The organism is Nocardioides sp. Z13_37, assembly GCF_058355585.1.
Genome location: NZ_JBZGDV010000002.1, coordinates 223,251 through 276,994, shown reverse-complemented (window position 1 = coordinate 276,994; position 53,744 = coordinate 223,251). Strand labels below are relative to the sequence as shown.

Here is a 53,744-nt window from a genome sequence, read left to right as displayed (position 1 = left end):
GCGGCCGGCTCCCTGTGGGCCAGGGCCTTGCGGAGCATGGTGCGGCCGCGGTGGATGCGCGAGCGGACCGTGCCGAGCTTGGCGTCCATGATCTCGGCGATCTCCTCGTAGCTGAGGCCCTCGACGTCGCAGAGCACCACGGCGGCGCGGAAGTCGGGGGGCAGCGTGGCGAGTGCGGTCTCGATGTCGTCGTCGAACGTCCGGTCGGCCACCGCCAGCTCCGGCGCGGGCGCGGTGCTGGTCAGGCGGGCGGCGCGTTCGTCGGAGAGCGCGTCGAAGCGGATGCGCTGCTTGCGGCGGGCCCCGTCGAGGAACAGGTTGGTGGTGATCCGGTGCAGCCACCCCTCGAAGGTGCCGGGGGTGTAGCCGTCGAGCGAGCGGAAGACTCGGACGAAGACCTCCTGGGTGAGGTCCTCGGCGTCGGGGCGGTTGCCGGTGAGGCGGTAGGCCAGCCGGAAGACGCGGTCGGAGTGCTGCTCCACGACCTCGTCCCAGGTGGGTACGTCGACCGCGTCGACGTCGGGTGTGGCGTCGACGTGATCACCCACGGGGGCTCCCTTGTTCGTCTTTCTCGACCGCAGCTGCAACGGTTCGCTGTCCTTCCTGACGCTAGGCATCCCGTCTGAGAGTTACCTGTGAGCCACATGCGCTCCGGCCAAGAAACCTGAGGGCGACCGTCCGGATCACAGCGTCCAACGACCGGAGGCCCGCGTGTGTTCCCGGCCACGCCCGGCGGCCGGTGCGCGATAGGGTCGCCGGGTGCCGAACCACACCCCGCCGATCAAGCCCGCGAGCTGGTCCTACGCCGAGTCGTTCGTGGCCGAGGACGAGGTCCTCGCCGCCGCCCGCAGTCGCGCGGAGGAGGTGGGCGTGGCCCCTGTCGGCTCCGGGGTCGGAGCCGCGCTGCGCTTCCTCGCCTCCGTCCTCGACGCGCGCGCCGTGGTCGAGATCGGCACGGGCACCGGCGTCTCTGGACTGTGGCTGCTGCGCGGCATGCGCGCGGACGGCGTCCTCACCACGGTCGACATCGAGGCCGAGCACCAGCGCCTGGCCAAGGAGACGTTCACCGAGGCCGGGATCCCGGGCAACCGGGCCCGCACCATCGCCGGCGCCGGTCTCGACGTGCTGCCCCGCCTCACCGACGGCCACTACGACCTGGTGTTCTGCGACGGCGACAAGCGGGAGTACGCCGCGTACCTCAAGGAGGCGCTGCGCCTGCTCCGCCCCGGGGGGATCGTGGCCTTCGACAACGCCCTGTGGCACGACCGGGTCGCCGATCCCGCCCAGCGCGACGAGGAGACCGTGACGATCCGCGACCTCGGCCGAGCGGTCCTCGAGCACGAGGCGCTGGTGCCGGTGCTGCTGCCCGTCGGCGACGGCCTGCTGGCCGCCAAGAAGGAGTGGGCGCCCGAGACCTGAGCCCGCCCGCTGCTTCATCAAGGTATGCAGACGAACCCGCACTTCCCTGCGTGAACTGATCGAGGGAAGCGCGGGTTCGGCTGCATACCTTGATGAACCGTCCGGGCGCGAGGCCGAGGGAGGGCGTACGTCAGAGGCGGGGGGCGGCGGTGAAGCCGTCCCAGCCCTCGGCGACGGCGACGACGTCGCACGCCTCGACGAGCACCGGCGGGCTGCCGACGATCTGCGAGCCCGGCGCCTCGGCGGCGCCCGCGACGAAGGCGCGCTGGAAGTCCTCGCGCGCCTGGCTGCTGGCGAAGACGTAGCAGCCCTCGAACCACTCCCCCGGCACCTGGCGCCAGGTCTTGAAGCGCAGGCCGTCCATGCCGGTGAACCGCGCGTGGGACGTCTCGGCGACGTACGCCGCCAGCCGGTCCTCGACGCCCTCGGGCGCGCGAGCCAGCGACCACCGCACGGTGAGCCCGAGCATCAGGCGATCCCGGCCAGCGGGTCGTCGGAGCCCAGCCAGGCCAGCAGCAGGCGCGGACCCCAGCCGCTCGGGCCGGCGGTCCACTCGTGGCGGTCGACGGGCGACTCGGCGGCCGAGGCGAAGTCGATGTGGGCCCAGGGCACGTCGCCGGCGAAGTGCTGCAGGAAGAGCGCGGCCGTGATCGCACCGGCGCCGCCCGCGGCGTTGTCGCCGTCGGCGATGTCGGAGCTGATCTTGTCCTCGTAGTCGGCGACCAGCGGCATCCGCCACGCGTTCTCGCCGGACGCGGCCGCGGCGCTCGCGACGTTCTCGGCGAGGCCCTCGTGGTTGGCGAAGTAGCCGCCGGTCCACTGCCCGAGCGAGACCTTCATCGCGCCGGTGAGCGTGGCGATGTCGACCAGCGCCGCCGGGTCGAGCTCGCTGACGGCGTACGCCATCGCGTCGGCCAGCACGAGGCGGCCCTCGGCGTCGGTGTTGTTGACCTCGGAGGTGCGCCCGCCGTAGTGGGTGACGACGTCGCCGGGGCGCATCGCGGAGCCGCTGACGGAGTTCTCGGCCGCCGGCACCAGGCCGACGACGCGGACCGGGCAGTCGACGTCGGCGAGAGCGGCCATCGTCGCGATGACCGCACCGCCGCCGCTCATGTCGCGCTTCATCGTCAGCATGCCCTCGCTGGGCTTGATGTCGAGGCCGCCGGAGTCGAAGGTGATGCCCTTGCCGACCAGCACGACCGTGGGCACGCGCTTGGTCGCACCGCGAGGGGTGTAGTCCATGCGGATGAGCCGCGGCTCGTTGACCGAGCCGCCGCCGACGGCACGGATGCCGCCGAAGCCCTCGGCCTCCAGGCGCGCGTCGTCCCAGACCTCGACCTCGAGGCCGGCAGCCGCACCCATCGCGACGGCCTGGTCGGCCAGCCAGGCGGGCGTCTTGAGGTTGGCCGGGACGGTCGCCAGCACGCGCGAGCGCCAGCCCGCACCACCGAGGGCCAGCGCCCGGGCGAGCGCCTCGTCGGCGCCGTCGTCGCTGACGCCGGCCAGCACGATGCGGGCCACCGGCCGCTCCTTGGGCCCGGTCGAGCGCCAGTGGAAGGCGAACGAGGCCAGCATGGCGCCGACGACGAAGGCGCCGAGGCCGTCGGCGGGCGCGATCGTCGGCAGCGACGTGATCACGCTGGAGCGGTCCTTGGTCGCGCGGGCCAGGGCGGCGCCGGCGCGGCGGAGGTCGGTCGCGGTGGCCTCGCCCACACCGACGAGGAGCACCGTGCCCAGGCTGTCGGTCGCCCCCTCGGGATCGGACGCAGCGGCGACCGGGACCGTCGTCACCTCGCCCGTGCGGCCCGTGGCCCGCGAGGACTCGAGCGCGGCGAGGAGGTCGACGCCGAGGGCCTGCGCGGCCTCGTCGGCGCCCGGGCCCAGCAGCGGGGCGTCGTCGCCGGGGAGGACCGGGAACGCCCACACCTCCGCGCCGCCGATCTGGTGCGGCAGCGCGGGGCTCAGGGCGAACTCGGGCGGCGAGACCTGGGTCGGCAGTGCGGTGATGGGCACGATCAGCCGACGACGTCCTTGAGGGCGTCCCCGAGAGCCGCGGCCTCCTCGGCGTTGAGCTCGACCACGAGCCGCCCACCGCCCTCGAGCGGGACGCGCATCACGATGCCGCGCCCTTCCTTGGTGACCTCGAGCGGTCCGTCGCCCGTACGGGGCTTCATGGCGGCCATCGGCGCACCTCTTCCTTGTTCAGCCATCACTGGATGCGGCTCTTCACATGCGAAACGAGGCGGCTGAGCGTGCTGGCCGCCTCGATCGGCGTCGTACGGCGCCCATTATCCCTCATGACGCGCGTGATCGGCACCACAGGGCCGCAACACCTCGTCCACGTCGGGCAGACTTCGCCCATGACGACCTCCGAACCCGACCGCGCCGCCGACGCCGACCCCGTGCTGCTCCACGTCGAGGACGCCGTCGCGACGATCACGCTCAACCGGCCCGAGGCGATGAACGGGCTCGACGTCGCCACCAAGGAGCTGCTGCGCGACACCGTCCACCGGGTCGCCGCGGACCCGGAGGTGCGGTGCGTGGTGCTGACCGGCAGCGGACGGGCCTTCTGCGTGGGCCAGGACCTCAAGGAGCACCTGGCCGGCCTCAAGGGCGAGGCGGACGTGCCCCTGTCGGAGACCGTCACGATGCACTACAACCCGATCGTGCTGGCCCTGGCGACGATGCCGAAGCCGGTGATCGCCGCGGTCAACGGCGTCGCGGCGGGCGCCGGCGCCAGCCTGGCCTTCGCCGCCGACTTCCGGATCGTCGTCGACACCGCGGGGTTCAACACCTCCTTCGCGGGCGTCGCGCTCTCCTGCGACACCGGGTCGAGCTGGACGCTGCCCCGCCTCGTCGGGCAGGCCAAGGCGATGGAGCTGCTCTACTTCCCGCGCACCGTGACCGCGCAGGAGGCCCTCGACCTCGGCCTGGCCACCCAGGTCGTCACCGCCGAGGAGCTCCCGCAGGCCGTGGGCGAGCTGGCCGCCCGGCTCGCCGCCGGCCCGACGGTCGCCCTGGGCTCCATCCGGCGGGCGGTCGCGTACGCCGCCGCACACCCGCTGGAGGAGTCGCTGGCCTTCGAGGCCGACAAGATGGCGCTCACCGGCGGCACCGACGACCACCTCGCCGCGGTCGACGCGTTCATGTCCAAGCAGGAGCCGGTCTTCCGCGGGCGCTGACCCCGAGCCGCGGGCGCGGGCGTCACACCGCGGCGGTGAGGTAGGCGTAGGTGAAGACCAGCACGCCGAGCGCCATGCCGAGGTGGGCCAGCAACGAGAGTCCCGGCCCGTCGCTCCAGGAGTCGCCCGCCGCCGCCGGGGCGTGGCGGCCCCTGGTCGGCAGCCAGCGGGTGAGGATGAGGAGCCCGCAGATGGCGGTGACCCACCAGAAGGCGATCGCGAGGATCCCGATCAGGGGCCCGTTGACGAGCGTGTCGTCCGGCGCCACGAGCACGCCCAGCCAGAGGACGAGCGCCACGACGCCCGACCCGAAGTGCACCAGCGGGACCCGCCTGCTGATGGACAGCCGGCCCGCCGCGCTCGCGCCGCGGAGGCGGAGCCGGGTCAGCACGATCACCACGGCGGCCAGGGCCGTGAGGATCCAGACGACGATCGGGAACGACATGACGCGGGAGTCTGCCCTAGTCGCTCGGCGCCTCGCCAGACGAGGTCCCGGGCTCCGGCTCGCGGCCCTGCCGCTCCTCCATCTCGGTGGCCAGCCGGGCCAGCAGGGCGTCGACCTCGGACATCCGGTAGCCGCGCAGCGCGAGCGGGAACCGCACCCGGCGCAGGTCGTCGGCCCCGACCGGCCGGCCCTCGGGCAGGTCGAGGTCGGGACGGTCGTCGTAGGCCGGGGGCATCGAGCCGCCGCGACCGGAGGCGACCATCGCGACCCCGCCCATGGCGAGGACGATGAGGACGGCGAAGAACCACGTCATCATTCGGGCCGCTCCGGGGCCGGGGTGGGCCAGCGGTCCCCCCGCGCGGCGACCATCAGCTCGACCGCCTCGTCGACGTCGTCGGTGACGACCATCATGTCGAGGTCGGCGGCGTTGATCTTGCCCTCGGCGAGCACCGTCTCGCGCAGCCAGTCGATCAGGCCCGACCAGTAGGACGTGCCGATCAGCACGATGGGGAACGAGGTGACCTTGCGGGTCTGCACCAGGGTCAGCGCCTCGAAGAGCTCGTCGAGGGTGCCGACGCCGCCGGGCAGCACGACGAACCCCTGGGAGTACTTCACGAACATCGTCTTGCGGGCGAAGAAGTAGCGGAAGTTGATGCCCTTGTCGACCCACTGGTTGAGCCCGGACTCGAAGGGCAGCTCGATGCCCAGCCCGACGCTGATCCCGCCGGCCTCGCACGCGCCCTTGTTGGCCGCCTCCATCGCTCCGGGGCCACCGCCGGTGACGACCGCGAAGCCGGCGCCGACGAGCCGCCGGCCGACCTCCTCGGCGAGCGCGTACGCCGGGCCGTCGACCGCGGTCCGGGCGGAGCCGAACACCGCGATGGCCGGGCCGAGCTCGGCGAGCGCACCGAAGCCCTCGACGAACTCGGCCTGGATGCGGAGAACACGCCATGGATCGGTGTGCACCCAGTCGGTGGGGCCGCGGGAGTCGAGGAGGCGCTGGTCGGTCGTGCTGCCCTCGTGGACCTGGCCGCGTCGCTCGATGACCGGGCCTGCCACGCGGTCCGTGTGGCGCTCGGCGGTCGGGTCGGTCTGCTCGGTCATGCCAGCCACTCCTTGAGGATGCGCTCGCACCGCTCGATGTGCTCGGTGGGGACGTGCTCGTCCTGCTTGTGGGCGAACATCGGGTCGCCCGGGCCGAAGTTGACCGCCGGGACGCCCAGCCTGGTGAACTGCGCGACGTCGGTCCAGCCGAACTTGGGAGCGACGTCGCCGCCCACCGCGTCGACGAACGCCTGTGCGGCGGGCCGGTCGAGGCCGGGCATCGCACCCGCGGCCATGTCGGTGACGGTGACGTCGTAGCCCTCGAAGAAGTCGCGGACGAAGGCCTCCGCCTCGGCCTCGCTGCGGTCGGGGGCGAAGCGGAAGTTGACCTCGACGACGCACTCGTCCGGGATCACGTTGCCGGCCACGCCACCGCGGATGCCGGTCGCGTTGAGTCCCTCGTGGTAGGTCAGGCCATCGATCTCCGGCTGCCGGGCAACGTAGCCGTCGAGCCGGGCGAGCACCGGCGCGACGAGGTGGATGGCGTTGACGCCCTTCCAGCTGCGCGCGCTGTGCGCCCGCTCGCCGGTGGTGCGCAGGTCGATGCGCAGGGTGCCCTGGCACCCGGCCTCGACCGCGGCGTTGCTGGGCTCCATGAGGATCGCGAAGTCGGCCCGCACGAGGTCGGGGTCGCTCTCGGTGAGCTTGCGCAGCCCGTTGTGCACCGAGTCGACCTCCTCGGCCTCGTAGAAGATGAACGTCAGGTCGCGGTTGGGCTCGGTGAGGTCGGCGGCGAGCTTGAGTATCACCGCGTCGCCACCCTTCATGTCGCAGCTGCCGAGGCCGTGGAGGATCCCGTCCTCGAGGCGACCGGGCAGGTTGTCGTTGCGCGGCACGGTGTCGAGGTGCCCGGCGATGACGACGCGCTCGTCGCGGCCGAGGTCGGTGCGGGCCACGACCGTGTGGCCGCGGCGGGTCACCGTGAGGTGCGGCAGCGTGGTCAGCGCCGCCTCGACGGCGTCGGCGATCTCCTGCTCCTCGTGGCTGACGGAGGGGATGTCGACGAGCTGCCGGGTCAGGGTGACGACGTCGGCGGAGAGATCGAGGTGGGGCATGGCGACGATTCAACCATCGATGCGAGGCGCCGTCGGGCTAGCGGTCGGCGAGGTGTGCGAGCAGCCCGTCGACGATGCGGGCCAGGCCGAACTCCAGCTCGCGCCCCGGGTCGCTGGCCGCCTGGTAGGCCTCCCCGGCGGCCGTGCCGACACGGCCGGCGATCGGGAAGTCGCAGCCTGCCATGACCTCGCCCAGCGCCTCGTAGTTGGCCTCCCACCACACCGCGTCGCTCATTCCGGTCTCCCGCTCGGCCTGTCGCACGGCCTGCTCGGCGCGCGCGATGCTGGTGCCGAAGGAGGCGAGGAGGGTGATCGTCTGGTCCATCTCGATGTCGTCGAGGCCGATCCCCTCGACCGCGCCCAGCTGCCACTCGTAGCGCGCCGCCATGTGCGGTCCGAGCCAGGCGCGCACGCCCGTGACCTCCAGCAGCCACGGGTGCGCGCGGTGGTCCTCGTACTGGACACGGGCCACGAGCTCGAGCCGGGCACGCAGGTCCTCGGGGTGCTCGGGCAAGGTGGTGCGGCCCAGCACCTGGTCGACCATGAGCACCACCAGGTCGGCGCGGTTGGCGACATAGGTGTAGAGGGTCATCGCACCGAGGCCCAGGTGCTGGGCGAGCCCACGCATCGAGAGGGCGGCCAGGCCGTCGCGGTCGGCGAGGTCGATCGCCGCGTCGACGACGTCGTCGACGCTGACCTTCTGCTTCGGACCGCGTCGCGGCGACGCCCCCTCGGGGCTCGGCCGACTGTGCCGCCACAGGAGCGGAAGCACGGGATCGGAGTCGGGCACCTGCCCACCCTAACTTCTTCGTACGGCGTACGAATAAATGCTAGCGTTCGTCCGTTGAACTCCGTACACCGTACGATCAAAGGAGCACCCATGGCCCTCGCGCCACCCCTCCAGCCCTCCCTCGACGCGCCCCTCCGGGCGCGCGGGCTGCGCAAGCGCTACGGCGACACCCACGCGCTCGACGGCTTCGACCTGACGGTCGACGCCGGGTCGGTGCACGCCCTGCTCGGACCCAACGGGGCCGGCAAGAGCACGGCGGTCCACACCCTGGCGACGCTGACCAGGATCGACGAGGGCGAGGCCAGCGTCGCCGGCTTCGACGTACGCACCCAGCACGCGCAGGTGCGCTCGGCGATCGGGCTCGTGGGCCAGTCGGCCGCACTCGACGAGGTCCTGCACGGGCGCGAGAACCTCGTCATGTTCGCCCGGCTGCACGGGATGTCGACCGCGCAGGCGCGAGCGCGGGCGGCCGAGCTGCTGACGACGTTCGACCTCGACGACGCCGCGGACCGCAAGGTCTCGACCTACTCCGGCGGCATGCGGCGCCGCCTCGACATCGCCGCCGGCCTCGTGACCCGCCCGGCCGTGCTGTTCCTCGACGAGCCGACGACCGGCCTCGACCCGCGTGGGCGCGCCGACGTCTGGCGGGCCGTACGACGCGTGGTGGCCCTGGGCACGACCGTGCTGCTCACGACGCAGTACCTCGACGAGGCCGACCAGCTCGCCGACCGGATCACCGTCGTGGACGCCGGGCGCGTGGTCGCCGAGGGCACGCCCGCGGGGCTGAAGTCCCGGCTCGGGGGCGACCGCGTGCTCGTCGGCCTGGCGCCCGACGCGGAGGGTGAGTCGGTCCGCCGGGTCGTCGCCGGCGCCACCGCGCTCGACGTACGGCTCGTCGAGGGGACGGACGCGTCGGGCGAGCTCGTGATCGAGGCCGGTCCCGCAGGAGGCACCGCCGCCCTCCTCGCCGTGGTCCGGGCCCTCGACGCCGCCTCGGTGAGCCCCACCCACGTCCAGCTGCGGGAGCCGACGCTCGACGAGGTGTTCCTCCACCTCACCGACCACCCCGACCCCCGACCGGCCACGCCCGCTCCTGCCCACCTCGACGGAGGCCCCCGATGAGCACGACCACCACCCTGCGCCAGAGCTGGATCATCGTCCAGCGAGACCTCAAGCACTGGCAGCGCGAGCCCTGGGCGCCGCTGTTCGGGATCGCCTTCACGATCATGCTGGTGCTCGTCTTCGGCTACCTCTTCGGTGGCTCGATCGAGCTGCCCGGTGGCGGCGACTACCTGGCGTACCTCATGCCCGGGATGTTCGCGCTCGCCATGATGTTCGGGCTCGAGGGGACGATGAGCGCGATCGCCAACGACTCCAAGAAGGGCGTCACCCACCGCTTCCGCTCCCTGCCGATCAGCAGCGTCGCGGTCCCGCTCGGGCGCGCCGGGGCGGACCTGGTCAACTCGTCGGTCGAGCTCGCCGTGCTCATGGCAGGCGGCCTGCTCATCGGGTGGGGTGCGGGCGGGACCTGGCCCGAGACGCTGCTGGCCGTCGGCCTGCTGCTGTGGCTGCGGTTCGCGCTGCTCTGGCTGGGCATCTTCCTCGGCCTCACCCTCCGCGCCGAGGGTGGGGTGATGGCCGTGCAGATCCTGGTGTGGCCGATCGGGTTTCTCTCCAACGTCTTCGTCTCGCCCCAGGACATGCCGGCGTGGCTGGGCGTCCTCGCCCAGTGGAACCCGGTCTCCGCCACCGCCGCCGCGTGCCGGGAGCTGTTCGGCAACCCGTCGGGCATCACCGAGGGCATGCTGGCCGACAACGCCGTCGCCGTCGCGCTCGTCTGGCCGCTGGTCCTGGCGGCGGTGTTCGTGCCGCTGTCGGCCCGCGCCTACCGGCGCCTGTCCGTCTGAGCGCACTCAGCGGCGGCGCAGTGCTCCGAGCAGGTCCGTGTCGAGCGTGCCGTAGCCGGTGCGGCTCCACGCGCCGAGGTCGAGGCGGTAGTAGTGCACGGTGCGGTCGCCCTGGATGAAGTCGAGGACGTCACGCGGCTCGCTGCCGGTCCGGACGTCGTCCGCGCACTCGGCGCAGGCGGGGACGTCGACCTCCCGGGTCTCGCCGCGCCACTCCACGACCGTGGTGGGCCCGGTGTGCAGGGGGTTGAACCAGCAGCCCGCCGGCGGCTCCCACGCGGTGGATCCGCGCTCCTCCGCGCTCGCCCGGGCGTCCTCCCCGCGGCGCGCGAGCACGAGGGCACCCACGACGTCGGCGGGAGCGGCGTCCTGGGCGAGGATCGAACGGGCGGCGGCGTAGTGGTCGAGCGCCTGCTGCCACGCCTCGAGCGCGGCGGCGGTGCCGCCGGAATCACCGCGCCCGATGGCCTCGCCCAGCGCCAGCACCTCGGCCTCGGCCTGCTGGCGCAGGCGCCGGTCCTCCGCGGAGCGGACGGTGTGCAGGACGGTGGCCGGGAGGGTGAACCCCGACGGGCGGAGGCGCCGACGCCTGCGCCAGACCACCAGCGCTCGCCCGACGGCGACCAGCGCGGCGACCACGCCGATGCCGACGACGACCTCCGAGGCCTGGAGGCCCTCGTCGGCGGTCCAGGAGTACCTCTCGTCGCTGGGGACGTCGTGCCAGAGCTCCTCGGCGTTGCCGTCGTCGAGGAGCTCGGCGACGCGCACGACCTGGTCGACCAACGCGTCGGGGTGCTCGTGGTTGGCCACGTTGGCGACGTAGATGGCCTCGGGTTGCTCGCCGTACTCCTGCACGCTGAGGTTCGGCTCGTTCCACCTCTCCCACCCGACGTAGGTCGCGTCGGGCTCGCCGGCGCTGTCCTGCAGCCAGGCGCTCAGGCTGGTGAAGCTGCCCTGGAATCGCTCGTCGTCGATGTCGACCTCGATGAGGACGACCTTGAGGTCGCTGTCCTGCGCCGCAGCCACGGCATCCTCGATGCGCGCCTCGTCGTCGGCGGAGATGTCGTGGCTGCGGGCGAAGGCGGGGTCGATCCAGACCCCGTCACCGGCGAGCTCCCGCTCGATCTCGGCGATCGTGGCGTCACTGATCTGCTTGCTGCTCATGTCCTCACGCGACCTTCCGTCGTCGGGTCCCGACCCACCAGCGCAGCACGCCGAACGCGGGCAGCACGCCGAACACCCCGAACAGCACGGCCGCGAGGAGGCCGCCCCACAGGCCCCCCCAGTAGTCGAAGTCGCTCGGCGGGGCGGGCTCGGTCGGGAGGGGCTGGGCCTCCCAGGTGGCCATCTCCTCGGCGAGCCGCACGAGGGCCGGGCCGGGCTGGCCCTTGGTGCGGGACTCGACGTAGTGCTCCTCGAGCCCGACGGCGCCGGGGTCGGTGCTGCCGGTGTCCCACAGCACGACGTAGTGGCCCTCCTCGCCGACGGCCGTCCACCACTGCGGCCCCACGCCCGACGCGGTGTAGCCGACGTCGTTGGTGTCGGGATAGGGCAGGTAGGCGATCCGGGCCGGCACCCGCGAGCCGGCCAGCACCGCCTCGGCCTCGGCCAGGTCGTCCGGGGGGATGCGGCCGCTGAGCATCGGGTCGACGGCCACCCGGGTGTCCTGCCGCAGCAGCTCCTGGACGGTGTCCACCGGTCCGGGCACGGCGTCCTGGCGACCGAAGACCGCCGCGCGGAGGGCGACGTCGTCCTCCTCGCGGGACTCCTGCCACGCCTGCGTCCAGAGCCCGAGGGCGGTGCCTGCGACGACGCCCACGAGCGCGCCGATCGCCCAGCCGAAGCGCCGGATCACCGCTCACCCACTCGATCGGCCAGCACGTCGCCGGCCAGGTCGTCGGTGATGGCACCGAAGCCGGTGCGCGCCCACACATCACCGCGCTCCCAGTAGGGCACCGTGCCGCGGCGGTGGGGCAGGCGGAGGTGGCGGGGCGTCGCGTCCTGGCCCACCGAGGTGGCGCACGCGAGGCAGCACGGCACCTCGACCATGCCGTCGCCCAGGCGCCACGAGACGGTGGCGGTGCCGTCGGGGTGGCGTGGGTCGAAGAAGCACGGCACCAGCGCCGCGCCGCTCCCGCGGCGGCCCCGTCCGAGGTCGTGCGCGCCCATCTGCGCGATCATGCGGGCGCCGATCACGTCGCCGACGTCGCCGGAGGCCAGCAGCGGCTCGACGGCGTCGCGCGCCGTGAGGGCGCGGGCCGCCACCTCGCGGTCGCGCACCGTGTCCCAGTCGGTCTTCTCCAGCGACCGCGTCAGGGCGTCGGCGAGGCGGGCGGCGCGCTTGCGCTCGTCCTCGAGGTCCGGGGGCGCCACGGCGTACGTCGCCGCCGTCGGCGCGTCGGCGCGACGCGGGACGCCCCGACGCGGCCACCCCCGCAGTGACTGGCCCACGAGCAGCGCCACGACCAGTCCCCCGAGACCTCCGACGAGCGCGGAGCGGCCCGACGACGCCGTGCGGATCGAGACGTACTCCTCGGACGTGGGGCGCCAGTCCGCGGTGGCCGAAACCCGCACCGCGTAACGGGCCAGGTCCTCGACCTCCGCCTCGCCCAGGGTCACCGGGTAGTCGCCGTCGGACGGCTCGCGGGCCATCTCGACCAGGTCCTCGGCGGCCAGCACCTGCGCCTCCGCCTCGGCGACCGCCGGCGGGTAGAGGTAGTCCTGGGTGCCGATCCGGTAGCGGCCGACCTCCTGCATCGCCTCGTCGAGCGCGTCGGCGTTGCGCCCGGCACCGAGGCTCAGGCGGGAGGGATTGGTGTCCAGGCCGAAGGCGAAGACCTGCTGGATGCCCTTCGTGGTGTCGAGGACGTAGAGGCCGTCGCCGAGGCGGCGGTTGAGCAGGCCGGCGAGCGCCTCGGTCGCACCGATGGCGTCGTCCGGCAGACCCTTCGGCTGCTCCACGAGCGCGACGTAGACCGGGAACGGCGTCTCGCGGACCAGCTCGGCGATCCGGTCGTGCGACTCCTGCGCCGCCCCCGATCCCATCACCCGGTCGACGACGACTCCGTCCTGGCGCAGCGCCTCGGCGAGCGAGTCGACATCGGTCGGTCCATCCATGCAGCTTCTCCCCCGTCAGTGCAGGCGCGTGTGCGCCGGCTCCCCTCTTTCCCCGCAACCGGTGGTTCACACCCGAGCGACCTGTACGCCCACCTCCGCTGCGTCCGCGTAGGACACCGACGTGGCCAGGGTCTCCTCGGCGATGAGTCCCTCGTGGGTCCGGGCCGCGGCAAGGGTGGCCTCGGGGCCGCTGATCGTCACGCCGATCCGGTCGCTCACCTGCAGGCCGGCGTCCTTGCGGGCCTGCTGGACGGCGCGCACCAGGTCGCGGGCGGTGCCCTCGGCCTCGAGGTCGGGCGTCACCGCGGTGTCGAGGACGACGAAACCGCCGCGCGGCAGCATGCCGATCGCCGTGTCGTCGTCCGTGGTCCCGGCCACCGTCTCGAGGGCGTACTCCCCCTCGACCAGCGCGAGCCCGCCGGCGGTGACGGTGCCGTCGTCGGCGACCGACCAGTCGCCGGACTTGGAGCCCTTGATGGCGAGCTGGACGTCCTTGCCCAGCCGCGGGCCGGCCGCGCGGGCGTTGACGGTGAGCCGCTGCGAGACGCCGTAGGCCGCGGCATCGGGCGCATCGGCCGCCAGCACGTCGACCGCCTTGAGGTTGAGCTCGTCGGCGACCAGCTGCTCGAAGCCGGCCAGGTCGCCCTCGGTGACGACGGTGAGCCGGGCGAGCGGGAGCCGGTTGCGGAGGTTGGCGGCCTTGCGCAGCGCCGATCCTGCCGAGCAGACGTCGCGGACGGTGTCCATCGAGGACACGAGCGCGTCGTCGGCGGGCAGGGTGTCGGCGGACGGCCAGTCGGTGAGGTGCACCGACCGCTCGCCGGTCAGGCCGCGCCAGACCTCCTCGGTCGTGAGCGGCATGAGCGGCGCCGTGACCCGGCAGACGACCTCGAGCACGGTGTAGAGCGTGTCGAAGGCGTCGGCGTCCTCGTCCCAGAAGCGCTCGCGCGAGCGGCGGATGTACCAGTTGGTCAGCACGTCGAGGAAGCCGCGCGTGGAGTCGCACGCCGCCGCCACCTCGTAGTTGTCGAGCTGGTCGGTCATCGCGGCGACGTAGTCGCGCAGCTTGGCCAGGATGTAGCGGTCCATCGGGTGCGCGCTGTCGGTGCGCCAGATGGCGTCGCGGCCCTTGCCGCCGTCTGCGGCGTTGGCGTAGAGGCTGAAGAAGGACCAGCTGTTCCACAGCGGGATCAGCACCTGCCGCACCGAGTCGCGGATGCCCTGCTCGGTGACGACGAGGTTGCCGCCGCGCAGGATCGGGCTCGACATGAGGAACCAGCGCATCGCGTCGGCGCCGTCGCGGTCGAAGACCTCGCGCACGTCGGGGTAGTTGCGCAGGGACTTCGACATCTTCTGGCCGTCGTTGCCCAGCACGATGCCGTGGCTCAGGCACGTCGAGAACGCGGGGCGGTCGAAGATCGCGCCGGCGAGGACGTGCATCGTGTAGAACCAGCCGCGCGTCTGGCCGATGTACTCGACGATGAAGTCGCCGGGGAAGTGGTGCTCGAACCAGTCCTTGTTCTCGAACGGGTAGTGCACCTGGGCGAACGACATCGAGCCGGAGTCGAACCACACGTCGAGGACGTCGGTGACGCGCCGCATCGTCGACCGGCCGGTCGGGTCGTCGGGATTGGGCCGCGTCAGCTCGTCGACGTACGGCCGGTGCAGGTCGGGGTTGCCGTCCTTGTCGCGCGGCAGCGTGCCGAAGTCGCGCTCGATCTCCTCGAAGGAGCCGTAGACGTCGATGCGCGGGTAGTGCTCGTCGTCCGACTTCCACACCGGGACCGGTGAGCCCCAGAAGCGGTTGCGGGTGATCGACCAGTCGCGGGCGTTCTCCAGCCACTTGCCGAACTGGCCGTCCTTGATGTGCTCGGGCACCCAGCGGATGTCCTGGTTGAGCGCGATCAGGCGCTCCTTGACCTTGGTCACCTCGACGAACCACGACGAGACGCCCTTGTAGATCAGCGGCTGCCGGCACCGCCAGCAGTGGGGGTAGGAGTGGTCGTAGGTCTCGCGGCGCACCAGGACGGTGCCGGGCGTGACCGAGCCCGCGGGCTCGCCCTTCGTCGCCGCCTTGAGGTGGTCGATGATCTGCAGGTTGGCGTCGAAGACCTGCATGCCCTCGTAGTCGGTGACGGGGAACGTGAAGCGGCCGTCCTTGCCGACCGGCATCACCGCCTCGATGCCCTCGCGGTCGGTGACGACCTTGTCGTCCTCACCGAAGGCGCCGGCGGTGTGCACCAGCCCGGTGCCGTCGGTGGTGGTGACGAACTCGGCGGGCACGAGGCGGAAGGCGCGCTCGTGGCCGGCGTAGTAGGAGAACGGCGGGGCGTACTCCAGGCCGAGCAGCTCGGTGCCCTTGCCGCGCCAGGTGACCTCGGGCTCGCTCTGCCCATCACGAGGGGCGAGCTCGCGGGCGTACGACGCGAGGCGGGCCTCGGCGAGCAGGTAGCGCTCCGGGCTGCCGGTGGGGCCGTCGGAGGTGACGACGACGTAGTCGATGTCCTCGCCGACCATCACGGCGAGGTTGGACGGCAGGGTCCACGGGGTCGTCGTCCAGACGAGGACCTTGACGCCCTCGAACGGGCCGTCGGTGGTGACGTCGTAGCCGACGGTGACCGCCGGGTCCTGGCGCATCTGGTAGACGTCGTCGTCCATGCGCAGCTCGTGGTTGGACAGGGGCGTCTCGTCCTGCCAGCAGTAGGGCAGGACGCGGAAGCCCTCGTAGACCAGGCCCTTCTCGTGCAACTGCTTGAAGGCCCAGATCACCGACTCCATGTAGTCGGGGTTCATCGTGCGGTAGTCGTGGTCGAAGTCGACCCAGCGCGCCTGGCGGGTGACGTAGTCGCGCCACTCGCCGGTGTACTTCATCACCGACGCACGGCAGGCCTCGTTGAACTTCTCGATGCCCAGCTCGACGATCTCGTCGGTGGTCTTGATGCCGTTGAGGCGCATCGCCTCCAGCTCGGCCGGCAGGCCGTGGGTGTCCCACCCGAAGCGGCGCTCGACCTTGTGCCCGCGCATCGTCTGGTAGCGCGGGATGAGGTCCTTGACGTAGCCGGTGAGCAGGTGGCCGTAGTGCGGGAGGCCGTTGGCGAAGGGCGGGCCGTCGTAGAAGACGAACTCGTTGGCCCCGTCCTTGCCGGCGTCGCGCTGCTCGACGCTCGCGCGGAAGGTGTCGTCGGACTCCCAGTAGGCGAGCACCGCCTCCTCGATCTGCGGGAAGCGCGGGCTGCTGGGGACCGTGGTCGCATCGGTGTGCGACACCTTCGGGTAGGTCATGGGCGGCACTCCTGCGGTGGCGTCGTACGTCTCGGTCTGCTGACACGAGGACGACAGGGCTGCCGCGGTACCACCTCGTTTGCTCCCCACGGTCGGGGAACCACTCGTTCGTCGGCTGTGTCGGGCCGCACCCGTCAGGTTCTAGTGAGGTGACGGCCGGCTCGCCGCACCCGTTCTTCCCGAGGCTCGCCGCTGATGACGGCTCAGACGCCTGCGGCGATCGTACGGCCGGCCCGGCCGGCCGCGCCAATCGGTTCCACGGAAGGTGTCAAAGAAACTTGACATGCGGCCGAGGGTGCGGCATCGTCACTGGTGTCAAAGAACTCTAACACCTGACGAGGAGCGACCCCGATGACCACGACCGCACGCACCCCGCTGTCCCCCTGGCTGAAGGCCGCCGTCCCCGCGGTCGTCGCGGCACTGGCCGTCGGCGCCGGCGCCGCAGCAGTGCGCACCGACGCGCCCGACGGCCTCACCTTCGCCGTGTTCGCCGCGATGACGTTCCCGTTCGTCCTCGCGCTAGGCGCCCTCCTGCTCGACCGGAGCGAGCATCCCGAGCAGCACGAGGACTCCGTCGAGAGGCAGTGGACGACCCGCGCCAGCAGCGGCGCCTTCTTCGACACCGTGACCGCCATGGGACTGACCGTCTTCGCCACCGCGGTGCTCGACACCCGCGGCGCGCCGCTGTGGATCTTCGTGATCCTCGCGCTGGCCGACTTCACCGCCCGTCTCGCCGTCCTCCGTCGCCGGGAGTCCTGATGCACAACACGCTCAGGTCGCTGCGCGAGGGGGCAGGCATGTCGCAGGGCGAGTGCGCCACCGCGCTCGGCGTCTCGCGCCAGACGGTGATCTCCATCGAGAAGGGTCACTTCGACCCGCGCCTCTCGCTGGCCTTCCGGATCAGCCGGCTCTTCGGGGTCCGCGTCGACGAGGTCTTCGTCCCCGACCCCGAGTGACGCGGCCGGCCGGGATCCGCTCGTCCCGGCTTTACCTGCCGTTGAGGAACGGTTGGCGCGCCATTAGCCCCTCGCGGCGCACCGTGGAGACGTACCGTCCACCGACTCGAGGAGACGCTTCCCCATGAACGTCCGACGCACCGCGCTCGCCGCCCTCGCCCTTCCCGTCTCCCTCACGCTCGCCGCGTGCGGGGACGACAGCGCCGACGACCCGTCCGACGACTCGTCGGCCTCGTCGAGCCCCGCCAGCCCGTCCGACTCCGCGAGCACCACGGAGACCGAGGCCCCGGCCGGCGACGACACCGCCGTCCTCGCGGCGCTGCTGACAGCCGTCGAGGCCGTCCCGGGCGGCACGCTCTTCAGCCTCGACCAGCAGGCCGACGGCTGGGAGGCCGAGGTCGTCGATGCCGACGCGAAGGCGTTCGACCTCATGGTCTCCGCCGACGGCGGCAGCGTGACGCGCGACCCGGTCGAGGACCGCGACGCCGATGGCGACGACCGCGCCGAGCGCGAGCGGCTGCTGGCCGACGTCGACCTCGACCCCGAGGAGGCGATCACGGCCGCGCGGGGCACCGTGTCGTCCGGGACGATCACCGGGCTCGACCTCGACGTGGACGGCGGCACGCCGGTCTGGGAGGTCCAGCTCGACGAGGACGCGGCCACCGAGCAGACCGTGGTCGTCGACGCCGCCACCGGCGACGTGCTGCGGACCACGAAGGACGACTGAAGCACTCCTTATCCCGTTGGACGACCGGGAGCGGGGTGCGATTGGGTGGGGGAATGGCACACCCCGGATACGACGGCATGTGGCTCCCCACCGACCAGGACCCCCGGATGCAGGCGGGGCCGACGAGGGGTGAGCGCGACTGCCTCGTCGGCTACCTCGAGCACTACCGCCAGACACTGGCGCTGAAGTGCGACGGCCTCACCGCCGAGCAGCTCGCCACCAAGGCGGTGCCGCCCTCCAACGTCTCGCTGCTGGGTCTCGTGCGCCACATGGCGCGCGTCGAGCAGAGCTGGTTCCGCCGGGTGCTCGAGGCCCGGATGGACATCCCGCGGCTGTTCTCCGGCGAGGACGAGGACGCCGGCTTCGACTTCCCGCAGGTCGACGACGAGCTGGTGCGCGCCAGCCACGAGCTGTGGCAGTCGGAGATCGCCTACGCCCGCGAGGTGCTCGAGCGCACCGACCTCGACGCCGTCGTGGACGTCCACGGCGACCCGGTCGAGGTGCGCGACATCGTGGTCCACATGATCGAGGAGTACGCCCGCCACTGTGGCCACGCCGACCTGGTGCGCGAGTGCATCGACGGCCGCGCCGGGCAGTAGGCCTCCGCGCCCGGGTCAGCGCCTGAGCCTGGCGGTGAACCCCTCGATGGCGGTGCACCGTGCCGGGCCGTAGTAGGAGAACGTCCCGACCGCCTTCGTGCGGCTGACGAACTCCAGATCCAGGTAGGCCGCGTAGGCGGCGCTGCCCTCCTGGTCATTGCGCTCCGTGCCGACCACCTCGTTGTTGCGCGGGATCGTGGTGGTGACGAAGCTGTAGGTGTTGTTGGTCGTCGTGGGCATGTCGGGGTAGCCGCCGCAGGTCGTCCGGGCGTTGATCCGGAAGCCCCGCACCTTGCCGCCGCGGACCGTGAAGGTCACTCCGCCGGCCGACCAGCTGCCCGCCTTGGGAGGCGCCGGAGCGGGGCGTCTCCGGAGCTTCACCGTCGCCCGACCGAGCGCCTGGCCCTTCTCGCTGACGGTGAGCCGCAACGTGCCCTTCGGCCGCGTCAGCCGGGCCCAGACATAGCCGTCGACGTCGTCCTGCCCCTCCAGCGAACCCAGCGCGAGCGGTCGCACCTTGACGCCCTTGCCGGCGCCGGTGATCGCGACGTCGCGGGCGCCGATCCCCTCCGGCGAGGCGTTGGACACCGTGACCGGGATCCGGGTCCACACGCCCTTCACGAGCCGGTCCTTCCTCGGCGCCCGCACCGCGAGCTCGGGCGTGGCCGCGACGACGTCGAGGACGCTGACGAAAGCGTCGTAGGGCGGTGTGCCGGGCCCGGAGTCCACGAGCAGCACCGCGCAGTCCCACCCGGCAGCGCTCGCGAGGTCGGGAGTCTCCTTGTCGTCGTAGAGCAGGACGTCGGGGATGTAGCGGTAGAGCCAGGCGACGCTCACCTCTTCGACGGTGCAGCTGGTGCCCTGGCGGCTGCCGAAGCCGAGCACCGTCCGGGTGCTGGCGTCGGGATCTCCGGCCCCCATCGCGGTGTCGAGGCTGTAGTCGTAGATCAGGGAGTCGTCTTGCCAGTGGTAGCCGTAGTCCACCGTCACGGAGAGGCTTCCGCCGGGCATCACGAACTGGTGGTGCGGAGCGGTGCTGGTGGGCATGCCGGCCACCCGGTTGGCGGCGCTGAAGGTCGCCGTCGCGCTGATCAGCTGCTCGCCGGCGCCGGCTCGTCGCTGCCGAGGATCCTTGTCCCCGATCTCGAACGGCTGGCCGACGAGCGCGCCGCCAGGGGCGCTCGGCTCGGTCCCGCCTGCCGGCGCTGTCACGCCGACCAGCAGCCCTCCGCCCAGTCCGATGGCGGTCGCGATCGAGATCGTCCTGCGCATGCGTCTTCCTCCCCCGTGGCACCGACCCCCGTCGGCTGCGGTCAGTCTGCCCGGGTCACCTGGGTCTGGAAACCTTTCCTCGGCATCCGATCAGCCCGTCCGACCCGCAGTGGGGCTACATCCGTACGCTTGGGCGCGTGACTGCTGCCTCCGGCTACGGCCTGCTGACCCTGCACGGCGAGACCGTGCTCGACGCCTGGTTCCCCTCCCCCGCGCTCGGTGCGACCGAGGGCGACGCGCCGCCGGAGCTGGCCGCGCTCGAGGGCGACGACGAGGTCCGGGGCGTACGGCGCGAGGTGCGGCTGGTGGAGATCGCCGACCTCGACGAGGCGCCGTCGTCGACCGAGGACGTCTGGCTGCGGCTGCACCTGCTCTCCACCCGGCTGGTCCGTCCGCACGGCACGTCGTTGGAGGGCGTGTTCGGCCTGCTGACCAACGTCGTGTGGACCTCGGCCGGCCCCTGCGCCGTCGAGGGCTTCGAGGCTACCCGCGCCCGGCTGCGCGCCGGCGGCCAGCACGTCACCGTCCTCGGGGTCGACAAGTTCCCCCGCCTCGTCGACTACGTGATGCCCAGCGGCGTACGCATCGCCGACGCCGACCGGGTACGCCTGGGGGCGCACCTCGCCGAGGGCACCACGGTCATGCACGAGGGCTTCGTCAACTACAACGCCGGCACGCTCGGGGCGTCGATGGTCGAGGGTCGCATCTCTGCGGGCGTCGTCGTCGGCGACGGCTCCGACGTGGGCGGCGGCGCCTCGATCATGGGCACGCTGTCGGGCGGCGGCAAGGAGGTCATCTCGGTGGGCGAGCGCTGCCTGATCGGCGCCAACGCCGGTATCGGCATCTCCCTCGGCGACGACTGCGTCGTGGAGGCCGGCTGCTACGTCACCTCCGGCACCAAGGTCACCGTCAGCGACATCGACGGCAAGCCGCAGGTCGTCAAGGCCGCGAGCCTCTCGGGCGTCGACAACATCCTGTTCCGCCGCAACTCGGTCAGCGGCGCCGTCGAGGCCGTGCCGTGGAAGGGCGACGGCGTCGCCCTCAACGCGGCACTGCACGCCAACTAGCCCTCCGCCCGTGCCCGCCTCCCTCCGCACGGCCGTCGTCGGCGTGGTGGTGGCCGTCGGCGCCGTCGCGACCGCCGTGGTGCTCCTGGACCGCGGCGCGGTGCCCCCTCTCCTCGAGTCGAGCGGGTGCACCGCCGAGGTCGACGGCCACACCGTCGAGGTCGACCTCGAGCAGGCCGAGAACGCCGCCCTGATCACGGCCGTCTCCATCGAGCGCGGCATGCCCGCGCGGGCCGCGAGCATCGCGCTGGCCACGGCCTACCAGGAGTCCAAGCTCTACAACATCGACTACGGCGACCGCGACTCCGTCGGGCTGTTCCAGCAGCGCCCGTCGCAGGGCTGGGGCAGCGTCGCCCAGCTGACCGACCCGGTCTACGCCACCAACGCCTTCTACGACGCCCTGCAGAAGGTCGAGGGCTACGACACGATGGAGATCACCGTCGCCGCGCAGGAGGTGCAGCGCTCGGGCTTCCCCGACGCCTACGCCGACCACGAGAAGGACGGCCGGGCCCTGGCCTCCGCGCTGACCGGCAACTCGCCCGGCGCCCTGTGGTGCGACGTCCCCGGGGACGCCGAGGAGGTCGACGACGCGCTCGACGAGTCCGGGCTCGTCTCGCGCGCGACGTCCGTGCGCCGGTCGCTGGAGGCACGCTTCGGGACGCTGTCGCTGGGCGGGTTCGAGCCCGGTGGGGTCTCCAGCGGCCACATGGAGGGCTCGGCCCACTACGAGGGTCGGGCGATCGACGTCTTCTTCCGCCCCGTCAACGCCGACAACACCAAGCGCGGCTGGGCGGTGGCGTCCTACCTCGTCGCCAACGCCGACCGCCTCGACATCAAGACCGTCATCTTCGACGGCCGCATCTGGCGCGCCGGGTCGGGCGACGGGTGGCGTGACTACCGCGTGCCCTCCGCCTCCCGCGGCGACCGGGCGATCCTCGAGCACCGCGACCACGTGCACGTCGACGTCTTCGACTGACGTACCTGCGGCAGCCGGCTCTCCTGCTGTCGGAGTCCCCGCTCGAGCGGGGACTCCGACACCTGGAGGCCGTTGCAACCCCCTCCGAGTGTCGGACTACGCCGACAGGTCGGGCTCAGCCGGCGAGGCGAGCCACGGCGGCGGCGACCCGCTCGTCCGTGGCGGTGAACGCGACGCGTACGTGCTCGCGCCCCGACGGGCCGTAGAACTCCCCGGGCGCCACGAGGATGCCCTGCTCGGCGAGGTCGGCGACGGTCCGCCAGCAGTCCTCGCCACGGGTCGCCCAGAGGTAGAGCGAGGCCTCGGAGTGGTCGATGTGGAAGCCCGCGCCTTCGAGCGCCCCGCGCAGCGCCGCACGCCGAGCGGCGTAGCGGGCGTGCTGCTCCTCCACGTGGGCGTCGTCGTCGAGCGCCGCGATCATCGCGTGCTGCTGCGGGCCGGGCATCTGCAGGCCGAGGTTCTTGCGGACGGCGAGCAGCTCGCCGACGAGGGCGGGGTCGCCGGCGACGAAGGCGCACCGGTAGCCGGCGAGGTTCGAGCGCTTGGACAGCGAGTGGACCGCGAGGACGCCGTCGAGCGAGCCACCGTTGACCTGCGGGTCGAGGATCGAGAGGGGCTTGTCGCCCTCCCACGCGCACTCGATGTAGCACTCGTCGGAGACGAGCACGGTGCCGCGCTCGCGGCACCAGTCGACGACCTTGCGCAGGTGCTCGAGGGGCAGCACGCGGCCGCTCGGGTTGGCCGGGCTGTTGAGCCACAGCAGGCTCGGGACCCGCGGGCCGAACGCAGTCAGCGAATCGGTCGCCAGGCTCTCCGCACCGGCCAGGGCCGCGCCGACCTCGTAGGTCGGGTAGGCCAGCGCCGGGTAGCCGACGAGGTCGCCCGGCCCGATGCCCAGGTGCAGGGCGAGGTCGGCGATCAGCTCCTTGGAGCCGGTCACCGGCAGTACGCCGTCGAGCCCGAGGCCGCTGACCCCGTGACGCCGGGAGAGCCAGTCGATCGCCGCCCGGCGGGTGTCCTCGAGGCCGATCGTCGTCGGGTAGCCCGGTGAGTCGGCCGCGGCCCGCAGCGCGTCCTGGACGACGGCAGGCGTCGGGTCGACGGGCGTACCGACCGAGAGGTCGCAGATGCCGCCGGGATGGGCGTTGGCCGTCGCGGCGTACCCCGTCAGCCTGTCCCAGGGGAAGTCCGGGAGGCGCGCGGACACGCGAGGTCGGTGCGTGTGCACCTCAGCCACCGAGGGGGCAGGTCACTCGTCGTGCTCCTGCGGGGGCAGCGCCGCGACGAGCTCGTGGTCCTTGTCGATGACGCCCATCTTGGCCGCGCCGCCGGGCGAGCCGAGGTCGTCGAAGAAGTGGACGTTGGCGTCGTAGTAGCCCTTCCACTCCTCCGGGGTGTCGTCCTCGTAGAAGATCGCCTCGACCGGGCAGACCGGCTCGCAGGCGCCGCAGTCGACGCACTCGTCGGGGTGGATGTAGAGCATCCGCTTGCCTTCGTAGATGCAGTCGACGGGGCACTCGTCGACGCACGCGCGGTCCTTGAGGTCGACGCACGGCTGGGCGATGACGTAGGTCACCTGGTCCTCCTGAAGGCGGGTGTGCTCGGGGTGGGGGAACGTGTCGGTTCACTCTAGTATCCGGCGAGTGCCCGACACGTCAGAACCCCGTGCCGACGAGACGACCACCGGCCGGCACGCCCTCGGCCCGCACGTCGTGGGCCAGCGCGTCGTCGTACGCCACCTCCTGCCCGACGGCCGGGCCACCGACGTGCTCGGCACCTGCACGTCGTGGGACGCCGCCTCGATGACCGTCGATCGGGAGGGGCACGGTCCGGTGGTGATCGCCCTCGCCGACGTCGTCACCGGCAAGCCCGTGCCACCCCGCGCGTCGGTGCGCGCCCGGGTGTCCGCCCAGGAGGTCGAGGAGCACGTCTCGGCGCTCTGGGACGCGATCACCACCGAGCCGCTCGGTCGCTGGCTGCTGCGGGCCTCGCCGCCGCACGGCGGTCGGCTGCGCCGCCGCGGCAACTCCGCGCTGGCGATGGCCGAGCCGGGCATCGGCTGGGCCGACGCGGCGTTCGGCGTACGCCGGTTCTACGAGGCGCTCGACCAGACGCCGATCGTGCAGGTGCAGCGCGGGTCGGACGTCGAGCGGACGCTCGCCCCGCTGGGCTTCCGGCCGATGGGCGACGGCGACGCGCACGCCCAGATCGCGTCGGTGGCCCGCGCCCTGCGCTCGGCGCGGTCGGCGGCCCCGGACGTCGACGCGACGTTCGACGAGCGGCCCGGGTCGGTGGTGGTGTCGCTCGAGACCGGCGCCGCGACCGGACGCGGCGTCCTGTCGGGCGACTGGCTGCTGGTCGAGTCGCTCGCCGTCGACCCGGCCCACCGCCGCCGCGGCCTCGCGACCGCCGTCCTGGCGGAGGTCCTTGACTGGGGCGCGTCGTCGGGCGCGACCACCGCGCTGCTGCACGTGGAGACCGACAACGAGGCCGCGATCGCGCTCTACGAGCGGCACGGCTTCCTCACCCACCACACCAACCGCTACCTCGTCGCGTAGGCCGGGGGCTCACCTGCCGTCCTGTTGGATGAACAGGTGACCACCATCGACCGCACCACCGCACCCGCCCCGACCGGAGCAGATCGCGGACGCCAGGTCGGCGTCACGGTCGCCGAGGTCCTCTGCCTGTACGGCACCCTGGTCGGGGCCGGCGTCGTCGGCACCAGCGTGGAGAGCTCCGCCGGCGGCGCACTCTCTGCCGAAGCCACGCTGCTCGCCCCGCTGGGACCTGCCTTCTCGATCTGGTCGGTGATCTACGCCGGCCTGGCGGCCTACACGATCTGGCAGTGGCTGCCGGGCTCGGCCACCGACCCGCGTGCCCGGCGCACCGGCTGGCTGGCCGCGGCGTCGATGGTGCTCAACGCCGGCTGGCTGCTCGTCACCCAGCAGGGCTGGCTGTGGGCGAGCGTCGTCGTGATCCTCGCCCTCGTGGTCGTTCTCGGGCTGCTGGTGCAGCGCCTCGCCGACCTCGACCCCGCACCGTCGCTGCTGCAGCGGATCGTGGTCGACGGCACCTTCGGGCTCTACCTGGGCTGGGTCTCGGTGGCCACCTGCGCCAACATCGCCGCGACCCTGGTGGCCGAGGGCGTCGACTCGTCGACCCTGGTGGGCGAGCTGCTGGCCGCGCTGGTCATCGCGGTGGTGGTCGGCGTCGCCGCCGTGGTCGTGGCCCGCACCGGGCCGCGCTGGGGCTTCGCCCTAGCCGCCGCCTGGGGCCTGGCCTGGATCGCCGTCGGGCGGCTCACCGACGAGCCCGCCTCGACGCTGGTCGGCATCGTCGCCGCGGTCGCCGCCGCCGCGGTGCTCGCGCTGACCGCCCGCGCTGCCGTCCGCGACTGACGGGCCTGCGACCGCCCCGTCGGGGTCGCACCCTGGGCCGCGGCCGTCGCAAAAAGGGTCGCAGCCGCGGCAGGTCGCATCCTAGGCTCGCCTCGACGAGCGTGGGGCCTGACGAACCCCCTGCCTGCGGGCAGCGACGCGTTCGTCCGCGCGTCCGGCGTACCGACGAGAGGCCGGCACCCCACGGGGCCGCCGGCGAAGGTGTGGTGGCACCGCGACCTTGCCCCCGCCCACACCTCCAGGGCCGACACCGACTGGAGGACATCATGAGATCGCTCTGTTCATCACTCCCGGCCGCCGAGCCCGGCTCGACCGTGACCCTCGAGGGGTGGGTGCACCGTCGACGCGAGCTGTCGCGCGTGACCTTCCTCGTGCTGCGCGACCGCAGCGGTCTTGCCCAGGTGGTGCTACCACCGGGAGTGAGCGTGCCTCCTGAGGAGACGACCGTCCGGGTCACCGGCACCGCGACCCGCACGCCCCAGGCCCCGGGCGGGGTCGAGGTCACCGACGCCCGGGTCGAGGCGCTCACCTCGGACGCGGACACCCCACCCGCGGAGCTGTGGCGCCCCGCGCTCGACGTGTCGCTGCCGACGCTGCTCGACCACGCGCCCGTGCTCTGGCGCCACCCTGGCCAGCGGGCGCGCTGGCAGCTCGCCGCCGCCTCGCTGCGGGGCTTCCGCTCGACCCTGGACGCGAGGGGCTTCACGGAGGTCGCCACCCCCAAGCTGGTGGCATCGGCGACCGAGTCCGGCGCGTCCGTCTTCGAGGTGGACTACTTCGGACGCCCCGCCTACCTCGCCCAGAGCCCGCAGTTCCACAAGCAGCAGCTCGTCGGCGTCTTCGAGCGGGTCTACGAGGTCGGCCCGGTGTTCCGTGCCGAGCCGCACGACACTGTGCGCCACCTCGCGGAGTACCGCTCCCTTGACGTCGAGCTCGGCTTCGTGCGCGACCACCGTGACGTGCTGGCGGTGCTGCGCGACGTGCTGGCCGGGATGGTCGAGGCGCTGGAGCACGAGCGCGGCGCGCTCGACCTCACCGGCGCACGCCTGCCCGTCGTGCCAGCGCAGATCCCAGTCGTGCACTTCGCCGACGCGCTCACGATCGTGGGCGCACCGGCCGACGAATCGGACCTGTCACCGGAGCACGAGCGGGCGCTGAGCGCGTGGGCGCTGGCCGAGCACGGCTCCGAGCTGCTCGCCGTGGAGGGCTACCCCATGGCGAAGCGGCCGTTCTACACCCACCCCCAGCCCGGGGACGAGCGGTGGTCCAACAGCTTCGACCTGCTCTTCCGTGGCCTCGAGCTGGTCACGGGCGGCCAGCGGCTGCACCGGCCAGCGGACTACGAGCGGGCCATCCGGGAGCGGGGCGAGGACCCTGCGGCGTACGACGCCTACCTGCAGGCGTTCCGTCACGGGATGCCGCCGCACGGCGGGTTCGCCATCGGGCTCGAGCGGTGGGTGGCGCGCCTGGTCGAGACGGCCAACGTCCGCGAGGTCACGCTCTTCCCGAGGGACCTGCACCGGCTGGCTCCCTAGGTGCGGACCGGCTACTCGTCGACGGCGTCGGGGTTGGTGCAGATCACCGTGTCGCTGGGGATGTAGGTGGTGCTGAAGACCTCGTCCTCGCGCGTCTCGGTGTTGTCGCCGACCGGCTCGAAGTAGCGCACGACGTCGATGTCGAAGCCGCCGAAGCCCTGGTTGGCGTGGCAGGTCAGGGAGTCGATGCGACGGGTCTCGGGCGCGGTGAGGTTGTGGCGCTTGCCCGTGGTCGACGTGATCTTCCAGTGCTTGGTGGAGTACATCGTCACGGTCACCGCGCCCGACGACGACGGCGTCGAGCTGGTGAACGAGGTGTCGATCAGCACGCCGTAGGGGGTGTCGTTGCGGAAGCGCAGGTCGACGGCGCCCCAGGCCACGGTCGCCTCGCGGCCCACCGGGTAGCGGTCGATGTAGAACGAGTGCGGCTTGTGCTCGACGTCCTCGAGACCGGCGAAGAACATCGCGTTGAAGAGCGTGGTGGCCATCTGCGACACCCCGCCGCCGAGGTCCTGCACGAGGATGCCGTCGTTGATCACGTAGCCCTTGGTGAAGCCGTTGGCCTCGGTGCGCTCGCCGACGGTGTCGTTGAGCGAGAACGTCTCCCCCGGCTTGAGCAGGGTGCCGTCGATGAGCTCGGCGGCGCGGCCGATGTTGACGTTGCGGTACTCCGCGTAGGGGAAGTAGGTCGTGAAGGTCGAGACCCGCTCGCGGACGCGCAGCGCGCGGGCGTCCTTGGTCGTGAACTCGGGCTTGGCGACCTTGGCGGTGAGCGCCAGGGTGCGCTCGCCCTGCGGCTTCGCGACGACGTCGAGGAAGCCCGCCTCGAGCTCGGCGGGGTCGAACGTGACGCCGGGCTTGGCCGGAACGACGCGCGGCTTGCCGCCGACCAGGGTGACGGTGGCGTCGACGGGCGCGCCCTGGGTCACCTTGCCGGCGACCACCTCCGACAGCGCCGCGGCGTCGAGGGTGGGCACCAGCTCGCCGTCGGTCGGCACGAGCGAGAGGGCGCTGGTGTAGTCGGCGGGGAGCACCTTCACGTCGGAGCCCTCGAAGCGCAGCGTGACGGGCGCGGCCACCGCCGGCGAGGCGAACCCGTCGAGTGCCTCCTGCACGTCGGAGGCGTCGATGTCGGGCTGCACCTCGACCATCTCGAGCGCGACCTCTTCGGGGTCCTCCTCCAGGAAGGCGGACGTCAGCGCCGCCAGCGTGTCGCTGGGGTCGAGCGCGCGACCGGCGCGGGCGTCGGTGGTCTCGAGCCGGTTGCCGGCGAAGGCGACCGCCCCGTCGCGCGGGGCGGCGCCGTGCTGCTGGTCGAGCTCGGCGAGGAGGGCGTTGTAGGCGGCCTCGTCGACCTCGACCACCGCCTCGGAGGCGTCGCCGCCGGTGAAGTAGTTCCAGAGCCGGACCGGGTCCCAGCTCCGCTCGCCACCGGACTCGGCGACGGAGGCCTCGTAGTCGACCGACAGCCCGGCCCGGGCGGGGTCGACCGCGACCTGCTCACCCTCGACGGTCGTCGCGATGTCGCGGGCGACGCGGTCGGCGAGTCCGGCACGGAGCCGCTCAGCGGCCTCGTCCTGCGGGTGCCCGCCAATGCGCACGCCGGCGACGGTCGTGTTGCGCGGCACCTTGTCGCCGGCGACGTAGTGCGCGGCGGCGTAGAGCCCGCCGAACACCACCACGAGCCCGACGAGGAGCCACAGCACGACGGACGCGCCGGCCTTCTCCTTGGGCTGCGCGGCACTGGTCTGGTTCTTCGGCACGCGGCGAGTCTAGGAGGGCAGCCCGCGAACCCCCGGATCGTCGGCGCGAGCCGCGGGCGCACCACGATCCGCCCCGACGGTGGCGAGTGCGGCGCCGAGGAGCACTGCCGATCCGGCGAGGAACGACCACCCCGCCGCGTCCGCGGAGATCAGGTGACCGCCGCCGGGCCCTTCGAGGGCACCTCGCGCGACCGGCACGCACCAGCCCAGCGCGAAGGCCACCCGGGGGGCGCCCGCCGGCAGCCAGCCGAGGACGGCCACAGCCGTCGCCAGCGCCAGCAGCAGACCCCACCAGCGCTGGTGCACGAGCGTTCCCGCGGCGCCCGAGACCAGGCCGACGACGAGGGCGACCGGGACGAGGAGCGCCCTCACAGTCCCGCGAACAGGTCCTCCTCGAAGCCGTCCGGGCCCGGGGCGCCGGGCGTGCCCTTGGCGATGCGGTAGTACTCGGTGGACCACCACGCGTGCCCACTCTCGGCGCCGGCGAAGAACCCACCGTCCTGCTGCACCTGCGTGCGGTGCTGGGCCAGCGCGTCCATCTTGCGCTGCACCGTGGCCGAGCCGTCGACGCGAGCGCTGATCAGCTCGTCCGGTGTCACGAAGGGCGGCAGCTTGCCGTCAGGCTCCATCCCGGCGAACGTCTCCGTGTCGCCGGACTCGCGCAGCTGGCGCAGGCTCGCCCGCATGTCGGACTCGCTCATCGCCGTCCAGTAGATCTTGGCGATGTCGTGCGGCTCGCCGAGCTCGAGCTTGTAGGACGGGACGGCCGCCAGCTGGGCGCCGTACATCGCGACGCGGTGGGCCTGGATGTGGTCGGGGTGGCCGTAGCCGCCGAACTGGTCGTAGGTGACGAGCACCTGCGGGCGCACCTCGCGGATCACCCTCACCAGCTCGTCGGCGGCCTCGTTGAGGTCGGCGTTCCAGAACGCGTTGTCGGGGACGAACTCGGCGGCGATCGCGTGGCCCTCCTCGTGCCACGCCATGCCGGAGTCGTGGAAGCGGCCGAAGCCGCCGAGGAAGCGGTGGTCGGTGACGCCGAGCACCTTCATCGCCTCGTCGAGCTCGCCGCGACGGTGCTCGCCGAGCCCGCCCTGCTCCTCGTAGGCGAGGTGGGAGAGCTCGGGCACGAGCACCTCGCCCATCTCGCCGGCGGTGCAGGTGACGAGGGTGACGCCGACGCCCTCGTCGACGTAGCGCGCCATGGTCGCGCCGTTGTTGATGCACTCGTCGTCGGGGTGGGCGTGGACGAGCAGCATGCGTCGGTCGGTCATGCCTCAGAGCCTAGGTCGGGACGCTTGATCCGGCGGGGAGCGGTGGGCAGGTCGAGTGCCTGCGGCGGTGCGGACGCCGGGGCGTCGTGGCCGTCCTCCTCGTCGAGCCAGCCGTCGTGGGCGTCGACGAGGAGCTCGAGCATGAACGCCGGGGCGTCGGTCAGCACCGCCCATGGATGGTCCTCGTCGTCGTCCTCGCCCGCCAGCCGCTCCCGCTCCACGTGTGCCTCGAAGCCATCCGCGCGCAGCCGGGTCACGACCGCCTGCGCGTCGTCCTCGTCGAAGAAGATCGCCCTCACGAGAGCATTGTCCACCGCCCGCGGCTGGCTAGTGTCGGAGGATGACCACCGCCTCGGAGCCGCCCGACGTCGTGGGGGTGCACCTGCGGCGCACCGACGAGAACGTCCGCGAGATCGCGGCCCTCGCCGAGGTGCTGGGCGAGCCGGCCGGGCTCGACGGGCTGCTCGACGACCTGAAGTGGGACCTGCGCCGGTCCCGGGCGCCGCGCCTGCTCGGCCGGGCGGTGCGCGAGGCGTACCGCTGGGACGCCTACGACGAGCGCGACGTGCAGTGGTACCCCCAGGGCATCTCGACCAGTGCCGACGCCTCCGACACCGAGGACATCGCCGGGCGCCGGGTGCTGGTGACGACCTGGTACTCCACCGGCCGGGACGGCGTGAAGCGCGGCTCGCGGGTCAGCGTGGTCGACCTCGACTCCGGTCGCTACCGCCACGTGCTGCTCGTGGTGCCGGTCCTCGACGAGTCCGGCGCCCTCACGCTGCGCCCGATGAGCATCCACGCCGGCGGCATCGTCTGGGCCGGGCCCTACCTCCACGTCGCCGCGACCGCCCGGGGCTTCGTCACCGCCCGCGTCGACGACATCATGCGGGTGCCCGGCGACGACGACCACCCGGACCGGTTGGGCGTCGAGGGCACGTCGTTCCACTCCTACGGCCACCGCTACGTGCTGCCGGTGCGCTTCACCTACCAGGCCTTCGCCGACGAGGGCCACGAGAAGCTGCGCTACTCCTTCCTGTCGCTGGACCGACGCTCCGACCCGCCGGCACTCATCGCCGGCGAGTACGCGCTGCGCCGCGACGCCACGAGGAGGCTGGCCCGCTACGAGCTCGACCCGGCGACGTGGCAGCTCGCCACCGGCGAGGACGGCTTGTCCCGGCCGCTCGCGATCGATGACGGCGGGGTGCGGCAGATGCAGGGCGCGGTGATGGCGGCCGGGCGCTACCACGTCTCGGTCTCGCGGGGTCGGCTGACGCCCGGCAGCGTGTGGTCCGGGCGTCCCGGCTCGATGCGGGAGCGGCGCTGGGCGCTCCCGATGGGCCCCGAGGACCTGTCCTACTGGCCCTCGACCGACCGGATCTGGTCGGTCACCGAGCATCCCCGCCGCCGCTGGATCGTGGCGATGGACCGGCGGTGGCTCGACCGCTGACCGGCGTGTCGGTGCCCGGGGCGTACCGCCGGGGCGTACCGCCGGGGTGCTGATGGTTCATCAAGGTATGCAGGGAAACCTGCACTTCCCACGGTGAGCTCACCGTGGGAAGTGCAGGTCCAGCGACATACCTTGATGAACCGTCGGGGGGCGGGGGCACGGTGAGTCGCTGGGCGACTCAGCGGCCAGTGCAGGTCAGCGGCGCGGCTGCAGGGCCAGCTGGCGGCTCTGGGCGACGAGCCGGCCGGCGGAGTCCCAGACCTCGCAGTCCTCCTCGAACATCCCGCCTGCCACGTTGCGGGTGCGGTGGGAGACCTTCAGCCAGCCGGGCGCCGGGATGCCCCGGACGTGCACGCTGAGCTCGAGCGTCGGGGCCCAGCCGGGGCGGCCGAGGTCGAAGGTGACCGGCGGCAGGGCGTCGCACACCATCAGCAGGCCGACCGGATCGACGTCGTGGCCGTCGGCCATCGTGAACCACGCTTGGATGTGCCCGTTGCCGCTGGGCTCGCCCATCGCCCAGCCGATGCAGGCCGGGTCGAAGCGCATGTCGAAGCGCTCCATGACGGGCGCCATGCGCCGTACGTCCTCGGGGGCGAGCGAGGCCGCGACGCACTCCTCCCGCGGCGGGAGCACCGGCTCCTCGGCCGTGGTGTCCACGTCGTCGGGCATCGCGCGCAGGTCGCCGTAGGTGGCCAGCACCGAGATGCGGGTGGTGCCCTCCTGGCCGAGCTCGGCGGCCACCGTCGCGACAGAGCCGCCCTCGCGGAGCACGCGGGTCGACACCTGCGCGGGGCCGGGCCGCGAGGCGGACAGGTAGTAGGCGCTCACCGCCAGCGGGTGCGGCTTGGCGGGCACCGTCTCGGCGATGGCGCGGCCCACCACCCCGAGGAGGTAGCCGCCGTTGACCCCTCCCCCGACGAGCCAGCCCGGGTCGAGCTCGGCGCCGAACAGGCCGTCGCCGGCCGCGGTCAGGGCGGTGTGCGTGTCCCACTCGGAGGCCATCCCCGGAGCCTAGGGCGGGCTCGGTCAGCGGGCGCGGAGCCAGGAGGTGACCTGCGGCACACCGTCGGCCCAGCCCAGCCGGGCGGCGTACAGCGCCCGCCGGCCGCGCTGGCCGGGCTTGTGGTCCCACTTGCCCCTCCCGACGCACGGGAGCGCGGTGCCCCGGCACGTCCAGCCGTGCAGGAACGCGATGAGGCTGCCGCCGCGGCCCTCGACGAGGTCCGCGCCACCCGGACCGCAGAGGCCGGTGGTCGTGGTGTCCAGGAACACCCCGCCCGTGGCGGCCGACCAGTCCAGCAGCGCGGGCGAGCGCCGCCAGGTCGTCCGGTAGCCGCAGCGCGTCCAGTCGCCCTCGGAGGCGAGCAGCACGTAGCCCTCGGGCCGAAGCGTGAGGACGGGGTTCTCCAGGACCCCCTCGGAGCGCAGCAGCTCGCGGCTCGTCGCTCCGCTCCGGACCGACTGCCCATCGCGGGTGAGCGCGACGATGCGGACGGTGGAGGGGATCCGGTCCGTCTTGTAGAGCAGGTACGACGTTCCGTCGACGTCGCGGAACCACGACGGGTCGATCACCCCGGCCCGCGGCAGGGTCGGGTCGCGCGGCAGGAGCGGGTCCTGGGCGAGCGGCGTCCCGGCGTACGACGGGCACACGAGCGGCGCGCTGCCGACGGGGCGGAACGGCCCGCGGGCCGACCGGGACCGGGCCACGCCGATGCAGCGGCCGTGCTCGCCCATTCCCTTCACCGGCGTCGCGTAGTAGAGCAGCCACCTCCCGCGCACCTTCGCCACGTCGACCGCCCACACGCCGCCGGCGCGCGACCACGACGGCTTGTGCGTCAGCAGGCTGGGCCCGCGCCGCCATGGTCCGTCGGGCTGCCGCGACCACGCGTGCGGCACGAGGTCACCGGTGGCGTAGGCGACCAGCCCGCCGGGGGTGGTGACCACCGCGGGGTCGGGGAAGTCGAGGTTGAGCACCGGACGCGGCACCCACTCCTCGGAAGCGGAAGCGGAAGCGGAAGCGGAGGCGGCGGTGGCGGTGGCCGGACCGGACGCCACCGGGCCGGCGACGGACAGCACGGTCGCGGCGAGCAGCAGCACGAGCAGGCGGGCTGCTCCTCGGTTCGGCACCGGGGGAACCTATCCCGCCGACGGCCTGGTCAGGGGCGCAACGTGGCCGGGAGCCGCTCGAAGCCGCGCAGGATGCGGGTCTCCCGGCGACCGGCGCCGGGCTCGAGCCGCAGGTCGGGGAACCGCTCCCAGATGGCTCGCAGGCCGACCTCGCCCTCCATCCGCGCGAGCTGCGCGCCGAGGCAGTGGTGCCGACCGGCCGAGAAGGAGATGTGATCGCGTGCGTTGGCGCGAGCGACGTCGAAGCGCAGCGGATCGGCGAAGACGGCCGGGTCGCGGTTGGCGCCGCCCAGGATCGCGGTGACCATCGCACCACCGCGCACCGGCGCGCCGCCGACCTCGGTGTCGCGCACTGCCATCCGGCCGGTCAGCAGCACGGGCGGGTCCAGGCGCAGCGCCTCCTCGACCGCGTTGGGCCACAGGGACGGGTCGGCGGCCAGGGCGGCCCGCTGGTCGGGGTGGGCGTGCAGCAGCGCGATGCCGTTGCCCAGCAGGTTGACCGTGGTCTCGAAGCCGGCTGCCAGCACCAGACCAGCCGTGGCCTTGAGCTCGGTCTCGTCGAGGCCGCGGCCGTCCTCGCGCACCGCGACGAGCTGGCTGAGCAGGTCGTCGCCCGGGTCGCGGCGCAGCGACTGGAGGTGCTGGCCGAGCCAGTCGTCGAACCGGGCCAGAGCCCGGCTGACCGAGCGGTAGCGCCAGAAGCCCAGGCCGAGGTCGAGGCTCGGCGCGGCGGCCGAGCCGAAGGCGAGCACCTGGCCCCGGTCGCGCTCGGGCACCCCGAGGATCTCGGCGATGACGGTGACCGGCAGGACCGCGCAGTAGGTCTCGACGAGGTCGACCGGACCGGCCGCGCGCGGCGCCAGGGAGTCGAGCAGGTCGGCGGCGATCTCCTCGGTGCGCGCCCGCAGCCGCTCGACGGCCCGCATGGTGAAGACGCGGGTGACGAGCTTGCGGTAGCGGGTGTGGTCGGGCGGCTCGGTCACCAGCAGCGACGGCGGCTCGACCGGGTGGAGCGAGCCGGGCGCGGCCCAGCGCGTGACCCGGCCGAGCGCTCCCTGCGCGGTCGGCAGGCCCGTACGGAAGTCGTCGCTGGTCAGCACGTGGCGCACCGCCGCGTGGTCGGTGGTGACGTGGCCGAGCCGGGAGCGGTAGAGCGGTCCGTGCGACCGGATCTCCTCGACGAGGTCGAAGACCTCGTCGGTGCCGCTCGCGCCGACCCGGACCAGCCGGGCCTGGAGGTCACCGCGCCCGGCCGCACGGCGCAGCACGAGGGTGGGCAGCCCGTGGGCCATGCCCCAGTGGACGCCCGAGCGCAGCTCTCGTCCGACGCCGCGCCCGACGTCGCGGACCACCGGCGTCCCACGGAGGGGCCGGGATGCGGGCGAGGACATGTCCCGAGGGTAGTGCTGCCTAGGCTGACGGGCATGTGGCTCGTGATCGACCTCGTCCTCGTCGGCGTCTTCGCGGTCATCGGGCGGCTCAGCCACTACGACACGCTCAGCGTGGGCGGCTGGTGGACCACGGCCTGGCCGTTCCTCGTCGGCACCCTCCTCGCCTGGGCCGCGCTGGCCGCCACCCGGAGGCCGCCGTCCGCGATCTCGTCCGGCGTCATCGTGTGGCTGGGCGCGCTGGCCGGGGGCATGGCGCTCCGGCAGGTCAGCGGCCAGGGCACCGCGCTGCCCTTCGTCGTGGTGGCGACCCTCGTCCTCGGCGCCCTCCTGGTGCTGCCGAGGCTCGGTGCCCGTGCCGCGCGCTGACGCCCGCGGCCGCGGTGCCCAGCGCGCCTCCGGGCTCGGGCTCGGCGTGCTCGTCGCCGCCGTCGTCCTCGTCTCGGTCAACCTGAGGCCGGGTGCCTCCTCGGTCGGGCCGGTCCTGGAGGAGGTACGCGTCGGGCTCGGCATGGGCGCCGCGGTGGCGGGGGCCCTGACCGGGCTGCCCGGGCTGGTCTTCGGCCTCGCCGGCGCCCTCGCGGTCGCGGTCGCTCGCAAGGTCGGGATGAGCGCGGGCATCGCGATCGGCCTCGCGGCGGCCGCCGCCGGCCTCCTCCTGCGCGTCACCGTGGACGACGCCCCGCTCTTCCTGCTGCTCACAGTCGTGGGCCTGGCCGGGATGGCCGTCGGCAACGTGCTCGTGCCGGCCTGGATCAAGGCCCGCGGGCACACCGTCGCGCTGATGACGGTCTACGGCACCGGACTCGTGGTCGGCGCCACGCTGGCCACGCTCGTGACGGCGCCCATCACCGAGGCCGCCGGCTCGTGGCGAGCGGGCCTCGGCACGTGGGGCGTCCTGGCCGTGGTCGCGCTGCCGCTGTGGGCCTGGCTCGCCCTCCACGAGCGGCGCTCCCCCGCCGAGCACCGGGTCAGCGGCGACGCCCCGCCGGACGGCCGGATGATCCACTCCCCCACGGCGGTCGCCCTCACCGTCCTCTTCGGCGTGCAGTCGATGCACGCCTACGTGCAGTTCGGCTGGGTGCCGCAGATCTACCGCGACGCGGGCATCTCCGCCTCGCACGCCGGTGCGCTGCAGGCCCTGCTGTCGAGCGTCGGCATCGCCGGCGCGCTGGTGCTCCCCACTGTGATCGAGCGCGGCCGGGGGCTCCGCGCGCTGGCGGTGTCCTTCGGCGTGCTCCTCGCCGGCGGCTACACCGGGCTGCTCCTCGCACCGGCCACGACCCCCTGGCTGTGGGCCCTGATGCTCGGCTACGCCGGGCTGGCGTTCCCCACCTCGATCGCGCTGATCACCGCGCGCACGCGGCACCCGTCGGTGACGGCCCAGCTCTCCGGCTTCGTCCAGCCCGTGGGCTACGCGCTCGCCGCCGTCGGCCCGTTCCTGGTCGGCCTGGTCCACGACGCGACGGGCGACTGGACGCTCGTGCTGGTGCTGCTGGCGCTCACCGCCGTGCCGCTGACACTGGCCGGTGTGCGCGTCGCGCGACCGACGTACGTCGACGACGAGCTCTGAGCCCAGCGCGGGCAGGTGCGGGCATGTCAGGATGCGCCCCGTGAACCAGTGGGTGGTGGTCGTCGGCGGGACCAACATGGACGTCGTCGCGCGCACGTCAGCGCCGCTCGTCGCCTCGACCAGCAACCCCGGCCAGACCCGGATCACCCCCGGTGGGGTCGGCCGCAACATCGCCGCCTGCCTGGGCCTGCTCGGCGCTCCGGTGCGGCTGGTGTCGGCGGTCGGCGACGACGCGTTCGGCGACGAGGCGCTGCGGGTGACCGCCGCCTGCGGTGCCGACGTGGGCGCCGTACGCCGCGTGCCGGGCGCGACCGGCACCTACACCGCCGTGCTCGACGACCGCGGCGAGCTCGTGGCCGCGGTGTCCGACATGGCGATCGTCGACGAGCTGGTGCTCGAGACGGTCCACCTCACCGACGCCGCGCTCGTCGTCCTCGACGGCAACCTCGCCCACGCCCAGGCGGCCCGGGTCGCGGCCGCGGCGGCGGCCGCCGGCGTGCCCCTCGCGTTCGAGCCCGTCTCGGTGGCCAAGGCCGCGCGGCTCGCCGGCCTGGTGCGCGACCTGTTCCTCGTCACGCCCAACTCCGACGAGGTCGCCGCCCTGACCGGTCGCCCGGCTGTCGACTGGCGCGCGTCCGTCGCCGACCTGCACGAGCGCGGTGTCGAGCACGTGTGGCTGCGGCAGGGGTCGGCGGGATCGTGGATGTGCAGCCGGGGCGCCGAGCCGGTCCACCTCGCGGCCGCGCCGGCGACCGTGGTCGACGTGACCGGCGCGGGCGACGCGATGCTCGCCGCGTGGGTGGCGGCGTGGCTGGGCGGCGCCGACCCCGTGACCGCCGCCCGGCTCGGCCACCGCGCTGCCGCCGCCACCATCGAGAGCCCGTACACCGTCCGGCCGGACCTGGCCGACGCCCTGAGGGAGGAACCCTGATGCTGACCGTCACCGACGAGGTCCGCGACGCGCTCGCGTCCGGGCGGCCGGTCGTCGCGCTGGAGAGCACGATCATCAGCCACGGCATGCCCTACCCGCAGAACGTCGCGATGGCGCGGACCGTCGAGGCCATCGTCCGCGAGGGCGGCGCCGTGCCGGCGACGATCGCGGTGCTGCACGGCAGGCCGACCATCGGCCTGTCCGCCGACGACCTCGAGCTGCTCGCCTCCGACGAGTCGGTCGTCAAGGTCTCGCTGCGCGACCTGCCCTACGTCGTGTCGCGCGGGCTGCACGGCGCGACGACCGTCGCCTCCACGATGCGGCTCGCGGCCCTGGCCGGCATCAGCGTGTTCGTGACCGGCGGCCTCGGCGGCGTGCACCGCGGCGCCGAGACGTCGTACGACGTGTCGGCCGACCTGACCGAGCTGTCGACGACCTCGGTCGCCGTCGTCTGCGCCGGGGTGAAGAGCATCCTCGACATCGGGCTCACCCTGGAGAAGCTGGAGACCCTCGGCGTGCCGGTGGTGGGCTACGGCACGGATGAGTTCCCGTCGTTCTTCTCGCGCTCGTCGGGGTTCGGCGCGCCGATGCGGGTCGACTCGCCGGCTGCTGTCGCCGACCTCATGCGGGCCAAGTGGGACCTCGGCCTGGCCGGCGGGGTCGTCGTCGCCAACCCGATCCCGGCCGAGTCGGAGATCCCGGCCGAGGAGATCGGCGCGACCATCGACCGCGCGCTGGCCGACATGGACTCCCTCGGCATCACCGGCAAGGACGCCACCCCCTACCTGCTGGGACGCATCGTCGAGATCAGCGGCGGGGCGTCGCTGACGGCCAACATCGCCCTCGTCGAGCACAACGCGCGCCTGGGCGCGGCGATCGCGACGGCGTACGCCGCCCGTCAGGCGTAGGCGTCGAACTCGCCGCGCTGCGTGGGCACGATGTCCTTGCCGAGCGGCGCCAGCGAGATCGGGACCATCTTGAGGTCGGCCAGCGCGAGCGGGATGCCGACGATCGTCACCGCGAGCGCGACCGCCGACACGATGTGGGCGATGGCGAGCCACCAGCCGGCCAGCACGAACCAGATCACGTTGCCCAGGAACGACCCGACGCCCGCCGACGGCTTCGTGACGACGGTGCGGCCGAACGGCCACAGCGCGTAGCCGGCGATGCGGAACGACGCGATCGCCCACGGGATCGTGATGATCGGGATGCAGAGCAACACGCCCGCGACCACGTAGCCGACGAACAGCCAGAAGCCGCCGAACACCAGCCAGATCACGTTGAGCACGAGGCGCACCCCATCATCAAAGCACGGGCGGCTGTGAGGTGTTTCAATCGCTGCATGGCCTCCCGACTGACCGAGATCTCCCTCGACTGCCACGACCCCGACCGGCTCGCCGACTTCTGGTGCGGCGTGCTCGGCTGGGACGTCCTGCACCGCGAGCCGGGCCTCGTCGAGATCGGCCCCGCGCGGGTCGAGGACCAGGCGCTGCTCGACGCCGTGCGCTCCGGACCGGTCTGCCCGACGATCTTCCTGGCGCAGGTGGATGAGGACAAGGTGGTCAAGAACCGCTCGCACTTCGACGTCTCGCCGGTGGACGTCTCGCAGCAGGAGGAGGTCGAGCGCATCCTCGCCCTCGGCGCCACCCACGCCGACATCGGGCAGACGGGCGAGGAATCGTGGACGGTGCTGGCCGACCCCGAGGGGAACGAGTTCTGCGTGCTGCGCAGCCTCGCGCCCGGCCACTTCACGCTGTGACCGCGCCCGTCGCGCAGGCCGGGCTGTCGGTGCGGTTGCCCATCGAGACCGAGCGGCTGCTGCTGCGCCCGCACCGGATGGACGACCTCGACGACCTCGTCGCCTTCCACTCCGACCCCGACGTCGTGCGCCACGTGCCGTGGCCGGTGCGCGACCGGGCCGCCACCGAGGAGACCCTGCGGGTCAAGCTCACCCAGACCGAGCTCGTCGCCCACGGTCAGTGGCTCGTGCTCGCCGTCGAGCTGCGCAAGACCGGGACCGTGATCGGCGAGGTGCTGCTCAAGTGGGCCTCGGACCGCCAGGGCGAGGTCGGCTTCGCGCTCCGCCGCGACCACCAGGGCCGGGGCTACGCCGCCGAGGCCGCCACGTCGATGCTGCGCCTGGGCTTCGACGACCTCGGCTTCCACCGCATCACCGCGGTCGTGATCGACGGCAACGCCGACTCAGCCCGCCTGCTCGGGCGCCTCGGCTTCCGACAGGAGGCCAGGTTCGTCGACGGTGTGCACTTCAAGGGCGAGTGGGCGACCCAGCTGGTGTTCGCGCTGCTGGAGGACGAGTGGAGGGCCCGCCCGCTCGTCTGAGGGCGCGCGGCTCGACGTACCCCGGGCAGGCCTTGCGCGGTGGCTGCGCCCAATGTGTAATCAACTTAGTTACGACCTAGGGAGGACACATGACTCAGCCACCGTCCAGCATGTCGACCGCCGCCGTCGTCGAGCTCCGCCAGTACACCCTCAAGCCGGGAGCTCGTGGCGACCTGGTCGAGCTCTTCGAGCGAGAGCTCGTCGAGCCCCAGGAGGCTGCCGGCATGCGCGTGGGCGGAGTCTTCCTCGACCGCGACGACCCCGAGCGCTTCGTCTGGTTCCGCGGCTTCACCGACATGGCGACGCGCCGTCAAGCGTTGCAGGACTTCTACCACGGGCCGACCTGGACCCGCTTCCGCACCGCGGCGAACGACACCATGCTCGACAGCGACGACGTCCTGCTCCTTCGGCCGACGTCACCAGCGCACCCGTTGCGTGGACCCGGTGCGACCCGCGCCGCACCCCTGGGTTCACCGCCGCCCGACGAGTGGGTGACCGTGTCGGTCTACGGGCACGACCCCGACCCCGACTTCGCCCGGTGGCTGGCCACGGACGTCCACACCGAGCTGGAGGAACGCTTGCAGGTGCCCGTTGCCACGTTCCGGTCCGAGCCGGCGGACAACGACTTCCCGGCGCTCCCGGTGCGCACCGACAACGTGTTCGTGTGGAGCGCCGTGTTCGCCGACCAGGCCGCCTATCACGACGCGAGGCAGCGGCTCGACGAGAGCGCCAGGTGGCGCAACGACGTCTCCCCGGCGCTGGAGCGCCGGCTCTCGACGAGGCAGTGTCTACGGCTGCGGCCGACGGCACGCTCGCAGCACCCGGCCCCGTCACCCCGCGAGGCGACGCGGTCCTGACCGCGCCTGCAGCGGAGCGCAGGCCGAAGCGCGAGCGTCGTCTCGCCCGGTCCGGATGAGGATCACGCCGGGAGGGGCCGCTCCTGCAGGATCCGGTCGAGCACATCGGCGACCGTGAGCCCCTGCAGCACCTGCGCGACCGCCTCCTCGGCGTCTCGGTAGACGCGGTCGAGCACGTCAGGAATGCCGTGCCCGACGGGGCAGTCCGGCTTGGGTGGGTGGGGGTGCAGGGCGAAGAGCGTGTCCTCGCCCAGCATCCGGTGCACCTCGCGCAGCGTGATCTCGGCAGCCGGTCTGGCCAGCTGCCAGCCGGCCCCGGGTCCGCGCCCCACCACCCTCAGGAGGCCTGCGTCCCGCAGCGGGGCGAGTGTGCGCCTGATGAGGACCGGGTGCGACTGCAGGCTGTCGGCCACCTGCGCGGACGTCAGCGTCGGGGTGCCGCGTCGCGCAGACAGCTCGAGCCAGCACAGCGCGTGGATCGCAGTGGTGAGTCGGCTGTTGCTGCTCACGTGCCCTCCCGGGATGGCGTTCTCACTGGCACCACCTTATGTAACAACGTCAGTTACGGACCAGGTCGGGTGGTCGTCGGCTCGCTGGCGGGCTCTCCCCGGTCCCCCGCCACGCCGTCGCCGTCGCCGTCTGCCATGAAGTCGCGCAACACCCGCGCGAACCGGTCGGGATCGTCGAGGTGCGGGAAGTGGCCGGCGCCCTCGAAGAGCTCGACGCGGCAGTCCGGCAGTGCGCGCTGGGCGCTCAGCGCGTGCCAGGCGGGGATCATCCGGTCCCGCGAGCCCCACACGACCAGGGTCGGCGGCGGTGTCACGGCACCCAGGTGGTCGTGGGCGCTGATGCTCTGGCCGCCGATGTCGATGACGGCCCGGGTGGTCGCGAGGAAGGACCGGCGGCTCTCGCGGTCGCCGAGCGAGGTGAAGCCGCGCCAGATCGCGCCGATGTCGGCTCCAGGCTTCCAGCCGACCTTGCGAGCACCGCGACCCAGCGCCTCGACGCGCTCCAGGACGGGCCCGGAGGCGATCACCCCGAGCACCTGCGCGGCGCCGGGGAGCGTGGCCGAGCGCAGCACGAGGTTGACCTCGCGCCCGAGGCCGCCGCTCGCCACGAGGACCAGGCGGTCCACCCGCTCGGGGAACAGGTAGTGGAACTGCATCGCGATCCCACCGCCGAGCGAGTGCCCGACCAGCGTGACCCGCTCGATGCCGAGGTGGTCGAGCAGGTCGCGCAGGGTGGCGGCGTGCGAGCTGAGCGAGTAGTCGCCCGTCGGCTTGGCCGAGTCGCCGTGTCCGAAGAGGTCGGGGACGAGGACCCGGTGGTCGTCGTCGACCTCGTCGACGAGGTGCGACCACTGGCGCTGGGAGCCCAGGATCCCGTGGATGAAGAGCACCGCCGGGCCGGTGCCGCTGTCGACGTACGACAGCTCGTGGCCGTGGAGCACGACCCGCTGCGGTGCCATGCGCGCCATGGTGGACATCCTCGGACGAAGGGGTCGGTCACCTCACCGTAGACCGGGCCCGAAGCACGGCCCCGGCGGGCTTCGTCGCGAGCGGCCAGTCCTCGAGCCACTGCAGGGGCGGCCCGGCGTGGAAGAGGCTCGTGATGCCCGACATCGAGGCGGCCGGTGCCACCGCCCCAGCCTCCGGCGTGAGCCCGGGCGTACCCCTGGAGCATGTCGACGCGCTGACCCGCGGTCGCCGTCGCCGGCCACGGCAGCACGGTCCGGCTCGACGAGACTCGACACCCATGCAACCACCCGACGGTTCCTGCTCGTCAACGCATTGTGAGAGTGCTGAGAAGAGTCCCCGAGGACGACCTCTTCGCTGAGTTCGTGCGAGCGCGGCGTGGTCACCTCGTCGCCACGGCCCGGCTCCTGACGGCCGGGGACGTCCATCAGGCCGAGGACCTGGTGCAGACCGCGCTGCTGAACGTCTACCTCCGGTGGAGCAAGGTGCAGACCAATCCGGCCGCCTACGCCCGCCGCGCGGTGGTCAACTGCTTCATCGACCACCAGCGCAAGCCGGCGATGCGTCGAGAGCGGCTCACCGAGGAGCCGCCGGACCTCCAGGCGCCCCCTGACCCGGCCGACCTGGACCCCGGCCTCGTCGCCGCGCTCGCAGACCTGTCACCGCGGATGCGCGCAGCCGTCGTCCTGCGACACGTGCAGGACCTGTCCGTGGCCGAGGTCGCCGAGATCCTCGACTGCGATCCCGGCACCGTCAAGAGCCAGACCGCGCGCGGACTGGACAAGCTTCGCGCTCGATTGAGCGTCACCCCACCCACCTCGACGACACCGTCATCCACCGAATCAGGAGCCAGGTCATGAGCGACCTCATCGAGCGCCTCTCGCGCCTCAACCAAGCACCCACCGCCCCCGCCGAACAGACCGTCGCGGCTGACCTCGCCCGCGCTCACGGGGCCTTGGCCCACCAGCGACGCACGAGGGCGGCCATGGCGGGGATCGGTCTCACGGTGGCCATGGGCGCGAGCCTGGCGACCGTGCTGGCAATCGGCCAGGGGGACCGAGCGCCCTCACCTGAGCCGGACTCGGGCGTCGAGCTCGTGGCCTACGACGGCGAGCAGCCGCCGGGCTTCGATGTCGCGCAGATCCCCGACGGATTCGTGGCACAGGGCTCCGGTCCCCACAGCTTCACCATCGCGCGCGAGCAGGACACCACCCACCCCGACGGCTTCGTGGACAAGCTCGTCGTGATGCTGGAGTCAGGGCTCAAGGCGCCTGGTGAGCTCACGGGCGATCCCGTCGCCGTGAACGGTCACCCCGGGGCGGTGCGGGACTCCGGAGAGGCTCTCACCCTCGAGTTCCACGACGGCACGCACGAGATCGTCGTGCAGATGTGGGACTCGGTCGGCCTCACGACCGATCAGCTGGTGGAGTTCGCCGAGGGAGTCAGTGTCACCCCCGACGCGCGCCGCGAGGAGCCGACCCGGCAGAAGCTCACCAGCAGGACCGTCGAGCGGGACGGCAAGCTCTACCACGTGGTCGAGCCGGTCGAGTAGGGATCGCCCCCGAACGCCATACCCGGCCAAAGGGCCGGACCTGTGCTGACGCTGCTCGCGGAGCTCATCTTGTCGTTCTCGCTGGCGAGCGGTCCGGCCGCACCCATGCGTACCCCCACGGGCCCAGCTCCAGCGGCTCGACCCGGCGGCCGGTGAGCACGTCGGTGCCGACGACGTCGGCGAGGCGCACGACGTCGGCGCTGACGTTGGTGACGCAGAGGAGCTCGTCGGGGGTGCCCCTCCCCCGGCGGACCGCGAGGACGCGGTCGTCGAGGCGCTCGACGTGCTGGGTGCCGAACGGCGAGAAGGCGGGCTCCCTGCGGCGTACGTCGAGGAGGCGCCGGAGGCCGGTGAACACCGCGTGCCGGCGGGGGTCGTCGGCGAGCTCCACCTGCAGCCGGTCGGCATCGAGCACTGCCCGGTTGATCCGCCGGTTGATGCGGCTGGTGACCATCCCTTCGAGGTCGGGCGGGGAGCCGACGAGCGAGTGGAGGTAGATCGCCGGGACGCCGAGGAACGCGAGGAGGATGCTGTGCGCGGCCAGCGACTTCCCGGCGAGCACGGCCGGGTCGCGCGCCTCCTCGACGGTGCAGAGCGCGTCGAGGTAGCTGAGGTTGAGCTCGTAGACGCTCCGCGATCCGTCGGGCTTCTCGACCCACGAGACGCGACCGCCGTGGGCGTGGGTCCGGTCGACCAGCGCCCTGCGCTCGGCCTGGTCGAGGATCCCCTCGGTGGCGCGCATCCCGATCCCGTCGTGGCTGGCCAGGAAGTTGAACCAGGTCGCCGTGTCGCTGACCGGTCCGATCCCGGCGGCCCAGTCGCTGAGCCGGGACGTGGAGCCCGCCACGAACGAGTGCAGCACCAGCGGCGGGAGCGCGAACTGGTAGACGAGGTGGGCCTCGTCGTGCCCGTCGCCGAAGTAGGAGACGTTCTCTGCGTGCGGCACGTTGGTCTCGGTCAGCAGCCGCGCCCCGGGGGCGACGTGGTCGACCAGCGCCCGCCACAGCTTGATCACCGCGTGCGTCTGCGGGAGGTGGATGCAGGTGGTGCCGGACTCCTTCCAGAGGAAGCCGATCGCGTCGAGGCGTACGGCGGAGGAGCCGCGCGCGAGGTAGCCGAGCAGCACGTCCGTCAGCTCCTCCAGCGCGCGCGGCTCCCGGACGTCGACGTCGACCTGGTCGTCACCGAACGTGGTCCAGGCCCGGACCTCGGTGCCGTCGGGCCGCGCGAAGGCGTGGAACAGGGGCGTCGTCCGCGGTCGCGTCACCCGGGAGGTGTCGAAGTCGGGATCCTCCTCGAGGTAGAACCCGCGACGCTCCGGGTCGCCGGCCAGCCAGCCGAGGAACCACGGGCTGCGGCTGGAGGTGTGGTTGGCGACGAAGTCGAGCATCAGCCCGTGCTCGGCGGCCAGGTCGGTGACGTCCTGCCAGTCGCCCAGCGCCGGGTTGACCTCGCGGTGGTCGACCACCGCGAAGCCGTCGTCGGAGGTCCACGGGAAGATCGGCAGCAGGTGGACGTCGCTGACCACGTCGCCGACCACGTCGTGCAGGAAGCGCGCGAGCGTGTGCAGCGGCGCCTCCCCGCGCCTGCGGATCCCGTCGCCGTAGGTGATCAGGTAGGTCGTCGCGTGGGTCAGCGGCGCGATCTCGCGCCCGGCCAGGAGCTCGGCGTACCGCTGCGCCAGGGCCACCATGCGCGCACCCACCTCGTCGGACCGACCGGGGTAGAGCAGCGCCAGGTGGGGCGAGATCCTGGCCGCCAGCCCGTCGGTGGTCACCCCGTCACCTCGCCCTGTGCCACCTCGGCGCCGGACCGGATCCGCTCGAGCGGGAACGGTGCGCCCGCGTCGTCGGTGCCGGCCAGCAGCCGCCGCACGATCGCCAGGCCCCGGTCGTCGAGCTCGTCGACCCGGTCGGAGAACGAGCGGAGGCCGCCGTAGTCGCCGGCGAGCGCCGCCCAGCGCTCGCGGTGCGCGTACGTCGGTCGCGCGACCACGCAGTCGGGGTCGTTGACCCACAGCCGACCGTGCTGCCACGCCCGCGCGGCCAGCGGCATGAGTCCACGCAGGCCGGTCGAGCCGTCCTCCCCGCCCTCGTGGAAGGTGTCCGGGGAGACCCGCATGGCATCGACGAGGCCGACGCTCGGCAGCAGGGGTGCGCCGCAGCCCACCAGGTGGACGTGGGGTCCGACCGCGTTCCGCACCAGCTCCAGTCCCCGGCGGTAGGCCGTGACGCCGTCGACGTCGTCGTGGCGTCGTCCGGGCACCGCCCCGCCGTAGAGGAAGTCGAGCTTGAGGTAGTCGATCCCGATGGCGGTCAGTCGCCCGAGCGCGTCGACCAGCAGCTCCTGCACGCCGGGGTGGGTGAGGTCGAGCCCGGCCAGCTCCTGGCCCCAGTTGCGTCCGGCCGGGCCCACCAGCCAGTCGGGGTGCTCGCGGGCGAGCGTGGTCTCGGCCCCTACCAGGAAGGGGGCCGCCCAGAGGCCGGCGCGGCGCCCGGTCGCGCGGATCTCCTCGACGAGCCCGTCCAGCGACCCGAACCGCTCGGACGGGAGCAGGCCCTCCCCCAGTCCGGCGCTCCACCCGTCGTCGACCTGCACCACGTCGACCGGCAGGTCGTGGACCCCGATCGCGTGGAGGTTGTCGCGAACGTCGTCCGCGGTGACCTCCTCGAAGTAGCGGTACCAGGAGCACCACACCGTCGGCGGAGCCGCACGCGGCAGGGGGCCGCGGGTGGCGCCGAGCTCGTCGCCGTACGCCGCCAGGGCGGCCTCGCCGCCGTCGTCGTGCTCGGTCGTGGTGACGTCCGCGGTGGTCGCGCGGACGACGACCCGGTCGTGCTCGAGGCAAGCGTGGAGGGTCGGCACGTCGTGGCCGCCGACCGCGCCGCGGTAGCAGTGGGCCGGGGCGCCGGTGCCGGGGTCGACGACGAGCAGTCCCTCCCCCTGGAGCGCGTCGGGGTCGACCGGGGTCCCGGGCCGGAACCGCATCAGGTGCTGCCACTGGTGCTCGGGGAGGCGGGGGCGCGCGGTCACCGGGTACCACGTCGCGGGGCTCCAGCTCTGCCAGCCCTCGGCGTAGACCCGGCCGCGAGCCGGGTCTACCGCGACCTCGCCGACGACCTCGCCGACCTGCGTCACGACTCCACCCCCGGGTACGCCGGCGCGACCGGCACGCCGCCGCGCTCGGCGGAGTCGCGGGCGGCCAGCACCAGCGCCACGGAACGGGCGGCGTCGGCCGCACTGTTCTCCGGCTGGCGATCCTCGGCCACGGCGCACATCAGCTCGCCCATCGCGGCCGCGAACCCGTCGACGAACCACGCACCCTGCAACGGGATCGGTCGACGCGCCGAGCCGTCGTCGTGCTCGAGCCGGTCGGAGTCGAGCAGGACGCTGCCCCGCAGGGTGCCGGTCGTGCCGTGCACCCAGAACGGGCACCCCGGCTCGGAGGAGACGGCGCTGCCCGCGATCCGCACGACGGCGGTGGCTCCCGACGCGGCGGCCAGGGACAGCGTCGCCGACCAGGGGTTGCGCGCGTCGGCGGGCTGGCCGGGGACCCGGGAGTCCACCGCCTGCACCGAGACCACCTCACCGGCGCCCCCGTCGTGGAGCCAGGTCCGGGTGATGTCCACCCAGTGCAGGAGGTAGTCGGTGAGCAGCATGTGCGGCACGTCGTCGAACGGCGTCCCCGCGAGCGGGGGAAGCGGCTTGTCGTGCAGGTGGGTGACCCCGACCAGGTCGCCGACCGCACCCGCGCGCAGCAGCAGGGTGGCCGCGCGCCACGGCGGCGCCCAGCGCCCGTTGTGGTTGACCGCGACCCGCACCCCGGCCGCGTCGGCGGCGGCCAGGAGCCCGGGCAGGGCGCGCAGGTCGTCGGCGGACAGCGTCAGCGGCTTCTGGGCGAGCACGTGCTTGCCGGCGGCGATCGCGGCCGCGATCCACTCCAGCCGCCCCTCCGGGCCGGTCGCGATGTCGACGAACCGCACCGCGGGGTCGGCGAGCAGGTCGTCGGCGGTGTCGTAGACGCGACCGACGAACGGGAACCGCTCGCGCACGGTCCGCGTCGTGCGCGGGCTGCGGCTCCACACGCCGGCCACCCCCACGCCGTGCTGCTCGTAGGCAGGAAGGTGGGCCGACTGCGCGATGGTGCCGCAACCGAGGATCGCCACGCCGCCGCGGTCGGCGGGGAAGCGGGGTCCGGTCTCGCCCACAGTCGGCGCGCTCATGCGTCGTCCGGGGCGGCCGGGAAGCGGAGGACTGCCTGGACGATGTCGGGGTCGCCGCGGTCGAGGCGCTCGAAGATGGCGGCCACGTCGGCGGCGTCGACCACGTCGGTCACCAGGGACCGGGCGTCCACCCGGCCCTGCCGGACCTGGTCCATGAACGTCCGCACCAGGCGCGGCTGGTCCCACCGCTGCCCCAGCGCCACCGGCACGCCCGAGATCTGGCTCGCCACGATCCGCACCCGGTTGTGGTGGAACTCCTCGCCGAGCCGCAGGTGGGCGGCGCCGCCCTGGTAGAAGCCCGCGGCCGCGACGGTCCCGTCGACGACCACCGATCGCACCGCCTCGTGCAGCGCCCGGTCGCTCCCGCTGAGCTCGATCGCCGCGTCGACACCGCCCCCGGACCACTCGCGAACCACGGCCCCGGCGCCACCGGGTGCGTCCGCCGCCACCACGGCCTCGGCCCCCATGGCGCGCGCCGCGTCGAGCCGCCGGTCGAGCGCGTCGACGGCGACCACCTGCGCGCCGCTGAGGACGGCGAGCCGGGTCGCCAGCAACCCGATGACGCCCTGGCCGAAGACCGCGACCCGGTCGCCGAGGCGTACCTCGGCGGCGAGCACCGCGTTGAGCGCGATCGCCCCGACCCGCGCGAACGTGCCGGACAACGCGTCCTGCCCCGTCCACACCCGGCCGCGCACGGCCGCGGCCGGGACGACGGCTTCGCTGCGGTGGCCCCAGATGCCGTGCACCACGTCGCCGACCGCGGGAGCGTCCGGGTCGTCGGGCACGTCGTCGGCCACCTCGACCACCTCGCCCACCTCGGAGTAGCCCCAGCCCACCACCGGGTAGGCGAAGGTCGGCGCCCCGTCGACGAACAGCCGGCGCCCGGCGTCCCAGGTGCGGGAGAGGTAGGGGTTGGACCCGCGGTAGGCGGTGAGCTCGGTGCCGGCCGATATCCCGGAGTACCAGGTGCGCACCCGCACCGACCCGGGCACGAGCGGCGGCGGGTCGCAGGGGACCAGCGCGACGTCCCCGGGTGCGGCGAACGAGACGACCTCAGCCACTCCCGGCTCAGCCCTTCTCCGCGCCCGCGGTGAGCCCGCCCGCCAGCCACCGCTCGCTGAGGAAGAACATGACGACGATCGGGAGGGTCAGGATCACCGAGCCCGCCATCAGCACGGTCGTCGGCACCTCGATGCTCCCCGCCAGCTGCGACAGCCCGAGCGAGACGGTCCAGTTCTCACGACGCTCGACGAGGAAGAGCAGGGCGAAGAGGAACTCGTTCCACGCGATCATGAAGACGAACAGCGCGTTGGACGCGATCGCCGGCAGGGCGAGCGGCAGGCTCACGTGCCGCATCGCCTGCAGGCGCGTGCACCCGTCGATGGCGGCCGCCTCCTCGAGGCTGGCCGGGATGGTGTCGAAGTAGTTGCGCAGCATGTAGATCGACACCGCCGCCACCTGGGCGACGTAGACGACGAGCAGGCCGGTCAGGGTGCCGCGCTGCCCGATGCGGGTGAAGAACACGAACAGCGGGATGGCGAGCAGGATCGCGGGGAAGAAGTAGACCGCGAGGAAGACCGCGCTGATCTGGCGGCGGCCGAAGAAGTCGAGCCGGCTCACGGCGTACGCGCCGGGGATGGCCACGAGCAGGCTCAGCACGACCGTGCCGAGGGCGACGAAGGCGCTGTTCTTGATGAAGGTGAGGAAGCCCTGTCCCCCGTCCTTCGTCGCGGCGAGCACGTCGCGGTAGGTGCCGAGGTCGATCTCGCCCGAGGACGGCCACAGCGCGCCGGGGTCCCGGAGCAGGCTCTCCAGCGGACGGAACGACAGGAGCACCATGTAGTAGAAGGGGAAGATCGTGATGACGAGGAGGAACGCGATCGTCAGCGGCCGGAGCACGCCCCACACCCGGCGCTCGACCGCGTCGCGGCCGGTCATGCTCATGCCACCTCCTCCGAACGGCCGAACAGCTTGAGGTAGGCGGTGACCAGCACCGCCAGGATCGCGGCGAGCACCAGCGCCTGGGCCGCCGCGGCGCCGATGTCGCCGCGGTTGATCAGGTAGTCGTAGACGCGCACCGCGACCACCTGGGTGCCGGCTCCGCCGCCGGTGAGCAGGTAGATGTCGTCGAAGTTGTTGAAGGTCCAGATGAAGCGCAGCACCGTGAGCACGGCGATGGTCGGGAGCAGCTGCGGCAGCACCACGTGGCGGAACCGCTGGCTCGGGGTCGCGCCGTCCATCATCGCCGCCTCGTCGAGGGTGTCGGGGATGGCCTGGAGCCGCGCGGTGAGGAAGAGGAAGGCGAACGGGAACGAGCGCCACGCCTCGAACAGCACCACGCTGAGCATCGCCTGGCTGACGGGGAGCTCGGCGCCGAACAGGGAGACCGGTTTGCCCGAGCTGAGGAAGGCGATCGGCTCGTCCCAGCCCAGCAGGGTGGTGCCGTAGTGGTTGGCCACGCCGAACTGCGGGTTGAGCATCGTCGCCCACACGAACGTCGCGGCCACCACGGGCGCGACGTAGGGCAGGAGCATGCAGGCCCGCGCGAGCCCGCGTCCCCGGAACGGCCGGCGCAGCGCGAGCGCCGCGACCAGCCCGAGCGTGACGGCGCAGACCGTGCCGCCCACCGAGTAGACGAGGGTGTTGACCAGCGCGTCGAGGAAGCCCGGCGAGGTCAGGACGTTGCGGAAGTTGTCGAGGCTGTAGTCGCCGATGACACCGGTGCTGCGGAGGTTGAGCAGCCGCACCCGCTGGAACGCCAGGGAGATGGTCCAGAGGATCGGCAGCACCACCATCGTGGCCACGATGACGACCGTGGGGGTGATCAGCAGGTAGCCGGTGCGCCGGTCCTCCCGCGCGCGGGAGGACCGCCCCCGCCGGACGCGCCGGTCGGTCGGGGTGCTCCCGTCCGGGTCCGGTGCTCGGACCGTGGGCGGGGCGGCCGGCCCGCTCATCGTCACAACGAGTCCTGCACCGCTCGGATGGCGTCCGCCGCCTGCTGTGCGGCCTCGTCGGGGGACTTGCCGTTGGCCGCCTCGTTGACGGCGTTGGCCACCGGCTGCTCGCCCTGGATGGCGCCGAGCAGGTCGCCCTGTCCCTGGGGGATCGCCCAGCGCTGGAGGGTCTCGGTGCCGGACGTCAGCGCCTCGATGACGTCGGGGCCGTAGAAGTCCGTGAGCGGCGCCTTGGTGTCGACGCCGACCTTCATCTTCGCCCACGCGTCGGCGTAGTCGGTGGCGCCGGCGCTGTCGCCGGAGCGGACCGGGATCTTGCCCTCGGGGGCGATCGCGATCCAGGGCTCGTAGCCGTCGGTCATCATGTACTCGACGAACTGCGTGGCGGCATCGGCGGAGTCGGGGGTGATCGTCCACGACGTGACCTCGCCGAACGTCTTCGGCTCCGAGCCCGAGGGTCCCTGGATCGCGGTGACCACGCCGCTGTTCTCGGCCAGGAACGCCTTGTCGCCCTTGCACTCCTGGCAGGTGGGCAGGGCGTCGTCGCGCAGGCCGGCCAGCTCGTCGAGGATGAAGCTCGACCAGATCAGCATGGCCGCCTGCCCCGCGAAGTAGGAGGCACGCGTGGTGTCGACGTCCTGGGCCCCGTTGACCGAGTAGTCCTGCTGGAGGGTGTTGTAGAACTCCAGCGCCTCGACGCACTCGTCGCTGTCGAGGGTGACCTCGCCGGCGTCGTCGACCATCTCGCAGTCGTTGCCGAGGCCGATCTCCTCGAAGGTCTGCGCGGTGAAGGCGTCACCGGCGACGTTGGCGCCGACGAAGCCCGCCACGTCGCTGCTGTCGAGCTCCTCCGCGGCGGCCAGCACGTCGTCGTACGTCTCGGGCGCAGCCAGTCCGGCCTTGTCGAAGAGGTCCTTGCGGTAGACGAGGAGCTGCACCCACGACTCGCTGGGCACCGCGAGCTGGGAGTCGCCGTCGGCCGTCAGCTCGAGGGCGCTCTCGCTGAAGGTGGCCGCGTCGAGGTTGTCGATCACCTCGCCGACCGCGGCGGTGTCCACGAGCTCGTTGGCCGACAGCGTGCGCACCTGCCCCAGCGGGAGGGCGCCGATGACGTCGGGGAGGTCGCCCGCCGCGGCGTTGGAGGTGAGCACCTGGTTGAACTGGTCCTCGGCGACGGCGACCAGCTCGACGTCGACGCCGCTGTCGGCGGTGAAGTCGTCGACGACCGCCTGCGTGGCGTCCACCCGGTCGGGGAGGTCCTCCACGATCCAGACGGTGAGCGCGTCAGACTCCCCGCTCCCCCCGCCCCCGTCGTCACCGCCGCAGGCGGCGAGCGAGGCGACCAGCATCGTGGCGAGCACGGCGGCCGCCCGGGATCGGGGCCTGCGGATCGTGGACATGGAGCCTCCCGGGGTGAGCGCACTTTTGTCCAAACAATCGACCTATCATGTCTAGGTGTCAAGCAATTACCGCCAAGCACCTGGACATGTGTGATCATGACCGCCGAGACTGCGACGCCCGCAGACAGTCGCAGGACAGGAGACACGCCCGTGCCCACCGGACCCGGCGACATCCTCGACCTGATCCGCCACGGCCACGCCTCCACCCGCGGTGACGTCCTCGAGGCAACGGGCCTGTCGCGGATGACGGTCGCCCAGCGGGTGGACGCGCTCCTCGCCGCGGGCATGCTGGCCGAGGGCACGACCACGGAGTCGACCGGGGGCCGGCACCGGCGCCGGCTGTCGTTCAACACGGCCCAGTCCAAGGTGCTCGCGGCGGCCGTGGACACCACCCACACCCGGATCGCCGTCACCGACCTGGGCGGCGCGGTGATCGGCGATGCCCACCTCGACGTGGCGGTCGACGCCGGCCCCTCCCACGTCCTCGACCTCATCGCCGCGCGGGCCGGCGAGCTGCTGGGCGGCCTCGGCATCGACGCGAGCGAGCTGTGCGGGCTCGGCCTCAGCCTGCCGGGGCCGATCGACCCGCGCTCGAGCCGTCCGAGCGAGCCACCGATCATGCCCGGCTGGGACGCCTACCCGGTGGGCGAGCACCTGCAGGCGGGGATCCACGGCGTCCCCGTCCACGTGGCCAACGACGCCGACGCCGCTGCGCTGGGCGAGCTCGCCGCGGGCCACGACGACGCCCGGGCGCTGTGCCTGGTCAAGGTGTCCACCGGTGTCGGCACCGGCATCGTGATCGACGGCAGGCTCTACGCCGGCTCCGACGGAGGCGCCGGCGACATCGGCCACATCCGGGTGTCGCCGCCGTCCGACGCCCGCTGCCAGTGCGGGATGCAGGGCTGCCTGGCCGCGGTGGCGAGCGGGCGCGCCGTCGCGCGCCAGCTCCGCGAGCTGGGCGTCGAGGCGGCATCCGGTCGCGAGGTGGGCGAGCTGCTGCGCGTGGGCAACCCCGACGCGGCCCGGCTCACCCAGGAGGCCGGACGGCGCATCGGCGAGGTGATGGCCAGCCTGGTCTGCGTCGTCAACCCCGACGTCGTCCTCGTCGGTGGCGACCTGTCGTCGACCGCCCTGCTGGCCGGGATCCGCGAGACGCTCTACGCCATGGCGCTCCCCCGCGCGACCCGCCACATGCAGCTCCAGCGCGGCAGCCTCGGCGAGGACGCCGCCGTGGTGGGCGTGACCCGGCTCGTGGTCGACCACGAGTTCTCAGCGAGCGCGGTCAACCAGAAGCTCCGCGGCTGAACGCCGGCCCTCACCAGGCCGTCCCCCCGTGCCCTCCGGCGCGTCGGACAGGACGAAGTCGCGCCGGGGGCGGGTGCTCAGGCGTACGTCCGGCCCCGAGCCGCGACTTCGTCCTGTCCGACGCGCCGCGCGACCGCTCCTTGGGCCTGGGCCCCACGCGCAGCAGCTTTGCGCTCGTGTGGCGTGCTTCCTCCGGTCGTCCGCCCGGGTCACCAACGCCGGCTCGAGACAAGGCATCCAGGCGGTCAGGGGGTGGCCGCGGGCCTGTCGGTCAATGCGTCGAGCACCAATGCCTGGAACTGGCGAA

At 72.9% G+C, this 53,744-nt stretch carries 58 protein-coding genes (2 of these 58 cut by a window edge); 24 read left to right on the top strand and 34 right to left on the bottom strand.

Annotated features, from left to right (window positions below):
• A protein-coding gene (gene sigE / locus AC4H2S_RS06285) for an RNA polymerase sigma factor SigE (protein WP_491496117.1) crosses the window boundary here: on the bottom strand, positions 1-548 show its 5' portion. It extends 52 nt beyond the left edge of the window; only the first 548 of its 600 coding nucleotides appear in the window; its start codon is at positions 546-548; its stop codon lies beyond the left edge, outside the window.
• Between the two features lie 211 nt (positions 549-759).
• On the opposite strand from sigE, the gene AC4H2S_RS06280 reads away from it, so the two are divergent.
• A complete protein-coding gene (locus tag AC4H2S_RS06280) occupies positions 760-1,419 on the top strand; it encodes an O-methyltransferase (RefSeq protein WP_491496116.1) in 660 nt (219 codons plus the stop codon).
• Positions 1,420-1,549: 130 nt separating this feature from the next.
• Here AC4H2S_RS06280 and AC4H2S_RS06275 read toward each other — a convergent pair whose 3' ends face one another.
• Genes AC4H2S_RS06275 through AC4H2S_RS06265 form a run of 3 tightly spaced genes read right to left on the bottom strand, consistent with a single transcriptional unit; the run spans position 1,550 to position 3,602 of the window.
• Complete coding sequence (locus tag AC4H2S_RS06275; protein WP_491496115.1) at positions 1,550-1,888, bottom strand: hypothetical protein; 339 nt, start codon at positions 1,886-1,888, stop codon at positions 1,550-1,552.
• The gene (locus tag AC4H2S_RS06270; RefSeq protein WP_491496114.1) at positions 1,888-3,432 is read right to left on the bottom strand and encodes a leucyl aminopeptidase family protein; all 1,545 of its coding nucleotides are present in this window, start codon (positions 3,430-3,432) and stop codon (positions 1,888-1,890) included. The genes AC4H2S_RS06275 and AC4H2S_RS06270 overlap by 1 nt, the downstream gene beginning before the upstream one ends.
• A 2-nt stretch (positions 3,433-3,434) precedes the next feature.
• A complete protein-coding gene (locus tag AC4H2S_RS06265; protein WP_121138412.1) occupies positions 3,435-3,602 on the bottom strand; it encodes a DUF3117 domain-containing protein in 168 nt (55 codons plus the stop codon).
• Between the two features lie 177 nt (positions 3,603-3,779).
• On the opposite strand from AC4H2S_RS06265, the gene AC4H2S_RS06260 reads away from it, so the two are divergent.
• The gene (locus AC4H2S_RS06260) at positions 3,780-4,601 is read left to right on the top strand and encodes an enoyl-CoA hydratase/isomerase family protein (protein WP_491496113.1); all 822 of its coding nucleotides are present in this window, start codon (positions 3,780-3,782) and stop codon (positions 4,599-4,601) included.
• Between the two features lie 22 nt (positions 4,602-4,623).
• Here AC4H2S_RS06260 and AC4H2S_RS06255 read toward each other — a convergent pair whose 3' ends face one another.
• The 5 genes from AC4H2S_RS06255 to AC4H2S_RS06235 are packed head-to-tail and all read right to left on the bottom strand — an operon-like array spanning position 4,624 to position 7,995.
• The gene (locus AC4H2S_RS06255; RefSeq protein WP_491496112.1) at positions 4,624-5,046 is read right to left on the bottom strand and encodes a hypothetical protein; all 423 of its coding nucleotides are present in this window, start codon (positions 5,044-5,046) and stop codon (positions 4,624-4,626) included.
• A gap of 16 nt (positions 5,047-5,062) precedes the next feature.
• Complete coding sequence (locus tag AC4H2S_RS06250) at positions 5,063-5,359, bottom strand: DivIVA domain-containing protein (RefSeq protein ID WP_491496111.1); 297 nt, start codon at positions 5,357-5,359, stop codon at positions 5,063-5,065.
• Entirely contained in the window at positions 5,359-6,150 is a 792-nt protein-coding gene (locus AC4H2S_RS06245; RefSeq protein WP_491496110.1) for an LOG family protein, read from the bottom strand. The genes AC4H2S_RS06250 and AC4H2S_RS06245 overlap by 1 nt, the downstream gene beginning before the upstream one ends.
• Positions 6,147-7,205: a succinyl-diaminopimelate desuccinylase gene (gene dapE, locus AC4H2S_RS06240; protein ID WP_491496109.1), complete on the bottom strand. Its 1,059-nt coding sequence runs from the start codon at positions 7,203-7,205 to the stop codon at positions 6,147-6,149. Before dapE ends, AC4H2S_RS06245 begins: the two co-directional genes overlap by 4 nt.
• 37 nt (positions 7,206-7,242) lie before the next feature.
• Positions 7,243-7,995, bottom strand: a complete 753-nt coding sequence (locus tag AC4H2S_RS06235; RefSeq protein WP_491496108.1) for a TetR/AcrR family transcriptional regulator — start codon at positions 7,993-7,995, stop codon at positions 7,243-7,245.
• 90 nt (positions 7,996-8,085) lie between these two features.
• Between AC4H2S_RS06235 and AC4H2S_RS06230 the strand changes: the two genes are divergently transcribed.
• Positions 8,086-9,117, top strand: a complete 1,032-nt coding sequence (locus AC4H2S_RS06230) for an ATP-binding cassette domain-containing protein (RefSeq protein WP_491496107.1) — start codon at positions 8,086-8,088, stop codon at positions 9,115-9,117.
• Complete coding sequence (locus AC4H2S_RS06225; protein WP_491496106.1) at positions 9,114-9,902, top strand: ABC transporter permease; 789 nt, start codon at positions 9,114-9,116, stop codon at positions 9,900-9,902. The genes AC4H2S_RS06230 and AC4H2S_RS06225 overlap by 4 nt, the downstream gene beginning before the upstream one ends.
• A gap of 6 nt (positions 9,903-9,908) precedes the next feature.
• Here the strand turns inward: AC4H2S_RS06225 and AC4H2S_RS06220 are convergent, their stop codons facing one another.
• The 4 genes from AC4H2S_RS06220 to ileS all read right to left on the bottom strand — a co-directional run bounded on the left by AC4H2S_RS06220 (position 9,909) and on the right by ileS (position 16,301).
• Positions 9,909-11,066, bottom strand: coding sequence for a hypothetical protein (locus AC4H2S_RS06220; protein ID WP_491496105.1), 1,158 nt, complete (start codon positions 11,064-11,066; stop codon positions 9,909-9,911).
• A gap of 4 nt (positions 11,067-11,070) precedes the next feature.
• Positions 11,071-11,757 (bottom strand): hypothetical protein, encoded by a 687-nt coding sequence (locus tag AC4H2S_RS06215; protein ID WP_491496104.1) that lies wholly within the window; start codon positions 11,755-11,757, stop codon positions 11,071-11,073.
• A complete protein-coding gene (locus AC4H2S_RS06210) occupies positions 11,754-13,019 on the bottom strand; it encodes a hypothetical protein (RefSeq protein WP_491496103.1) in 1,266 nt (421 codons plus the stop codon). The genes AC4H2S_RS06215 and AC4H2S_RS06210 overlap by 4 nt, the downstream gene beginning before the upstream one ends.
• 66 nt (positions 13,020-13,085) lie before the next feature.
• Positions 13,086-16,301, bottom strand: coding sequence for an isoleucine--tRNA ligase (ileS, locus tag AC4H2S_RS06205; protein WP_491496102.1), 3,216 nt, complete (start codon positions 16,299-16,301; stop codon positions 13,086-13,088).
• Between the two features lie 351 nt (positions 16,302-16,652).
• Here ileS and AC4H2S_RS06200 point away from each other — a divergent pair, with 351 nt between their 5' ends.
• The 4 genes from AC4H2S_RS06200 to AC4H2S_RS06185 all read left to right on the top strand — a co-directional run bounded on the left by AC4H2S_RS06200 (position 16,653) and on the right by AC4H2S_RS06185 (position 18,583).
• Positions 16,653-17,060, top strand: a complete 408-nt coding sequence (locus AC4H2S_RS06200) for a hypothetical protein (protein WP_491496101.1) — start codon at positions 16,653-16,655, stop codon at positions 17,058-17,060.
• Positions 17,060-17,257 carry a helix-turn-helix transcriptional regulator gene (locus AC4H2S_RS06195; RefSeq protein WP_491496100.1) on the top strand — a complete coding sequence of 66 codons (198 nt, stop codon included), beginning with the start codon at positions 17,060-17,062 and terminating at the stop codon, positions 17,255-17,257. Before AC4H2S_RS06200 ends, AC4H2S_RS06195 begins: the two co-directional genes overlap by 1 nt.
• A 124-nt stretch (positions 17,258-17,381) precedes the next feature.
• Entirely contained in the window at positions 17,382-17,984 is a 603-nt protein-coding gene (locus AC4H2S_RS06190) for a PepSY domain-containing protein (RefSeq protein WP_491496099.1), read from the top strand.
• Between the two features lie 53 nt (positions 17,985-18,037).
• The gene (locus tag AC4H2S_RS06185) at positions 18,038-18,583 is read left to right on the top strand and encodes a DinB family protein (protein WP_491496098.1); all 546 of its coding nucleotides are present in this window, start codon (positions 18,038-18,040) and stop codon (positions 18,581-18,583) included.
• 15 nt (positions 18,584-18,598) lie between these two features.
• Here the strand turns inward: AC4H2S_RS06185 and AC4H2S_RS06180 are convergent, their stop codons facing one another.
• Positions 18,599-19,855, bottom strand: a complete 1,257-nt coding sequence (locus tag AC4H2S_RS06180) for a hypothetical protein (protein ID WP_491496097.1) — start codon at positions 19,853-19,855, stop codon at positions 18,599-18,601.
• Between the two features lie 137 nt (positions 19,856-19,992).
• Here AC4H2S_RS06180 and dapD point away from each other — a divergent pair, with 137 nt between their 5' ends.
• The gene (gene dapD / locus AC4H2S_RS06175) at positions 19,993-20,922 is read left to right on the top strand and encodes a 2,3,4,5-tetrahydropyridine-2,6-dicarboxylate N-succinyltransferase (RefSeq protein ID WP_491496096.1); all 930 of its coding nucleotides are present in this window, start codon (positions 19,993-19,995) and stop codon (positions 20,920-20,922) included.
• A 10-nt stretch (positions 20,923-20,932) separates the two neighbouring features.
• Entirely contained in the window at positions 20,933-21,898 is a 966-nt protein-coding gene (locus tag AC4H2S_RS06170; protein ID WP_491496095.1) for a VldE C-terminal domain-containing protein, read from the top strand.
• Between the two features lie 115 nt (positions 21,899-22,013).
• Here AC4H2S_RS06170 and dapC read toward each other — a convergent pair whose 3' ends face one another.
• Complete coding sequence (gene dapC, locus AC4H2S_RS06165; protein WP_491496094.1) at positions 22,014-23,105, bottom strand: succinyldiaminopimelate transaminase; 1,092 nt, start codon at positions 23,103-23,105, stop codon at positions 22,014-22,016.
• A 42-nt stretch (positions 23,106-23,147) separates the two neighbouring features.
• Entirely contained in the window at positions 23,148-23,474 is a 327-nt protein-coding gene (gene fdxA, locus AC4H2S_RS06160) for a ferredoxin (protein WP_056604759.1), read from the bottom strand.
• A 67-nt stretch (positions 23,475-23,541) separates the two neighbouring features.
• On the opposite strand from fdxA, the gene AC4H2S_RS06155 reads away from it, so the two are divergent.
• The 3 genes from AC4H2S_RS06155 (at position 23,542) to aspS (ending at position 26,831) form a co-directional block, all read left to right on the top strand.
• Positions 23,542-24,456 carry a GNAT family N-acetyltransferase gene (locus tag AC4H2S_RS06155; RefSeq protein ID WP_491496093.1) on the top strand — a complete coding sequence of 305 codons (915 nt, stop codon included), beginning with the start codon at positions 23,542-23,544 and terminating at the stop codon, positions 24,454-24,456.
• Between the two features lie 36 nt (positions 24,457-24,492).
• Entirely contained in the window at positions 24,493-25,296 is an 804-nt protein-coding gene (locus AC4H2S_RS06150; RefSeq protein WP_491496092.1) for a TspO/MBR family protein, read from the top strand.
• Positions 25,297-25,562: 266 nt separating this feature from the next.
• Complete coding sequence (gene aspS / locus AC4H2S_RS06145) at positions 25,563-26,831, top strand: aspartate--tRNA(Asn) ligase (RefSeq protein ID WP_491496091.1); 1,269 nt, start codon at positions 25,563-25,565, stop codon at positions 26,829-26,831.
• An 11-nt stretch (positions 26,832-26,842) separates the two neighbouring features.
• Here aspS and AC4H2S_RS06140 read toward each other — a convergent pair whose 3' ends face one another.
• From AC4H2S_RS06140 to AC4H2S_RS06125, 4 genes are read right to left on the bottom strand one after another with little or no spacing between them, the layout of a single operon-like run.
• The gene (locus AC4H2S_RS06140; protein ID WP_491496090.1) at positions 26,843-28,594 is read right to left on the bottom strand and encodes a VanW family protein; all 1,752 of its coding nucleotides are present in this window, start codon (positions 28,592-28,594) and stop codon (positions 26,843-26,845) included.
• 9 nt (positions 28,595-28,603) lie between these two features.
• Positions 28,604-28,966, bottom strand: coding sequence for a hypothetical protein (locus AC4H2S_RS06135; protein WP_491496089.1), 363 nt, complete (start codon positions 28,964-28,966; stop codon positions 28,604-28,606).
• Positions 28,963-29,865 (bottom strand): N-acetyl-1-D-myo-inositol-2-amino-2-deoxy-alpha-D-glucopyranoside deacetylase, encoded by a 903-nt coding sequence (mshB, locus tag AC4H2S_RS06130; protein WP_491496088.1) that lies wholly within the window; start codon positions 29,863-29,865, stop codon positions 28,963-28,965. Before mshB ends, AC4H2S_RS06135 begins: the two co-directional genes overlap by 4 nt.
• Positions 29,862-30,164, bottom strand: a complete 303-nt coding sequence (locus AC4H2S_RS06125; protein ID WP_491496087.1) for a hypothetical protein — start codon at positions 30,162-30,164, stop codon at positions 29,862-29,864. The genes mshB and AC4H2S_RS06125 overlap by 4 nt, the downstream gene beginning before the upstream one ends.
• A gap of 41 nt (positions 30,165-30,205) precedes the next feature.
• Here AC4H2S_RS06125 and AC4H2S_RS06120 point away from each other — a divergent pair, with 41 nt between their 5' ends.
• Positions 30,206-31,312 (top strand): hypothetical protein, encoded by a 1,107-nt coding sequence (locus AC4H2S_RS06120; protein ID WP_491496086.1) that lies wholly within the window; start codon positions 30,206-30,208, stop codon positions 31,310-31,312.
• Positions 31,313-31,507: 195 nt separating this feature from the next.
• On the opposite strand, the gene AC4H2S_RS06115 is transcribed toward AC4H2S_RS06120, so the two are convergent.
• From AC4H2S_RS06115 to AC4H2S_RS06105, 3 genes are read right to left on the bottom strand one after another with little or no spacing between them, the layout of a single operon-like run.
• Positions 31,508-32,314 (bottom strand): acyl-CoA thioesterase, encoded by an 807-nt coding sequence (locus AC4H2S_RS06115; RefSeq protein ID WP_491496085.1) that lies wholly within the window; start codon positions 32,312-32,314, stop codon positions 31,508-31,510.
• A gap of 24 nt (positions 32,315-32,338) precedes the next feature.
• A complete protein-coding gene (locus AC4H2S_RS06110; RefSeq protein WP_491496084.1) occupies positions 32,339-33,439 on the bottom strand; it encodes a family 43 glycosylhydrolase in 1,101 nt (366 codons plus the stop codon).
• 29 nt (positions 33,440-33,468) lie between these two features.
• Positions 33,469-34,830 carry a cytochrome P450 gene (locus tag AC4H2S_RS06105; protein ID WP_491496083.1) on the bottom strand — a complete coding sequence of 454 codons (1,362 nt, stop codon included), beginning with the start codon at positions 34,828-34,830 and terminating at the stop codon, positions 33,469-33,471.
• Positions 34,831-34,863: 33 nt separating this feature from the next.
• On the opposite strand from AC4H2S_RS06105, the gene AC4H2S_RS06100 reads away from it, so the two are divergent.
• The 4 genes from AC4H2S_RS06100 to AC4H2S_RS06085 are packed head-to-tail and all read left to right on the top strand — an operon-like array spanning position 34,864 to position 38,239.
• The gene (locus AC4H2S_RS06100) at positions 34,864-35,196 is read left to right on the top strand and encodes a DUF3054 domain-containing protein (protein WP_491496082.1); all 333 of its coding nucleotides are present in this window, start codon (positions 34,864-34,866) and stop codon (positions 35,194-35,196) included.
• Positions 35,183-36,400, top strand: a complete 1,218-nt coding sequence (locus AC4H2S_RS06095) for an MFS transporter (protein ID WP_491496081.1) — start codon at positions 35,183-35,185, stop codon at positions 36,398-36,400. Before AC4H2S_RS06100 ends, AC4H2S_RS06095 begins: the two co-directional genes overlap by 14 nt.
• A 40-nt stretch (positions 36,401-36,440) precedes the next feature.
• Entirely contained in the window at positions 36,441-37,331 is an 891-nt protein-coding gene (locus AC4H2S_RS06090) for a carbohydrate kinase family protein (RefSeq protein ID WP_491496080.1), read from the top strand.
• Complete coding sequence (locus tag AC4H2S_RS06085; protein ID WP_491496079.1) at positions 37,331-38,239, top strand: pseudouridine-5'-phosphate glycosidase; 909 nt, start codon at positions 37,331-37,333, stop codon at positions 38,237-38,239. Before AC4H2S_RS06090 ends, AC4H2S_RS06085 begins: the two co-directional genes overlap by 1 nt.
• Here the strand turns inward: AC4H2S_RS06085 and AC4H2S_RS06080 are convergent.
• Entirely contained in the window at positions 38,230-38,628 is a 399-nt protein-coding gene (locus AC4H2S_RS06080; protein WP_491496078.1) for a YccF domain-containing protein, read from the bottom strand. The genes AC4H2S_RS06085 and AC4H2S_RS06080 overlap by 10 nt on opposite strands.
• Positions 38,629-38,673: 45 nt before the next feature.
• Here AC4H2S_RS06080 and AC4H2S_RS06075 point away from each other — a divergent pair, with 45 nt between their 5' ends.
• The 3 genes from AC4H2S_RS06075 to AC4H2S_RS06065 all read left to right on the top strand — a co-directional run bounded on the left by AC4H2S_RS06075 (position 38,674) and on the right by AC4H2S_RS06065 (position 40,528).
• Positions 38,674-39,090, top strand: coding sequence for a VOC family protein (locus AC4H2S_RS06075; protein ID WP_491496077.1), 417 nt, complete (start codon positions 38,674-38,676; stop codon positions 39,088-39,090).
• Positions 39,087-39,671 carry a GNAT family N-acetyltransferase gene (locus AC4H2S_RS06070; RefSeq protein WP_491496076.1) on the top strand — a complete coding sequence of 195 codons (585 nt, stop codon included), beginning with the start codon at positions 39,087-39,089 and terminating at the stop codon, positions 39,669-39,671. Before AC4H2S_RS06075 ends, AC4H2S_RS06070 begins: the two co-directional genes overlap by 4 nt.
• Before the next feature lie 89 nt (positions 39,672-39,760).
• Positions 39,761-40,528 (top strand): NIPSNAP family protein, encoded by a 768-nt coding sequence (locus AC4H2S_RS06065; RefSeq protein ID WP_491496075.1) that lies wholly within the window; start codon positions 39,761-39,763, stop codon positions 40,526-40,528.
• 62 nt (positions 40,529-40,590) lie between these two features.
• On the opposite strand, the gene AC4H2S_RS06060 is transcribed toward AC4H2S_RS06065, so the two are convergent.
• Together AC4H2S_RS06060 and AC4H2S_RS06055 are read right to left on the bottom strand one after the other, a co-directional pair.
• Complete coding sequence (locus AC4H2S_RS06060) at positions 40,591-41,037, bottom strand: Rrf2 family transcriptional regulator (RefSeq protein WP_491496074.1); 447 nt, start codon at positions 41,035-41,037, stop codon at positions 40,591-40,593.
• 53 nt (positions 41,038-41,090) lie between these two features.
• Positions 41,091-42,005, bottom strand: a complete 915-nt coding sequence (locus AC4H2S_RS06055; RefSeq protein WP_491496073.1) for an alpha/beta fold hydrolase — start codon at positions 42,003-42,005, stop codon at positions 41,091-41,093.
• Positions 42,006-42,326: 321 nt separating this feature from the next.
• On the opposite strand from AC4H2S_RS06055, the gene AC4H2S_RS06050 reads away from it, so the two are divergent.
• Positions 42,327-42,863: a SigE family RNA polymerase sigma factor gene (locus AC4H2S_RS06050; protein ID WP_491496072.1), complete on the top strand. Its 537-nt coding sequence runs from the start codon at positions 42,327-42,329 to the stop codon at positions 42,861-42,863.
• A complete protein-coding gene (locus AC4H2S_RS06045; RefSeq protein WP_491496071.1) occupies positions 42,860-43,555 on the top strand; it encodes a hypothetical protein in 696 nt (231 codons plus the stop codon). The genes AC4H2S_RS06050 and AC4H2S_RS06045 overlap by 4 nt, the downstream gene beginning before the upstream one ends.
• Before the next feature lie 64 nt (positions 43,556-43,619).
• On the opposite strand, the gene AC4H2S_RS06040 is transcribed toward AC4H2S_RS06045, so the two are convergent.
• From AC4H2S_RS06040 to AC4H2S_RS06010, 7 genes are read right to left on the bottom strand one after another with little or no spacing between them, the layout of a single operon-like run.
• Positions 43,620-45,332: an alpha-amylase family glycosyl hydrolase gene (locus AC4H2S_RS06040; RefSeq protein WP_491496070.1), complete on the bottom strand. Its 1,713-nt coding sequence runs from the start codon at positions 45,330-45,332 to the stop codon at positions 43,620-43,622.
• Positions 45,329-46,693 carry a glycoside hydrolase family 36 protein gene (locus AC4H2S_RS06035; protein ID WP_491496069.1) on the bottom strand — a complete coding sequence of 455 codons (1,365 nt, stop codon included), beginning with the start codon at positions 46,691-46,693 and terminating at the stop codon, positions 45,329-45,331. The genes AC4H2S_RS06040 and AC4H2S_RS06035 overlap by 4 nt, the downstream gene beginning before the upstream one ends.
• On the bottom strand, positions 46,690-47,778 hold the full coding sequence (locus tag AC4H2S_RS06030) for a Gfo/Idh/MocA family protein (protein WP_491496068.1): 1,089 nt from the start codon (positions 47,776-47,778) through the stop codon (positions 46,690-46,692). The genes AC4H2S_RS06035 and AC4H2S_RS06030 overlap by 4 nt, the downstream gene beginning before the upstream one ends.
• Entirely contained in the window at positions 47,775-48,839 is a 1,065-nt protein-coding gene (locus AC4H2S_RS06025; RefSeq protein ID WP_491496067.1) for a zinc-dependent alcohol dehydrogenase, read from the bottom strand. Before AC4H2S_RS06025 ends, AC4H2S_RS06030 begins: the two co-directional genes overlap by 4 nt.
• A 7-nt stretch (positions 48,840-48,846) precedes the next feature.
• Positions 48,847-49,722: a carbohydrate ABC transporter permease gene (locus AC4H2S_RS06020; protein ID WP_491496066.1), complete on the bottom strand. Its 876-nt coding sequence runs from the start codon at positions 49,720-49,722 to the stop codon at positions 48,847-48,849.
• Positions 49,719-50,732 carry a carbohydrate ABC transporter permease gene (locus AC4H2S_RS06015; RefSeq protein WP_491496065.1) on the bottom strand — a complete coding sequence of 338 codons (1,014 nt, stop codon included), beginning with the start codon at positions 50,730-50,732 and terminating at the stop codon, positions 49,719-49,721. The genes AC4H2S_RS06020 and AC4H2S_RS06015 overlap by 4 nt, the downstream gene beginning before the upstream one ends.
• Positions 50,733-50,734: 2 nt before the next feature.
• On the bottom strand, positions 50,735-52,132 hold the full coding sequence (locus AC4H2S_RS06010) for an ABC transporter substrate-binding protein (protein ID WP_491496064.1): 1,398 nt from the start codon (positions 52,130-52,132) through the stop codon (positions 50,735-50,737).
• Positions 52,133-52,282: 150 nt separating this feature from the next.
• Here AC4H2S_RS06010 and AC4H2S_RS06005 point away from each other — a divergent pair, with 150 nt between their 5' ends.
• On the top strand, positions 52,283-53,437 hold the full coding sequence (locus AC4H2S_RS06005) for an ROK family protein (protein WP_491496063.1): 1,155 nt from the start codon (positions 52,283-52,285) through the stop codon (positions 53,435-53,437).
• 245 nt (positions 53,438-53,682) lie between these two features.
• Here the strand turns inward: AC4H2S_RS06005 and AC4H2S_RS06000 are convergent, their stop codons facing one another.
• A protein-coding gene (locus AC4H2S_RS06000; protein WP_491496062.1) for an aromatic ring-hydroxylating oxygenase subunit alpha crosses the window boundary here: on the bottom strand, positions 53,683-53,744 show its end. Its footprint extends 1,054 nt past the window's final position; only the last 62 of its 1,116 coding nucleotides appear in the window; its start codon lies off the right edge, out of view; the stop codon is at positions 53,683-53,685.

What these genes read in the sequence shown, in the direction of transcription:
- AC4H2S_RS06275 (WP_491496115.1), bottom strand. Translation starts at nt 1,888, where the DNA reads ATGCTCGGGCTCACCGTGCGGTGGTCGCTGGCTCGCGCGCCCGAGGGC.
- AC4H2S_RS06265 (WP_121138412.1), bottom strand. Translation starts at nt 3,602, where the DNA reads ATGGCCGCCATGAAGCCCCGTACGGGCGACGGACCGCTCGAGGTCACC.
- AC4H2S_RS06260 (WP_491496113.1), top strand. Translation starts at nt 3,780, where the DNA reads ATGACGACCTCCGAACCCGACCGCGCCGCCGACGCCGACCCCGTGCTG.
- AC4H2S_RS06255 (WP_491496112.1), bottom strand. Translation starts at nt 5,046, where the DNA reads ATGTCGTTCCCGATCGTCGTCTGGATCCTCACGGCCCTGGCCGCCGTG.
- AC4H2S_RS06250 (WP_491496111.1), bottom strand. Translation starts at nt 5,359, where the DNA reads ATGACGTGGTTCTTCGCCGTCCTCATCGTCCTCGCCATGGGCGGGGTC.
- AC4H2S_RS06245 (WP_491496110.1), bottom strand. Translation starts at nt 6,150, where the DNA reads ATGACCGAGCAGACCGACCCGACCGCCGAGCGCCACACGGACCGCGTG.
- dapE (WP_491496109.1), bottom strand. Translation starts at nt 7,205, where the DNA reads ATGCCCCACCTCGATCTCTCCGCCGACGTCGTCACCCTGACCCGGCAG.
- AC4H2S_RS06230 (WP_491496107.1), top strand. Translation starts at nt 8,086, where the DNA reads ATGGCCCTCGCGCCACCCCTCCAGCCCTCCCTCGACGCGCCCCTCCGG.
- AC4H2S_RS06225 (WP_491496106.1), top strand. Translation starts at nt 9,114, where the DNA reads ATGAGCACGACCACCACCCTGCGCCAGAGCTGGATCATCGTCCAGCGA.
- AC4H2S_RS06220 (WP_491496105.1), bottom strand. Translation starts at nt 11,066, where the DNA reads ATGAGCAGCAAGCAGATCAGTGACGCCACGATCGCCGAGATCGAGCGG.
- AC4H2S_RS06210 (WP_491496103.1), bottom strand. Translation starts at nt 13,019, where the DNA reads ATGGATGGACCGACCGATGTCGACTCGCTCGCCGAGGCGCTGCGCCAG.
- ileS (WP_491496102.1), bottom strand. Translation starts at nt 16,301, where the DNA reads ATGACCTACCCGAAGGTGTCGCACACCGATGCGACCACGGTCCCCAGC.
- AC4H2S_RS06200 (WP_491496101.1), top strand. Translation starts at nt 16,653, where the DNA reads ATGACCACGACCGCACGCACCCCGCTGTCCCCCTGGCTGAAGGCCGCC.
- AC4H2S_RS06195 (WP_491496100.1), top strand. Translation starts at nt 17,060, where the DNA reads ATGCACAACACGCTCAGGTCGCTGCGCGAGGGGGCAGGCATGTCGCAG.
- AC4H2S_RS06190 (WP_491496099.1), top strand. Translation starts at nt 17,382, where the DNA reads ATGAACGTCCGACGCACCGCGCTCGCCGCCCTCGCCCTTCCCGTCTCC.
- AC4H2S_RS06185 (WP_491496098.1), top strand. Translation starts at nt 18,038, where the DNA reads ATGGCACACCCCGGATACGACGGCATGTGGCTCCCCACCGACCAGGAC.
- AC4H2S_RS06180 (WP_491496097.1), bottom strand. Translation starts at nt 19,855, where the DNA reads ATGCGCAGGACGATCTCGATCGCGACCGCCATCGGACTGGGCGGAGGG.
- aspS (WP_491496091.1), top strand. Translation starts at nt 25,563, where the DNA reads ATGAGATCGCTCTGTTCATCACTCCCGGCCGCCGAGCCCGGCTCGACC.
- mshB (WP_491496088.1), bottom strand. Translation starts at nt 29,865, where the DNA reads ATGACCGACCGACGCATGCTGCTCGTCCACGCCCACCCCGACGACGAG.
- AC4H2S_RS06120 (WP_491496086.1), top strand. Translation starts at nt 30,206, where the DNA reads ATGACCACCGCCTCGGAGCCGCCCGACGTCGTGGGGGTGCACCTGCGG.
- AC4H2S_RS06115 (WP_491496085.1), bottom strand. Translation starts at nt 32,314, where the DNA reads ATGGCCTCCGAGTGGGACACGCACACCGCCCTGACCGCGGCCGGCGAC.
- AC4H2S_RS06105 (WP_491496083.1), bottom strand. Translation starts at nt 34,830, where the DNA reads ATGTCCTCGCCCGCATCCCGGCCCCTCCGTGGGACGCCGGTGGTCCGC.
- AC4H2S_RS06100 (WP_491496082.1), top strand. Translation starts at nt 34,864, where the DNA reads ATGTGGCTCGTGATCGACCTCGTCCTCGTCGGCGTCTTCGCGGTCATC.
- AC4H2S_RS06085 (WP_491496079.1), top strand. Translation starts at nt 37,331, where the DNA reads ATGCTGACCGTCACCGACGAGGTCCGCGACGCGCTCGCGTCCGGGCGG.
- AC4H2S_RS06075 (WP_491496077.1), top strand. Translation starts at nt 38,674, where the DNA reads ATGGCCTCCCGACTGACCGAGATCTCCCTCGACTGCCACGACCCCGAC.
- AC4H2S_RS06065 (WP_491496075.1), top strand. Translation starts at nt 39,761, where the DNA reads ATGACTCAGCCACCGTCCAGCATGTCGACCGCCGCCGTCGTCGAGCTC.
- AC4H2S_RS06055 (WP_491496073.1), bottom strand. Translation starts at nt 42,005, where the DNA reads ATGGCGCGCATGGCACCGCAGCGGGTCGTGCTCCACGGCCACGAGCTG.
- AC4H2S_RS06045 (WP_491496071.1), top strand. Translation starts at nt 42,860, where the DNA reads ATGAGCGACCTCATCGAGCGCCTCTCGCGCCTCAACCAAGCACCCACC.
- AC4H2S_RS06030 (WP_491496068.1), bottom strand. Translation starts at nt 47,778, where the DNA reads ATGAGCGCGCCGACTGTGGGCGAGACCGGACCCCGCTTCCCCGCCGAC.
- AC4H2S_RS06020 (WP_491496066.1), bottom strand. Translation starts at nt 49,722, where the DNA reads ATGAGCATGACCGGCCGCGACGCGGTCGAGCGCCGGGTGTGGGGCGTG.
- AC4H2S_RS06015 (WP_491496065.1), bottom strand. Translation starts at nt 50,732, where the DNA reads ATGAGCGGGCCGGCCGCCCCGCCCACGGTCCGAGCACCGGACCCGGAC.
- AC4H2S_RS06010 (WP_491496064.1), bottom strand. Translation starts at nt 52,132, where the DNA reads ATGTCCACGATCCGCAGGCCCCGATCCCGGGCGGCCGCCGTGCTCGCC.